Genomic DNA, 57,232 nt, shown 5'->3' with positions numbered 1-57,232 from the left:
ACTCCACTTCCGCCGGGTACACGTTCTCTCCGCCCGAGACGTACATGTCCTTGTACCTGTCCCGAATCCAGAAGTAGCCGTCCTCGTCCTGGACGGCTGCGTCCCCGGTGCGGAACCACCCGTCGTCAAATGCGGCAGCTGTTGCTTCGTGGCGTTTCCAGTACTCGTGAAAAACATTGGGTCCCACCGTCTGGATTTCCCCGATTTCCCCGGGTGTTGCCAAGGTCCCGTTGGGGGCAACGAGGCGGACATCGACAAGGAACTGCGGCTTGCCAGCCGATCCGGCCTTGCGGATCCCGTCCTCGGCTGCGAGTTTGAGCACTGCCGGGGCGGTTTCGGTCAGGCCGTAGCCCTGTTGGACGGCGACACCCCGTCCAGCCCAGACCCGCAGGGTGCGTTCGGGCACCGGGGCGCCTCCGACAATGATGGTGCGCAGCGCGGACAGGTCAGTTTGATTGAACAGCGGGTGGTGGGCCAGGGCGTCGAGCATCGCCGGCACCGCGAACAAGCTCGTTACCTGCCGATCCTGGATCGCGGTGAACATCTGCCCGGGATCCACGCGCCGCTGCACCAGGACGGTGCCGCCTTTGAGGAACGTGGGCAGCACGAGTCCATTGAGCCCAGCGATGTGAAACAGCGGAGCGGTAGCCAGGCAGACCTCGTCAGGACGGATGTCGTTTTCAATCAGGACGTTGACATCATTGAAGAACATGTTTCCATGCGTCAACACCGCACCCTTGGGACGTCCGGTGGTGCCGGAGGTATACATCAGTAAGGCCGGGTCATCGAGACTGCAGCAGACCTCCGGCACCGATGCCGCATCCTCAGGCAGCTGCGCGTAGGCCATCCCCGCGCCCGTGCCGTCGACGTCTACCAGTACATCAGCGGGGATCCCCGCGGCGATCAGCCCCACGGCTTCGGCCTGGTCCCGGCCGAAGAACAGCACGGACGCAGCACTATCCCGCAGGATGTATTCCGCTTCCGCCGGCGCGAGCCGGGCATTGACCAACACGCAGATCGCCCCGATCCGGGTACTGGCGAACAGTGTTTCAAGCAGTGCCACATGGTTTGCGCCCCAATAGGCCACCCGGTCACCCGGCCCGACTCCGTGATGGGACAGCCATGCGGAAAGGGACTCCACGCGGGCAGCGAATTGGGCGTAGGTCAGTACCGTTCCCTCGAATTCCAAGGCGACTCTGTCGGGGCTGAGCAATGCGCGGCGGCGCGGCCAAGACCCGAGTCCCAGGTTCTGAAGACTCGACATTTCGGGTGTTTTCCTTTTCGGTTGGGGTCTGTCATCGAGATTGCGTCAATGGACGCTAAGGGGTCAATGGAAGCCAAGGACCAGACCGGGAGCGCGTCCCAGGCATGCGACGGTACCCGTGCGGGGAGCAGGATTCGCGGATTGGGGATTCCTGCTCCCCGGTGACGGTTTGGGACTGATCAGCCAGCGCTGTTGCTGTGGGACGCAACTCGGGCGGGCGTACCGTTCCAGAAACCGGTGATCAACTTCGCGAACTCCGGGGCCCGCTCAATCTGCGGCATGTGCCCGGTGTCACGGAAGGCATGCGTGATGGCGTGCGGGAGCTGATCTGCCGCGGCGGCGAGGTGGGCGAACGGGAAAATCTTGTCCTCCTCGCCCCAGATGACTAAGGTCGGCACGCGGCTGGCGGTTAAGTTGTCCATCAGCTCCTTGCGCCACTCTTCACGGGTGCCGCGGAACGTGCCAAGGGCTGCGGCGGTGTCCAGGAACACCCAGCTCCCGTGTTGCCGGGAGGCCAGACGGAATCCCAGATTCACCCGCTCGTCCGTGACCAACTGCGGGTCGTTGAAGAGACTGAGCTCGAGCCTGCGCGCCGAGGCGGTGCTGGGCTTACTCAACAGCAGCTTGCCCAACGGTCGGACCGACATCATCCGTACCGGCAGTGCGACCTCCCGGCCGAAACCTGCGCTGTTGGCGAGCACCAGGCTGCGCACGCGTTCCGGCGATCGGGCCGCCAACTGCATCGCAACAGCACCACCGAGGGAATTACCCACAAGATGTGCCGGCTCGGTGACGCCCACCGCGTCCAGGAAGGCTTCAAGGAAGCGCGCCAGCTCAGGCAGCGAATAGGCCTCCCCCAACGGCTCGGACTCTCCATATCCGGCAAGGTCTACGCTCAATACGCGCAGTCCCTTATCGGCGAGCAGCTCGTGCTGCTCGATCCAGTCCTCGAGGCTGCGGCCGATCCCATGCACCAAGACGACAGGGACACCCTCCCCCTCGTCGCGGTAGCGAACCTGCCTACCGTTTACCTCAATGGTCCGGGTAGCGAGGGCGTGGAGACCGTCGTTCAGTGCGTTTACTGAGAGTTCTCCGCCGGGTTGCCGACCCTGAAAACTCATACTCCCGTCCTCGAGCCGGCGGGTGCTGAACAGCCTGATGTCCTTAATGTAATTCTGGTGCAGCCGCCACGGCACGCGGGAGCCCTGTTTGGCCATCTCCCCCACACCGCGCCGGATATAGCCGGCGTCCAAATCCAGGAACGGGCTGGCGATTTCACCCACGGGGGTGAGCGGGGTCGCGGAAACATATTCATTTGCGTCCAGATGCTTCAACAGGTGACAGGTGTATCGGCTCACCAGATCCGCCTTGAGTGTCCAAGAGTTGTTGGTGTATCCAGAGACCATATTCAAATTGGGAACCCCGGAGATCATCATGCCTTTGTAGGCGAAGCGCTCGCCGATGTTGATCGTCTCGTCATCGACGCTCAACGTCATTCCACCGAGCCACCGCAGGTTCAACCCGGTGGCGGTCACGATGATGTCGGTTGGCAAGTGCTCACCGGACTCCAGTTCGATCCCGGTCTCGGTGAAAGTGCGGATACCTCCGGTCACGATCGATGCTTGGCCATTGCGCAGTGTCGTGAATAGGTCGCCATCAGGGACCGCACACAGCCTCTGGTCCCAGGGGTTGTAGGGCGGGTTGAAGTGGGTGTCGACATCGTAGCCAGCCGGAAGCAGCTTGATGGTGTCCTTGCGGATCTTCGCACGGACCATATCCGGCTTGCTGCGGCTCAGCGTGTACTTCAGGTTCAGGTTCAGAAGGTTCTTCCAGCGCAGCACCGGATACGCCACGGTGGCGGGCAGCGCGCGCCGCAAGACGTTGGCCAGCGGGTCGACTGCAGGGACGGAGGCGATGTAGGTGGGGGTGCGTTGCAACATGGTCACGTGCGCCGCCTTCTCGGCAAGGTTCGGCACCAGCGTCACAGCCGTGGCTCCGCTTCCGATGACGACAACACGCTTGCCCTCGTAGTCGAGATCCTCGGGCCAATGCTGGGGATGCACGATCTGCCCCTTGAAGCGGTCCTCGCCCTCGAATGCCGGCTTGTAGCCCTGCTCATAGTTGTAGTAGCCGGTGGCCCCGATGATCCATGAGGCGGTGATGACCAGGGATTCCCCCGTGTCCGTCCGCTCTGCGGTCACCGTCCAGTATGCATCGGCCGTGGACCAACGTGCAGACAGGACGCGATGGTGGAAGCGGATCTGATTGCTGATCCCATACTCATCAGCGGTTTCCTCGATGTATCGTTTGATCGATGCCCCATCGGAAATGGCCTTCGGTTCCGTCCACGGCTTGAACGCATAGCCGAAGGTGTACATGTCCGAATCTGAGCGGATACCGGGGTAGCGGAACAAATCCCAGGTTCCGCCGATGGCTCCGCGTGATTCCAAGACGGTGTACCGCTTGCCAGGGCATTCCCTGACCAGGTGCGCCGCTGCTCCAATGCCTGACAGTCCTGCGCCGATGATCAGGACGTCTACATGTTCAGTGGTCTGGGCCATGACTTCTCCTATGAAGTGAATTCTTCGGTGCGGTTTTGATGGAGGGAACCGTGGTGCGCTTGTGTCCGCTCCCGACTGGGCCGCCTATGCTCTGAGACACACTGTATGGTGAGTGTGATCTAGCTCGCATGACTTCCCGTGCAATCGGACTTGCCACTCCGTGCACGCTTCGGCGAACAGTCCAAGGCAGAAGTGCCGGCTCTAGTTCAGCCCCGGAAATCCATGCAGATGTCGAAGGAGACAATCGATGACGCAAGTACAGACTTGGTCCACCGACCCGATTCCGGAACCCGAACGGTTTGCGGCTTGGTCGGAGAAGATGCGGGCTCTACATATGGACTGGGACCTCTCCACCCCGGTGGAGAGGGGGTATTCGGCCAAGATCCGCTACCGGGGCATGGGCAATTTGAAGATTGCCGAGGTGAGCTGCTCGGCATTCCAGGGTCGGCATGTGCCTTCCGCTGCGGGCGCCGGGTTAGTGGGCATCCAGCTGCATCTCAGTGGCCAAATGGCTTGCACCTACGGAAGCGAGCAGTTCACCATCAATCCCGGTGATCTGTTCGTCTGGGGCGGTGACCGCAGCGGGACTTTCAAAAGCTACGGCCAGCACCAACAACTTTCGCTGCTCATGCCGGTGACGCGAGTACCTAAATCCATATTGTCAACGCTGGAACGCAGTCGCCCCCTTGTCACAAGCCCCGGCTCGGGTGAACTGTCCCTAGTGGCTGGTCAGCTTCGTGGCATCGCTGGCGAACTTGACCAGCTCAGCGACGACGCGATGAATAGGGCAGTGAATGGCCTGCTCGATCTGTTGGATAGCGCTCTTGCCCCCGACCAGGATGCTTCGTCCGGGCAGCGTGCCACACTCCTTGCCGAAATTCAGAAGTACATTACCGAGCATTTGGAGGACCGAGCGCTTTCGGTGGGTTCCATCGCTGCCGCGCATTGGATCTCCGTACGCACCCTGCACATGATGTTCGCCGAGTCGGATACCTCTGTGGCCCGCTCGATCCTCCAACAGCGACTGGAGCGCTGCCGCCGCGACCTGGCCGGCGCCTCGGAAACAACGACAGTCACCTCGGTCGCCTTCCGTTGGGGATTCAGCGACACCGCCCACTTCAGCCGCACCTTCAAAAAGGAATTTGGCGTTCCACCCACGACTGTCATGCCCCAGTTCCGGACACGGTCAGCGCCCTCCTCGGATTGATTGCGCTGCTTGTCATGGTCGCTGCACAAATTGGCAAGCGGCCGCCTCTGCCTTCAGGCAAGACTAGAGCAAAGCTGATGTGGTGAGCTGAATCACCACCCGGTCCTAGAGGTTGCGAAATGGAAGATAAAAAGGTGGATTGCATTGTGGTGGGTGCCGGGTCATCAGCTACTGAGCCCACATCGGCAGAGCAGCCCTTCTAGGGGCATGGCACAAATTTGCCCCAAGTCATCCCCCACCGCGACACTCCGAGCTCCCTTCGTCGAGCCTGCCGATATCAATAAACAAATAGACAAATAAACAATTCATTCATCAAATGATCTGGTGTCCTCGTGGACCAGGGACAAGGAGCCGGGCGCCTCACCCCCGGTTCCCCAAGAGATCCGCCGCAAGGCACAGTGCAAAGGAGCAGACATGAGCCTGTTAGGAAAAGTAGCAATCGTCACCGGAAGTGGGCAGGGCCTCGGCCTCGCCTACGCAAGGGAACTCGCCCGCCAAGGTGCCGCAATTGTCATTAATGACGTGAACGCCGAAACAGCAGCCAAGGCCGTCGCCCAGATTGAAGCCGACGGTGGCCGTGCCACCGCTGTCGTGGTACCCGTCGGTGGCACCGATGCAGCTAAGGCATTGGTCGCAGGCGCGGTTAAGGCCTTCGGCCGCCTCGATATTCTCGTCACGAATGCCGGCATTTTGCGGGACAAGAGTCTGCTGAAGATGACGGATGAGGATTTCGACCTGGTTATCCATGTGCATTTGAAAGGCACCTTCACCTGCGTCCGCGAAGCGTTCGCGTACTTCAAGGAAAACAACGTCGCCGGACGGATCATCACCATCGGCTCCCCCACCGGGCAGCGCGGGAATTTTGGCCAAACCAACTATGCCGCGGCCAAGGCCGGGATCGTCGGCATGGTCCGCACGTGGGCACTGGAAATGAAGAAGGCCGGCGTCACAGTCAACGCCATCATCCCGGTGGCCGCCACCGCGATGACCAAGACCGTCCCGTACTTCCACAAGGCCGTCGAAGCTGACGAGCGCGGTGAGGCCATGCCCGACTTCTTCCGCCATGACTTGGGTTTCGGAACAGCCGACGACGTCGCCGGACTCATAGCTTTCCTCGCCTCGGATGAGGCTGCCAACATCACCGGCCAGGCCGTCGGTGCGGGCGGGGACCGCTTGCAGCTTTGGACCCACCCGGAAGCCGCCGCCACCGAATACCGCAAGGGTGGCTGGGGCTACGCGGACTTGGTGGAGAACTTTGGAAAACTCTTGGGGGACAAACTACAGGGCTACGGCGAGGAATTGCCACCACTCCCTGACCACCTCAAGCCCGAAGCCGTGGAGGCACGCTGAGATGGCTGCCCAGCGCTATGAACTTGGGCTCGACGTCGAAAAGTTGGACGCGATCGACATGCACGTCCACCTGGAGGTGGACGGCCACGACCATCAATCCCTACCGCCGGCCCTGACCGAGGCCTCCGCGAAGTACTTCAAGGCTGAGGACCGCACCCCGTCCCTAGACCGTATCGCGGAGATGTACCGCGGACTGAACATGGCCGCCGTCGTGTTTACCGTCGACGCGCGGACTCAACTTAAGCATGAGCCCAACAGCATCCCGGACCTGATCGCCGGCGCCGCTGGGAACAATGACGTCCTGATTCCCTTCGGCAGCGTCGATCCCCGGACCGGGGAGGACGCGATAGTCGGTGCCAAGCACCAAGCCGTGGAACTCGGCGCCCGCGGCTTCAAGTTCCACCCGTCCCTGCAGGGCTTCGACCCCTCCGACGAAGAGTTTTACCCGCTCTGGGAGACCTTGCAGGAGATCGGCCTGCCGGCAATCTTTCACACCGGCCAAAACGGCATGGGCGCCGGGCTGCCCGGCGGGTACGGCATCAAGCTCGGCTACTCCAACCCGCTGCTGCTGGATGCCGTCGCGGCGGATTTCCCGGAGCTGCAGATCATCATGGCCCACCCCTCTGTGCCGTGGCAGGACGAGGCCAACTCGATCGCCACGCACAAGGCCAACGTGTTTATCGACCTCTCCGGCTGGTCGCCCAAGTACTTCCCGGAGTCCTTGGTGAGGCTGTCCAACTCGGTGCTGCAGGACAAGGTCCTCTTCGGCACCGACTTCCCGCTCATCACCCCGCAAAAGTGGCTGGGAGCCTTCGCGGACCTGCCGCTCAAGGACGAGGTCCGGCCCAAGATCCTCAAACACAACGCCGTCCGCGTACTCGGACTCGGAGGTTGAGATGAGCACCGAAAGCACCCTGACCGCGGGGCGGACGACTGCGACAGCTCAGCGGGGAACTGCGCAGGATCGTCTATACGGCGTCTGCGACTACTACGACGCCGAGTCCCTCCTCACGGACGACGAGCGCCGTGTGCTCGGCAGGCTGCGGGTCTTCCTCGATGAAAAGGCGAAGCCGCTACTGGCAGAGTACTGGGAGCGCGGCGAATTTCCCGAAAAAATCGCGCAGCCCCTGATCGACCTGGACCTGATGGAACCCGCCGAGCTCAGGGGTCCGGAGAATACCCCTGCCCGGGGGATTTATCACGGTTTTCGGATCTTCGAACTCGCCCGCACGGATGCCTCCCTGGCGACCTTCTACACTGCGCAGGCAGGGCTGTTCCGCACCGCCATCCGGGTGGGCGCTTCGGCCCGGCAACAGGCCGAATGGATGCCCAAGGTCATTGATTTCTCGCTCAAGGGCGTCTTTTCCCTAACAGAACCGGAATCCGGCTCCGACATCGCCGGCGGGTTGTCCACCACTGCCCGCCGCGACGGCGATGGCTGGGTACTGGACGGCGCCAAACGGTGGATCGGCGGCGCCGCCACCGCGGACGTTTTGGCAGTATTTGCCCGCGACACTTCCGACGGCCAGGTCAAGGCGTTCCTCGTGGACCGGGAGGCCGCCGGCGTGACACTGGAGAAAATCCAAGGTAAGACCGCCCTGCGGATGATGCAGAACGCCAACATCACCCTGAACGGGGTCCACGTGCCCGAATCCATGCGACTGCACAACGTGAATTCCTTCAAGGACGTCGCCGCGATGTTGAAGGCCATGCGCTCGGATGTCGCCTGGATCGCGACCGGAATCCAGGCGGGCGCGTTCGAGGCCGCCCTGCGCTACGTCACGCAACGGCAGCAGTTTGGGCGCCCACTCGGCTCCTTTCAGCTCATCCAGGAAAAACTCGCCCGGATGCTCGGAAACGTCACCGCTTCCCTGTCACTGGTCATCAGACTGACCGAACAACAAGCCAAAGGCATCTACCGGGACCAAGATTCGGCCCTCTCCAAGATGCAAACATCCCTGCTGATGCGCGAAACCGTAGCCCTGGCCCGCGAGGTGGTCGGCGGCAACGGCATCACGCTCACGACCGACGTCGCTCGTTTCCACGCCGACGCCGAAGCCGTCTACTCCTATGAGGGCACCCACGAAATCAACGCCCTGATCATCGGCCGGTCCCTCACCGGCGAAAGCGCCTTCACCCGCTGACCCGCCACAATCCACCGAAGCAGCAACCCGCACCGCCGCCGCCGTCGGCCAGCCCCTTACCCAACCCATTCCTTCAGGAGGACACCATGCCCAACCTCGTCGTAAACTTCGACAAACTGCTCACCCTTTCCGGCGCCGATCTCGGCGTTACGGAATACCGGGAGATCACGCAGGAGCAGATCAATAAGTTCGCCGACGCAACCGGCGATGACCAGTGGATCCATGTGGACCCTGAACGGGCCAAGGACGGTCCGTTCGGCGTTCCGATCGCCCATGGCTTCCTCACCCTTTCACTCATCATCCCGTTCTGGAGTGAGCTGTTCGACGTCGATGGCGTCACCACCAAAGTCAACTACGGCCTGGACAAAGTCCGCTTCACCTCCCCGGTCAAGGTCGGCTCACGGATCCGCATGCAGGCCGCCATCGCCGACGTTACCGAGGTCAAGGGCGGTGCCCAGATCAAAGTCAGCGCCACCATCGAGATCGAAGGCCAGGAACGCCCCGCCGTCGTGGCCGAATTCCTCGCCCGCTTTTACAAATAGACCCGGGCCTACAGCGAGGTCGTCCCGAAATCGGCAACAAGACCGCAGCCCCATATTTGATCACACCGCGCAAATGGAAGTCACTGACGAATGTCTAGGCACCTGAATTGACCAACCCCACGACTGTCGGGATGAGTCCGCGCCGACAAACCCGAGGTGTCCATGACTGTCTGCTCATTGCGGACTGGTCGGGACCGGAGTTTATATCGAAGGTGACGGTGCCAGTTCTTTCGACTGGAGGTCGGTACGACCTGAAGATCAACGGGACAGTCGAAGGGTTCATCGGCGTTCGCACGCAGAGCGGTTCCGACGACGCCCGCGATTAGTCTCGACTGCTCATCGACCCTTGGGATCACATTAGCTTCTCCGGCCGATTCGCTCGACGAGTTCGCCTACGACCCTCGAAACCCCGTCTCCACAGCCGGTGGAGCACTGTTCCCTCTGGATCCTGGGCTGATCGGCCCCGTACACCGGTCCGTCGTTGACGGGCGCGAAGACATCCTTAGTTACGTGACGTCGGCCCTTGATGAGTCCCTCGAGGTGACCGGCCACGTCGAGCTAAAGGTATTCGTGTCCTCCAGCGCCGTGGACACGGACATCACCGCGAAGCTTGTCGACGTCTTCCCCGACGGCCGAGCAATCAACCTCTGCGATTGCATCCTCCGTCTCCGCTATCGAGAGGACCTTTCCAACCCCACTGCCCTGACGCCGGAAGAGGTCTACGAAGTCACCGTAATAATGGGAGTCACCTCAAATGCCTTCCTGCCCGGGCACCGGCTACGCCTCGATATCTCCAGCAGCAACTTCCCCCGCTTCGACCACAACACCAATACCGACAGCTTCATCTCAGGCGAATCCATCGACGACGCAATCGTGGCCACCAACCGCGTCCACCATAGCCCCGCGCACCCCAGCCGACGGCTTCTTCCGATCATCGAACGCTGACGCGAACAACCCCGAGGAACTCACCGAATCTCAAGACGCGGTCCCAGAACCGCCCTAGTTAACGTTTAGCGCGATGCGTTGACCAGGGCGGTTCTCATCTTGGTCGAATACTGGCGCTACCTGGTTGCCTATGCAAAGCGAGACGGTACCGTTTGTTGGCGCCCTTGGGCAGCGAGACGGTCTGATGGGCACAATGCGATTGCTCAGTCTCGTTCAAGGCGCCGCGGCGCAGTCTGGGATCGCACGCGCAAGCATTGGTCACCCGCACAGCTGCTCGCGGAAGAAATCTTCAATTTCTGGACCATTCCCTATCCCGGTCATGTAGTTAAGCCTCCCGCGAACCATGAACTACGTGAAAGGAAAATTTCACTGAACATTCAACAAGGGAGCCGCCAATTACAAACAGCTAAATCGGCGATGGAGTGTCAGGTCGCCGTATAACGGGACCCCTCAGGGGCGCAATCGGCCAATTTGAATGTTAATTGTTTGTTAACTAATTTCGGGGCGTTTGTAAACGAGGAAGACCTTTTGTCAACATCGTGTCAACACTTAAACACGAAAACCCCCTGTAAACAGGGGGTCAAGCGTGCCCAAGGTGGGATTCGAACCCACACACCTTTCGATACTGCATTTTGAGTGCAGCGCGTCTGCCGTTCCGCCACTTGGGCCTTAGCAAAGCGATCAAATGATCACCGTTACGAAGATCACGCTCTCATTCATGAATCACTTCCGAACGAGTGCGCGCAACCACTCTACATGGAGATAGGGTAGTTTGTGGAATCGAAGCCCTCCAAGGCCCGAATTTTGATAAATTGTGGTGTAATTCACCTCTACCTAGGAGTTTTTTGTGTCTGAACAGACGGAGTCATCCTCCACCTCCCCCGCACGTCGTGTCATTGTTGCCGAGGATGAAACCTTGATCCGCTTGGACATCATGGAAATTCTCCGTGGCGAAGGCTACGACGTGGTCGGCGAGGCCGACAACGGTGAGAAGGCCGTTGAGCTCGCTAAAGAACTCAAGCCCGATCTGGTCCTCATGGACGTCAAGATGCCCGTCATGGACGGCATCACGGCCGCCGAGATCATCGTCAAGGCCCGCATTGCACCCGTCGTGCTCTTGACCGCCTTCAGCCAGAAGGAGCTCGTTGAGCGCGCACGCGACGCCGGCGCCATGGCCTACGTTGTCAAGCCCTTCACGCCTGCCGATCTCATCCCGGCCCTGGAAATCGCGCTCTCCCGCCACGAGGAAATCAAGGCACTCGAGAACGAGGTCTCCGACCTTCAGGAACAGTTCGCCACCCGCAAGCTTGTAGAGCGCGCTAAGAGCCTCCTGACCACCAAGATGGGCCTCACTGAGCCCGAGGCCTTCCGCTGGATCCAGAAGACCTCCATGGACCGCCGACTGAGCATGCGCGAAGTCGCCGAGACCATCATCAACCAGGTCAACTAGGTCTCGACAAGCTCGACCAGCGAGAAACAAGCTCGACCAGCGAGGAACAGGCTTGACCAGCGGCTAGTCAGCCGAAAATGACACCGAATCCTCTAGTGGGATTCGGTGTCATTTTTTGTTCCCGCTGCAACTTCCCCTTAACGTACGACGGCGGCACCGACCCAACGCATAAAGCGCAGGGCGGGTGCCGCCGTCGTTCCCTAACGGGACTAGCGAATGCTAGCCAACGGGCCAGGGGCCAATCTTTTCGCGGTTGGCACGGTCGCCATTGGCAGCCTTGCCCAAGTCGGCGAGGTCGCCAACCTTGTGAACCTTGACCAGGTTGGTGGAACCAGCCTGTCCGGGAGGGGAACCGGCTGCGATGACAACCAAATCGCCTTCGCTAACGAGGCCCTTCTCCAACAGGGTTGCGTCAACCTGCTCGGTCATGGCATCCGTGTGGGCAACCATGGGAACCAACACGGGCTCAATGCCCCATGCCAGTGCCAGCTGGTTGCGTACGCTCTCCACGGGTGTGAAGGCCAGAACCGGCTTGGCCGGGCGCAGGCGGGACAGGCGGTAAGCCGAGTCGCCGGACTGCGTGAACGTTGCAATGTACTTTGCATCCAGCTGCTTGGCGATCTGCACGGCAGCTGCCGTGATGACGCCACCGCGGGTCTTCGGCTCGGAAGCCAGCTTCGGGATGAGCTTCATGCCATCTTCGGCTTCGGCGGCCTCGATGATGCGAGCCATGACCTTGACGGTCTCGATCGGGAACAAGCCAACGCTGGTCTCGCCGGAGAGCATAACTGCATCCGCGCCGTCGAGCACTGCGTTTGCACAGTCGGAAGCCTCTGCACGGGTGGGGCGCGGGTTCTCGATCATGGATTCAAGAACCTGGGTTGCCACGATGACGGGCTTGGCCCAGCGGCGTGCCATTTCAACACACTTCTTCTGAACCAGCGGGACATCTTCCAAGGGAAGCTCCACACCGAGGTCACCACGGGCAACCATGATGGCGTCAAACGCATCAACGATTGCTTCGAGGTTCGCAACGGCCTGCGGCTTCTCAATCTTGGCGATGACGGGAACGCGGCGGCCTTCTTCATCCATGATCTCGTGAACACGGCTGATATCAGCAGCGTCACGCACGAATGAAAGCGCAACCAGGTCCACGCCGCACGCAAGTGCCCAACGCAGATCGTCCTCGTCCTTTTCGCTCAAGGCAGGAACGTTGACAGCAACACCGGGCAGGTTGATGCCCTTGTTGTTGGAAACCTTGCCCGGAACGATTACTTCGGTGACAACCTTCACGGCGTCAACGGCGGTTGCCCGAACGGACACCTTCCCATCGTCGATCAGCATGACGTCGCCAACCTTGACGTCCTCGGTAAGTGACTTCAACGTGGTGGAGCAGATGTCCTTGGTACCGGGGACATCTTCAGTGGTGATCGTGAAGACATCACCAACAGCCAGGGCGTAGCCCTCGCCATTGGCAAAGCGACCCAAACGGATCTTGGGACCCTGCAGGTCAGCCATGATGGCAACGGGCTTGCCCAGTGACTCGGCAGCCTTTCGTACGTTGTCGTAGGTGTTCTGGTGCACGGTGTAGTCGCCGTGGCTCATGTTCATGCGGGCTACGTTTACGCCCGCCTCCAGTACCGCAAGTGTGTTTTCATAGCTGGCGATTGCCGGCCCGAAAGTCGCAACAATTTTTGCGCGTCTCAATGTACCTACCTTGTGTGTGGTTTCAGCAGAAATCTTTGGTGCCCTATGACAGCCTATCGCTTTTGCAACTAGACGCGGATAGCCGAATCACTAGGTGAGACAGGAGCCGGCAGGAAGGTCTCGCCCATGAGGAACTTATCGACGGCCGCGGCACATGCCCGGCCCTCGGCAATGGCCCACACAATCAGAGACTGTCCGCGCCCGGCATCGCCGGCCACAAACACTCCCTCGCGGCTAGACATGTAGTAGCCATCGCGCTTTACATTGGAACGCGAGTCCAAGGTCACGGGCAATTGGTGCGTCAATTCAGCCGATTCCGGACCGGTGAACCCGAGTGCAAGGAAGACCAAATCGGCTTCAATGATCCGCTCGGTTCCTTCCTTGGGAACACGACGACCGCCAACAAACGCAGTCTCGGCAATCTTCAGCCCGGTCAGAACGCCATTTTCGCCAAGGAATTCAACGGTTGACGCCAAGTAGCTGCGCTCACCGCCTTCTTCGTGTGCGCTGGCAACCTCGAACAGGTTCGGGAACGTCGGCCACGGCTGGTCAACGGAACGATCCGCCGATGGCTGCTGGCCGATGGCCAAAGTGGTCACCGAAGCAGCCTGCTGGCGGTGCGCCGTGCCGATGCAGTCCGCTCCGGTGTCGCCACCGCCCAGAATGACAACGTGCTTGCCGCGGGCATCAATCTGGCCCACCAGCTCGTCGCCGGCCACAGCCTTGTTGCCCTGCACCAAGTACTCCATGGCGAAATGAACGCCGACCAGGCCGCGGCCCGGGATGGGTAGGTCACGCGGCACAGTTGACCCCGTGCAGACAACGACGGCGTCATAGCGCCTACGCAGCTCGTCCCACCCAATGTCCTTGCCAACCTCAATGCCGGTGCGGAAGCGGGTGCCCTCTGCGGACATCTGCTCCACGCGGCGGTCAACGCTTTCCTTCTCGAGCTTGAAATCGGGGATGCCGTAACGCAGCAGGCCACCGATCCGGTCGTCACGCTCGTACACGGCAACCGTGTGTCCGGTGCGGGTCAGCTGCTGGGCAGCTGCGAGCCCTGCCGGGCCTGAACCTACGACGGCGACTGTCTTGCCTGTGAGGCGGGCCGGGGGCAGCGGGTGTACCCAGTCCTGGTTGAAGGCCTCATCGATGATGGAAACCTCAACCTGCTTGATGGTCACGGCAGGCTGGTTGATGCCCAAAACACATGCGGATTCACACGGAGCCGGGCATAGCCGACCCGTGAATTCCGGGAAATTGTTCGTGGCGTGCAGGCGCTCAATGGCCTCCTGGCCCTTACCGCGCCAGGTGAGATCGTTCCACTCGGGAATCAAGTTCCCCAAGGGGCAACCCTGGTGACAGAACGGCACGCCACAGTCCATGCAGCGACCGGCCTGTGACTTCAGGACGCCCTGTTCCTGGGCCTCGTAGACTTCCTTCCAGTCCATGATGCGAACCGGAACGGGGCGACGGGTCTGGGTGATGCGTTCCCGATTGTTCAAGAAACCGTGCGGATCAGCCACCGGTGACCTCCAAAATTTTCTGCCAGACGGTTGCGCCGTCCGGGTCTTCGCCCAGCTCGGCTGCTGCCAAGCGGGTTTCCAATACTGCTGCATAATCGCGCGGAAGCACCTTGGTGATGCGGGCTACGGTTGCGGGGAAGTCCGCCAGCAAGGCTGCGGCCGTCTCCGATTCGGTCTCATCAACATGGCGCTGCAAGAGCGAGCGGACCAATTCTTGATCGGCGCCGTCGAGCTCAAGGAGCTTGAGTTCCCCGGAGTCCAGTGCTACCTGGTTGACACGGCTGGGCACCAGGTCCAGGACGTAGGCCGTACCACCGGACATGCCGGCGCCGAAGTTGCGACCTGTGGGGCCGAGGATCAAGGTGCGGCCACCTGTCATGTACTCGCAGCCGTGATCGCCAATACCCTCGACGACGGCGGTCGCACCTGAGTTGCGAACGAGGAACCGCTCCCCCACAATTCCGCGAAGGAACATCTCGCCACTCGTGGCACCGTAACCAATCACGTTGCCGGCAATGACGTTCTCAGCGGCCACAAAGGGGCTGCTGCGGTCCGGGCGGACGGTAATCCGGCCGCCGGAAAGGCCCTTGCCAACATAGTCGTTGGCATCGCCGAGCAGGCGCAGCGTGATGCCGGCCGGCAGGAACGCGCCCAGTGACTGGCCGGCCTGGCCCGTCAGCGTCACATCGATCGTGTCAGGTCCCAGCACGTCAATGCCGAACGTCTTGGTCACATGGTGGCCCAGCAAAGTGCCGACGGACCTGTCCGTGTTGATGACAGGGACGCTGATCTTGACCGGTGCGCGGTCACTCAGGGCCTCCGCGCTCATGGTGATCAGTTGCTGGTCAAAGTGCTTGTCCAGCTCGTGGTTCTGGTCTGTCAGGTGACGAACCGGAGCGCTAGCCGGCACGCCGGCATCGGAAAGGATAGGGCTCAAATCCAAGCCCTCGGTCTTCCAGTGGTTCAGCGCGGCCTTGATATCGAGCGTATTGGACTGGCCAATAGCTTCCTCGAGGCTGCGGAAACCGAGTTCGGCCAGCAGTTCGCGGACTTCCTCGGCCAGGAACTCGAAGAAGTTGACCACAAATTCGGGCTTGCCGGTGAAGCGCTGGCGAAGCTCGGGGTTCTGTGTGGCAACGCCGACAGGGCAGGTGTCGAGGTGGCAAACACGCATCATGACACAACCGGAAACCACCAGCGGTGCCGTGGCGAAACCGAATTCCTCGGCGCCAAGCAGTGCCGCGATGATGACGTCGCGGCCGGTCTTGAGCTGACCGTCAACCTGAACCACAACCCGCTCGCGCAGCCCGTTCAGGCGCAGCGTCTGCTGGGTTTCGGCCAAGCCCAACTCCCACGGCATGCCTGCATGCTTGAGTGAGTTCAGCGGGCTGGCGCCGGTTCCGCCGTCGTGCCCTGAAACCAGTACGACGTCGGCCTTGGCCTTGGTCACGCCGGAGGCCACGGTGCCAATCCCCATTTCGGAGACAAGCTTCACGTGAACACGTGCACTCGGGTTGGCGCGCTTGCAATCGTAAATGAGCTGCGCGAGGTCCTCGATCGAGTAAATATCGTGGTGCGGCGGCGGGGAGATCAAGCCAACACCGGGTGTGGAGTGACGCGTTTCGGCGATCCACGGGTAAACCTTCTTGGCCATCAGCTGGCCACCCTCGCCGGGCTTGGCACCCTGAGCCATCTTGATCTGGATGTCTTGGGCGTTGGTCAGGTACAAGCTGGTGACGCCGAAACGGCCCGAGGCCACCTGCTTGATGGCGCTGCGACGCTCCGGGTCAAGGAGGCGCTCTACATCCTCGCCACCTTCACCGGTGTTGGACTTGGCGCCCAATCGGTTCATGGCAATGGCGAGGGTCTGGTGAGCCTCCTGAGAGATGGAGCCATAGCTCATGGCTCCGGTGGAGAAACGCTTCACGATGCTGCTGACAGATTCAACCTCGTCGAGCGGCACGGGCGGACGCTGTCCGTCCTTGAACGTGAGCAAGCCACGGAAGGTCATGAGCTTATTGGACTGCTCATCAACACCCTGGGTGTACTTCTTGAAGATGTCGTAGCGACGCTCACGCGTGGCGTGCTGCAGACGGAACACCGTATCCGGGTTGAACAGGTGAGGTTCGCCGTCACGGCGCCACTGGTATTCGCCACCGCCAAGGAGCGGGCGGTGCGGAACATCCACGCCGTCTACGGGGTACGCAAGGATGTGGCGTGCGGAAACTTCCTTGGCAATGACGTCAAGGCCCACACCGCCGAGCTGGGTCACGGCGCCAGTGAAGTACTCATTGATGAGTTCTTGGGACAGACCTAGGGCTTCAAAGGTCTGTGCGCCACAGTAGGAGGCCACCGTGGAGATGCCCATCTTGGACATGATCTTCAAGACGCCCTTGCCTAGGCCCTTGATCAGGTTCCGGACACCCTCGCTCGGGGTAACTCCGGTGACGTCCTCGTTGCGGATGAGTTCCTCAACCGTCTCCATAGCCAGGTAAGGGTTGACGGCGGCAGCACCATAGCCAACCAGAACGGCCACGTGGTGAACCTCGCGGACGTCACCGGCCTCCACAACCAAGGAAACCTTGGTGCGGTTGGCGCTGCGCAGGAGGTGGTGGTGCACTGCGCTCAGGAGCAAGAGCGACGGGATGGGGGCCCACACAGCGGAGGAATCCCTGTCGGAAAGGACAATGTACTGCACGCCGCGGTTGATGGCGCCGGAGATTTGCTCACCGATCTCGGAGAGGCGTGCTCGCAAGGCGGCCGCACCGCCGTCGACCTTGTACAGGCCGCGGACCTTCATGGAGATCTTTTCGCCACCGGAGCCATCGGCTGCCAGGGGCGATTCCATGTTGGCGATCTTGGCCAGGTCATCGTTGTCGATCACCGGGAAGGTCAGCGCCAGCTGCGGCGCGGTGACCTTGTTGCGTGAGAGCAGGTTTCCCTGCGGACCGATCGTGGTGTTCAGCGAGGTGACGAGCTCCTCGCGGATGGCATCCAGCGGCGGGTTCGTGACCTGTGCGAATTGCTGCACAAAGTAATCAAACAGCAGGCGCGGGCGCTCGGACAGCACAGCAACGGGAGTGTCGGTTCCCATGGCGCCGAGCGGCTCAGCGCCAGCCTTTGCCATGGGGCCAAGCATGATCTTCAGCTCTTCGGTGGTGTAACCGAAGGTGCGCTGACGGTGCAGCACTGAGGAGCTCGTATGAATAACGTGCTCACGCTCGGGCAGATCGGCCAGCTGGATGGTGTTTTCCTTGGCCCAGGTCTCGTACGGGTGAGCCGCAGCCACCTCAGCCTTGACGGTCTCATCACTGATGAGCTCGCCCTTGTTGGTGTCAACAAGGAACATGGTGCCGGGAGAGACACGACCCTTCTGCACGATCGTTGCCGGGTCCAGTTCCAGGACGCCAACTTCGGAGGCCAAAACAATCAGGCCGTCATCGGTGACCCAGAAACGGGCCGGGCGCAGACCATTGCGGTCGAGGGTGGCCCCAACCAAGTTGCCATCCGTGAAGGAAACTGCGGCAGGACCGTCCCACGGTTCCATCAAAAGTGAGTGGTATTCGTAGAAAGCCTTGCGGGCCGGATCCATCGTGGTGTGGTTTTCCCACGCCTCGGGGATCATCATCATGACGGCCTCGGTGATGGGGCGGCCGGACAACCACAAGAGCTCGGCTACCTCATCAAAGGAAGCCGAGTCAGAGGCACCCGGGGTGCAGATCGGGAACAGTTCCTCAGGAGTGTCCCCCAACAACGGGTGAGCCATGGTGGACTGGCGGGCGCGCATCCAGTTTCGGTTGCCCTTGACGGTGTTGATTTCACCGTTGTGGGCAATGGCGCGGAACGGCTGGGCCAAGGGCCAGGACGGGAACGTGTTCGTGGAGAAGCGCGAGTGAACAATGGCCAGCTTGGTGGCAAAGCGCGTGTCGGAGAGGTCCGGGTAGAACGGCTCAACCTGGGCGGTTGTCAGCATGCCCTTGTAAACGATGGTCTTGGAGGAGAACGACGGGAAGTACACGCCGAACTTCTGCTGAGCGCGCTTGCGCAGGCGGAACGCCTTTCCGTCCAAGACGTTGGCGCTGAGAGCGTCTAGGGGCTTTTTCGGTTCCTTGGCCAGGGCGACGAAGAGCTGGCTGAAGTGGGGCATGGTGGCAAGGGCACTGGCCCCGACAAGGTCGCTGACAACGGGAACTTCACGCCAGCCAAGGACGCGCAGCCCTTCGCTTTCGGCCAGCTCCTCCATGCCGGACCGTGCCGTTGCCAGCTCGATGGCATCAACGGGCAGGAAGGCGGTACCAACTGCGTAGTTTCCGGCGACCGGCAGCTCAAAGCCGGCAACCGCACGGAAGAATTCATCGGGGACCTGCGTCAGAATGCCGGCGCCGTCGCCAGTTCCTTCGTCAGCGCCAACGGCGCCGCGGTGCTCGAGGTTGCGCAGGGCAGTAAGGGCCTTCTGCACAATGTCGTGCTCGGGAATGCCACGCAGTGTGGCAACGATGGCTAGACCGCAGGCGTCCTTCTCGGACTCCGGGCGGTAGAGGCCCGCCTGTTCCGGCATGCCGGCGAAGCGGGTGAACGGCGATATGGCCGGTGGCTGGTGGGAGTCACGTGCTTGAGTCTGTGTCACGACGTGTTGGTCCTTCCCCTTGTTAGAGCGATTCGTGGGGACGACGCTGGCCCGTGCGTTGGGAAAGCGGATCTTCCTCAACGGTGCTGCTGTGTTGATGTGATGCTGTTGAGTGGTGCAGTGCCGACCGCTGGTGAATCGTAGGGCATGTGCACAATTGCACGAAGATATTTGGGTCACAACTTCCCGTGCGGCGTTTTTTACTATATAGCCGTGCGAACCGTGGAAATATACGTATCTTAGAATCTGACACTATCTGCACGATCAGTAATATATTTTGACGAGCAGTTCCTGAGAAAGTGCGGGATCGTGCGTAATTCGGCGGAATGGACACATTTGGGGCCTTGTTGTCGCGTCATGAAGCAGCATCGCCGGAGGGCACGTCCACACTCAGGGCATAAGAATGGCGGCCCGGGCATTCCCGGGCCGCCATGTCAGCACTTATTGCTGGTGCCAGCAGCTACTTCTTGTCCGAGGAATCATCCTTTGATTCATCGACGGTCTTTGACTCATCGGCTGACGGCGTAGCCACAGCGTCAGATGCCGGAACCGCACTGGCGGTGGCGTCGTCGTCGTTCTTGGTGGCGACCTTGGTTACAGACTCCGTGGCTACGGGCTCATGGCCGGCCAGGTACACGGACTCCTGCGGCTTTCCGCGCCTTGCCACCATGATGATCAGGAACAACACCAAAGCTGCAATGAAGACGAAGATGCTGGTCCACACATTAAGGCGGGTTGTGATGCCGAAGAGGGTGATCTGCTCTGCGGCGTCGATGCGGAGCATTTCAATCCAGACCCGGCCTGCCGTGTAGATCATGGCGTACAGCAGGAATAGGCGTCCGCTACGAAGACGGAATTTCCTGTCCACCAACAGCAACACCACTACACCGGCGAGGTTCCACACGCACTCGTAGAGGAATGTGGGGTGGAAAAGCGTGTCCGGGCTGTAGCCGGCGGGAACGAACTCGGGCGAAACGCTCAACCCCCACGGCTGGGTGGTCGGGCCACCAAACAGTTCTTGATTGAAGTAATTCCCCCAGCGGCCGAGTGCCTGGGCCAAGAGAATTCCTGGGGCTGCAGCGTCAATAAATGCCGAGATTTTCACGCCTGCACGGCGGCAACCGATCCAAGCGCCAAGCACACCGAGCACCACGGCACCCCAAATGCCTAGACCACCAAGCCAGATCTGCGGAATTAGGGAGAGATCGCCTGTGCCGTCAAAGCCGGGACCAAAGTAGGCATCCGGAGAAGAGACCACGTGATAGAGCCGGCCGCCGATGATGCCAAAGGGAATCGCCCAAATGGCGATGTCCCAGATGGATCCTTCGGGGCCGCCGCGGCGCTTCCAGCGGCGATCGGTCAGCCACAGTGCGGCGACGATTCCAGCCAGAATGCACAGTGCGTAAGCGTGAATTCGTAGAGGGCCAACGTCAAATCCTGACCATGACGGGGCGGGGATGGCGGCGGCAATGGCCTGCGGCACCAACGCGGCGATCACGCGGTTGCCGTTCCGGCAGTTGCGACATCAAAACCCGTGCTGAGTTCCTTGGCCAGGGCTCCGACGGCGTCGACTCCCCCGTCGCGCAGGGCTGCCACGAGGGCGGTGCCCACAATGACGCCGTCCGCGTAGGCTGCGATTTCACGCACGTGTTCTGGGCGGGAGACACCTAGGCCCACGCAGGCGCGCTCGGCGCCGGCGTTGTGGGCGGCGGCCACCACGGCCTCCGCTGCGCTGGAGACCGAGGTGCGGGCGCCGGTGACGCCCATGATGGAGACGGCGTAGACGAACCCGCGAGTTGCCTCGACCGTCATGGCCACGCGCTCCGGGGTGGAAGACGGTGCCACAAGGAAAACGCGGTCCAGTCCGTACTTGTCGGAGGCGGCAAACCATTCGGCAGCCTCATCCGGGATGAGGTCTGGAGTGATGAGTCCGGCGCCGCCGGCCTCGGCGAGGCGGCGGGAGAACTCGTCAACGCCCATGCGGTCCACGGGGTTCCAGTACGTCATGACGAGAACGGCGGCGTCGGTCTCGGCCGTGACGGCGGCGACGATGTCAAAGACGTCGGCGACGCGAAAACCGTTGGCCAGCGCCTCGGTGGTGGCGGCCTGGATGACGGAGCCGTCCATGACGGGGTCCGAGTACGGGATGCCAATTTCAATGATGTCGGCTCCGTTGCGGGCCACGGCAATCGCGGCGTCAATGGAGGCCTGCTTGCTCGGGTAGCCTGCGGGCAGGTAGGCGATCAGGGCTTTGCGGCCTGCGGCCTTGGCCCGGTCAATGGCGGCCGCTGACTTGCTTTCTATCTGGGCCGGGGCGGTGCTCTCACTCATGGGTGGCATCCTCTGCGTTTTCATCGGCAGCCGGGGCTGCGCCCTTGGCCGTGCGGGTGGACAGGGTGGTGCCCTTTACGTGGCCGTCTTCATCCAGCATGCCGAACCAGGCGGCTGCCGTTTCCACGTCCTTGTCGCCGCGGCCGGAAAGGTTCGCGATGATGACAATGTCGGAGGGGTTGGCAAGGCCCTCGGTGAGGCGCTTGCCCACCTTGATGGCGCCGGCCAGGGCGTGTGAGGACTCGATGGCGGGGATGATGCCTTCGGTCTGGCTCAGCAGCCGGAAGGCTTCCATGGCCTCAGTGTCGGTGATGGGCTCGTAGCCGACCCGACCAAGGTCTGCCAGGTAGGAGTGTTCGGGGCCGACGCTGGGATAGTCCAGGCCTGCGGAGATGGAGTGGGACTCGACGGTCTGGCCGTCGTCGTCCTGCATGAGGTAGGAGCGGGCCCCGTGCAGCACGCCGGTACGGCCCAGCGTGATGGCGGCGGCGTGGCGGCCGGTTTCGACGCCGTCGCCGCCAGCCTCGAAGCCGTAGATCTTCACGGATGAGTCATCAAGGAAAGCGTGGAACAGGCCGATGGCGTTGGAGCCACCGCCGATGCAGGCGCACAGGGCGTCGGGCAGGCGACCGATCTGGTCCAGGATCTGGCCGCGGGCTTCTTCGCCAATGACCTCGTGGAAGAAGCGGACCATGGCGGGGAACGGATGGGCTCCCGAAACGGTGCCGAGCACGTAGTGGGTGGATTCCACGTTGGCCACCCAGTCGCGCAGGGCGTCGTTGATGGCGTCCTTAAGCGTCTGGGAACCGTTGGTCACGGGGACCACGGTAGCGCCCAACAACTGCATGCGTGCCACATTCAATGCCTGGCGACGGCAATCCTCGGCACCCATGTAGACCACGCACTCGAGTCCGAGGAGGGCCGCGGCCGTTGCACTGGCAACACCATGCTGGCCAGCGCCGGTTTCGGCAATGATACGGGTCTTGCCCATGCGCTTGGCCAGCAGTGCCTGGCCCAGGACGTTGTTGATCTTGTGCGATCCGGTGTGGTTGAGGTCTTCGCGCTTGAGGAACACGCGCGCTCCGCCGGCGTGGGCGCTGAAGCGCTTTGCCTCGGTCAGCAGGGAGGGCCGGCCCGAGTAGTTCTTGTTCAGCTCGGCGATCTCGGCCAGGAATTCAGGATCGACCTTTGCTTTTTCAAAGGTTTCCTCTATCTCATCCAGGGCTGCGATAAGGGATTCAGGCATCCAACGGCCGCCGTAGCTGCCAAAGTACGGTCCCGGAGCGTGCCGCAATGAAGGCTCCTGGGTCGATGCTGCCGGGACTGAACCCTGCAGGAATGCTGTTGCCGGATCCACCATGTCAGCGGGATCCTGAGACGAAGCTGCTGGCACGTGAGCCATCAGTTCCACCGTCCTGTTCTAAGAATAATTGTGCACTTATTTTTCCATTGGCGGTGACGCCGGCAAGGTCTCTGCCGTTTGCCCGCGGTATTACAGTAAAAATCTATCGGTAAATAATGTACGGAAAGGCCTGCCCGTTTCCGGACAAGCCCTCCCTGACAAGCATCTTCACAGCGAGAAGGCTGGTTCAGCGCGTGCTAATGGCCAATGCCCCTGCAGCCTTGAATTCGGCGATTCGTTCCCGCGGTTTGGAATCCTTCACGAGCGCCTCGCCCACGAGGATGGCGTGGGCTCCGTGCGCGCTGTAGTGCTCAACATCGGCGACGTCGCGAACACCGGATTCCGCCACGACGATGGCACCCGCCGGAATGTTTCCGGCCAGTGCAGCAAATACGCCACGGTCCACGTCGAGGGTTTTCAGGTTTCGCACGTTGATGCCAATGATCTTGGCGTCCACGGCAACTGCCCGGGCAATTTCCTCAGCGGTGTGGGTTTCCACCACGGCGTTCATGCCGAGTTCATGGGTCAGGGCCAGGTAGCTTCGCAGCTCATCGTCGCTCAGTGCGGCAACAATCAACAGCACCAGATCAGCACCATGGGCCCTGGCTTCCCAGATCATGTACTCATCGCAGGTGAAGTCCTTGCGAAGCACCGGGATATCGACGGCAGCCTTCACGGCATCAAGGTCAGCCAGGGAGCCGCCGAAGCGGCGTTCCTCGGTGAGGACGCTGATAATGGAGGCCCCGCCGTCGCGGTAGAGACTGGCCAGGGCCGCAGGATCGCTGATCCCGGCAAGGTCACCCTTGGAGGGACTCTTGCGCTTGACCTCGGCAATGACCTTCAGATCAGGGCGCTCAGCCAAGGGACCACCCAGGGCCACCCAGGCATCAAGAGCGGGGGCCACATGCTTGATGCGTTCCTGGAGATCAGCAAGACTCACGCGCGCTTGGCGTGCCTGCATGTCCTCCCGGACGCCGTCAATGATGTCCAGCAAAACACTCACTGCTAGTGGCCGGTGTTCTTCAGCTTGCTTCCGCCAACACCGTAGCCGGCAGCGCGCAGGATCGGGCCAAGTGCCAGGCCAACCACCATGACGCCTACGCCGATCAGGAACAACAAGGTGGCGCTTTCTCCAATAACGAACGCAATACAGCTGATGACGGCACCAACAAGGGTGGTACCAACTAGGGCCCATGCTGCCGGGCTGTTGCCGTGACCCAGTTCGATGCTGTGATCAACGGGTTCCTGAACGGATACTGTTGCAGCCGACTTGTTGCTCATTGGTAAATCTCCCTATTTAATGCGGATACTAAAAATACATTCTGCCATTAGTTGCCCGTCGAAGCGCAAAGGTGCGCACTCCGTGGACGTGTGCCGCAACTACGCGGTGGGGTCTTCGCCTCGGCTGAGCTGATCCCAGTGGTCAATCTCGTCGATCGGGCGGTCCGAATCGACGTCGCTTTCCTGCTTGGCCGCATCATATTTCGTGCGGACGGTCCATGACCGGCCAAACCAGAGAACCAACAGGGTGGCCATGCCCAGCACCACCGCCGCCACCACGGCGAGTACCGGGAATACGGTGATGGTCGCATCGGAGGGCTGCCCCTCGATGCCGGTTGCCGCGCCCACCTCTGCCACCGCTGCCGCCGCGGGATCAAGCAAAATTCCAAGAACGACGGCGACAATCCCCGCCGCGCTGAAGAAGACGATGCAACTGGTGACGATCCTCGCGATCTTCCCGGCGATCGAGGTGGCCAAGGAACCGGCCAAGGCGACCAGGGCCAGGGCCGAGACGGCAACGGCCGCCTTGTTGCCCGGGATGTCGAGATCGGTTTGGGCCACCTCGCCTTGGGCGATGGCGACATGTATCCAGGTCTGGGTGGTGGTGCCAAAGACCGCCAGTGCAGCAAGGATCATGAGCAGAATCAGGGTTGCCTTGCGCTGCCAGAACGGCACGCGCGTGGCGGTTGTGTGCGGAAGTTCCGTGGTCATGACTACTCAGCCGCACTTTCTTCGAGGTCCCTCAGTGAGGCGGCCGCATAAACTGCCCGCAGTGGTGCGGCAGCCTTGTTGACAGTTTCCATGGCCTCGGTCTCGTTGACCGAATCTGCCACGATGCCGCCGCCGGCCTGCACATATGCCTTGCCGTGGCGCAGTAATGCGGAGCGGATGGCAATGGCCATGTCCATGTCTCCGGCGAAGTCGAGGTAGCCCACAACTCCCCCGTAAATGCCTCGGCGGTGCGGTTCGAGCTCGTCGAGCAGACTCAACGCGCGCGGCTTGGGGGCGCCGGAGAGTGTTCCGGCCGGGAAGGTTGCGGCCAGAACGTCGTAGGCGCTCTTGTCGGGGCTGAGCGTTCCCACCACGGTGGAAACCAGGTGCATGATGTGGCTGAAGCGCTCCACTTCCATGAACTGGGTGACATCAACGGTCCCGGGCTCACAAACCTTGGACAGGTCGTTGCGAGAGAGGTCCACGAGCATCAGGTGCTCGGAGCGTTCCTTCTCATCGGCCAGCAGGTCCTTAGCCAGCCACACGTCTTCCTCCGTGGTGCCGCCGCGGGGTCGCGACCCGGCGATGGGGTGTGTGATGACCTCGTTGCCCAGCACGCTCACCAAGGCTTCCGGGGACGATCCCACGATTGAGTACGGCTGCCCCTGGGCATCCTCGAAGCTGTACAGGTACATGTAGGGGCTGGGGTTCGTGTTCCGCAGCACGCGGTACACATCCAGGGCTGAGGCCTCGCACACCATTTCAAAACGGCGCGATACCACCACCTGGAACACCTCGCCGTCCACAATGGCCACCTTGGCAAGGTCAAGTGCCTTGAGGTACTCATTGCGGTCCCAGCGTTCTTCAACGCTGTCGGCAAAGCTCGCGGACGGAACATCCAGCACGGACATGGGCTGAGACACGGGAATGCGGAGCTGCTCCACCATGCCGCGAACCCGGGCGACGGCGTCGTGCCAGGCCGCGTCAACGTTTTCATCGGTTCCGTTGGCGTTGATGGCGTTGGCGATCAGCATCACCGTGCCCTCGTTGTTGTCGTGGACGGCCATGTCGGCCACGAGGTTCAAGGCCACTTCGGGCAATTGCAGGTCATCGGGCGGAGGCGTGGGCAGTTTCTCCCAGTGCCGGACGGCCTCCCAGCCCACGAATCCAACCAGACCGGAGGTAAACGGCGGAAGCCCCGCCATCCGCTCGGTGGCCAGCAACTTCAGCGTGGCCTCCATGGCGGCCACAGGGTTGCCGTCTAAGGGAACGCCTGCCGGGGGTTCCCCCTGCCAGAACGTCACGCCGTCGTCCGTTGTCAGGGTGGCGCTGGAGCGCACGCCGATGAACGAATAGCGTGACCAGACGCCGCCGGCGGCAGCCGATTCCATCAAGAAGGTGCCGGGGGCGCCAGCGGCAAGGGACCGGTAGAGGCCGATGGGCGTTTGGGCGTCGGCGAGGACTTTGAGGTGGACGGGAACGACCCGACGGTTGCGGGCCAGCTCACGGAATTCCACCAGAGAGGGGCTGATGACACCTAAATCTTGCATGGAATGTTTGGCTTTCTTGAGTCAAGCGGTGAATGAAGCGGGGGCCGAACCGGACTAAGCGTCCCGGTTGCCCACGACGGCGGCGAGATCGCGGCCATCAAAGCACGTGTGTGTGCCGGTGTGGCAGGCGGCGCCTACCTGGTCGACGTTGATCAACAGTGCGTCGCCGTCGCAGTCAAGGGCAACTGACTTCACGTACTGGAAGTGGCCGGAGGTATCTCCCTTGCGCCAATATTCCTGGCGTGACCTTGAGTAGAACGTGACGCGTCCGGAAGAAAGCGTGCGGCGCAGGGCTTCATCGTCCATCCAACCGAGCATCAAGACCTCTTTGGAATCGTGCTGCTGGATGATGGCCGCGACCAGGCCGGCGCCATCATGCTTGAGTTTCGCGGCCACATCGGCCGGCAGCTCTGGCAGCTCTGGCGACTCAAAAGGGGACTGGCCGGCGGGATCCACCGGCGTTGACTGGGGTTCTGGGCTTTGTGGCATCGCCACCAATTCTAGTGCCTGCCAGGGACCTAAATGCCAGCCGGAGCCCTCCGCGCGAGGATTTGCGGCCGCGTTTCTTCGTTACTTCGGTAACTGTGCATCCTCCCGCGGCGGTTCCAGGTGCCACCAACGGCGAATACATGCTAATTTCACAAGTGATGCGATTTGTAGAACCTTCCCGTGAAGTCCTCGCCGAAACCCTGCTGGCAGCCGGGCCCGGCGCTGACACTCTCTGCGACGGGTGGCGTACCCAAGACCTAGCCGCGCACTTGTACCTGCGTGAACATAATCCGCGCGTGGGCCTGGGCATGGTGCTCAAACCGTTGAAGAAGGCCACCGATAAGGCCATCGCGAAGCTTGCCGCCGCATCCAGCACACCGGAAATTTTTGCCGCCCTCGTGGAGCAGTTCCGGGCCGGACCGCCCAAATTGTCACCGTTCGCCTTGAAGGCCGTTGACCATAGCGCGAACTTGATTGAATTCTTCATCCACACCGAAGATATTCGCCGCGCCTCCGATCGCTGGGCGCCCCGCACCCTAGATGCGGCCTACTCCGAAGCCCTGTGGACCGACTTGGTAAAGCGCGCAGCCATTTTGTACCGCGGCGTGGATCTTGGCATCGTCCTGGTGAACCCGGAAGGTTCCCGCCACGTCGCCAAGCGCGCGCCAGTCTCCGTGGCCATCATCGGCGACCCCGGCGAGCTCCTCATGCACGCCAACGGTCGCACGAGCCACGCCCTGGTCTCCTTCGAGGGACAGCCCGACGCCGTCGCCCTTCTCCGGACGGCAGACGTAGGGCTCTAACTTCGGCGTGGCTCTGTAGGGCGCTCCAAACAAAATCGAACGGGCAGTTGTTGTTGATGTTTTACGAAAACATCAACAACAACTGCCCGTTCGGCGAGAGCTTAGCGGACCTCGTAGCCTGCGTCGCGAATGGCCTTCTTGACGTCGGCGATCGCGCTGTCCGGGCCAAAGTGGAAGACGGATGCGGCCAGCACAGCATTGGCGCCGGCGGCAACTGCCGGCGGGAAGTGCTCTGGCTTGCCCGCGCCGCCGGAGGCGATGATCGGGATGTGGACTGCGGCTCGAACCAGGCGGATCAACTCGAGGTCGAAGCCTTCCTTCGTGCCGTCAGCGTCGATCGAGTTCAGCAGGATTTCCCCTACCCCGCGATCGGCCGCTTCCTTGGCCCACTCGATGGCGTCCATGCCAGTGCCCTTGCGGCCACCATGGGTGGTGACTTCAAAGCCCGACGGCGTGCTACCACCCTGGGTGCGGCGCGCGTCGACACTGAGGACCAGGACCTGGGAACCAAAGCGGTGGGTGATCTCATCTATGACAGCCGGACGGGCAATGGCAGCCGTGTTGATGGATGCCTTGTCCGCGCCAAAGCGCAGGAGCTTGTCGACGTCGGAAACCTCGCGCACTCCCCCGCCAACCGTCAGCGGGATGAAGATTTGTTCGGCAGCCCGTGAGACCACGTCAAACGTTGTCTCACGGTTTCCGGAGGACGCCGTGACATCGAGGAACGTCAGCTCGTCGGCGCCGGCAAGGTCGTAGCGCTTGGCGAGCTCAACGGGATCTCCGGCGTCGCGCAAGTTCTGAAACTTCACGCCCTTGACAACGCGGCCGGCGTCGACATCTAGGCAGGGTATGACTCTGATGGCAACACTCATGGGTCTACTCCCTAGATGCGGCAGGCGTGGATGTTGCTGACCAGGATGGCGCGGGCGCCCAGGTCATACAGTTCATCCATGATCCGGTTGGTGTCCTTGGCCAGAACCATGGAGCGCACAGCAACCCAATCCGAATCGCGCAGCGGCGAAACCGTTGGTGATTCCAGACCCGGAGTCAGCGCGGTGGCCTTCTCCATGAGCGTCTTCGGCACGTCGTAGTCCAGCAGGACGTACTGGCGGGCCACGAGAACGCTGTGCAGGCGGCGGATGAGAACTTCCACACCAACCGGGGGTGTCACACCGCGGCGCCCAATCAAGAGTGCCTCGGAGCTCAGGATGGGCTCGCCAAAGATTTCCATGCCGGCTGCCTTGAGCGTGCTGCCGGTTTCGACGACGTCGGCGATCGCGTCAGCGACACCCAAACGAACCGAGGACTCCACGGCACCGTCTAGGCGGACAACCTGTGCCTTGATGCCCAGTTCGTCCAAGTACTCGCGCAGCAGGCCGTCATAGCTGGTGGCCAGGCGCTTGCCTTCGAGCTCGGCGGCACTGCTGAAGTCACCGACAGGACCGGCGAAGCGGAACGTGGATTTGGCGAAGCCCAGGGGCAGGAGCTCCTCGGCGTCGACCTGGGCATCCATGAGGAGGTCACGGCCGGTGATGCCGACGTCGAGCGTGCCGGCCCCAACGTAGATGGCAATGTCACGGGGGCGGAGGAAAAAGAATTCGACGTTGTTGTCAACGTCAACCATGACCAGTTCGCGGGAATCACGGCGCTGGCGGTAACCAGCCTCCGCCAACATCGCTGAGGCTGCTTCGGACAGGGAACCCTTGTTGGGAACGGCTACACGCAACATGATAAAAATCTTTCAGATCGGTCAAGCAAGAGGTTTCGGCATTGCTCTCAATGCCATGTCAGGGAGTCAAGACAAAGCGCCACGGCATGTGGCTACAGATGCTTGTAAACGTCCTGAAGAGATAAACCTTTTGCGATCATCATGACCTGCAGGTGGTAGAACAGCTGGGAAATCTCCTCGGCGCAGGCTTCATCCGATTCATACTCGGCGGCCATCCACACCTCGGCGGCTTCCTCAACCACTTTCTTGCCGATACCGTGAACGCCGGATTCAATTTCGGCGACGGTACGGGAGCCAGCGGGCCGGGCTGCGGCTTTCTCACTGAGCTCTTCAAAAAGGGATTCGAAGGTCTTCACGCACTACACCTTACTTGCTTTGCCATGTGTTCGCGGATTTTGAGACGCCTCATGTCCACGATGTGAACACCGCCAGCATAAACGTACTTTGTCCGCTTAGAGGGGGTCGGGCAACCCCCTCTAAGCGGACAAAATACGTACGTGCGGGAAAGGTACGGGTTTAGACGCCCAACTGCGCCAAGGTCACGGCCGTGGCCAAGGCGGCGGTGGTCGCTTCGTGGCCCTTGTCTTCGACCGAACCAGGAAGTCCCGCACGATCAAGGCCCTGCTGCTCGGTGTCGCAGGTCAGCACGCCGAAGCCAACAGGGACTCCCGTGCGGACGCTGACGTCGGTCAAGCCCATGGTGGCAGCCTGGCAAACGTAGTCAAAGTGCGGTGTTCCGCCTCGAATGACAACGCCCAGGGCGACGACGGCGTCATAGCTGGCTGCCAGCCGGGCCGCTGCAACCGGAAGTTCGAAGCTGCCCGGCACGCGGACAACGGTGGGGTTTTCGATGCCTGCGTCGGCGGCACCACGTAGGGCGCCGGCAAGCAGCCCGTCCATGATCTCGGTGTGCCAGCTAGCGGCAACGATGGCCAGCTTCAACGATGCGGCCTGTGATTTTTCCTCCGGGTTGAAACCGATGGTTGGTGCTCCGTGACCGCTCATGATGTTGGTCCTTCCGTGGGGTGTGAGGTGCTGGTGGGGTTCGAGAGGGACAGTGCGTGACGCATGCGGTCCCGCTTAGTTTTCAAGTAACGCAGATTTTCGGTGCGGGCAGGAACTTCCGTTGGCACAATGCGCGCAACGTCAATGCCGTGCCGTGCGAGTTCCTCCTGCTTGAGCGGATTGTTGCTCAGCAGGGCAATCTTGGTCAGGCCCATGGAACGGAGGACACCGGCAGCAGCCGTGTAGTCGCGAGCATCAACGGGAAGTCCCAGTTGCTCGTTGGCTTCCACGGTGTCCGCGCCGGCTTCCTGCAAACTGTAGGCGCGCATTTTGTTCGCCAGCCCGATCCCGCGGCCCTCGTGGCCGCGCAGGTACAGCAACGTCCCGCCGAGGCGATGGATCATGGCTAGAGCGTAGTCAAGCTGCTCGCCGCAGTCACAGCGATAGGACCCAAAGACGTCGCCGGTCAGGCACTCGGAATGCAACCGCACCAAAGGTACGACGGCGTCCCCCAGCGTCTGCGCCGAATCTCCCCTGGGCGAATCCCCGCCGCCCGAATCCCCGCTGGCAACGCTCGCCTCACCCGGCGCCGTGAGGCTGAGGTGTTCGGCGCCCGATTCGGCGTCGATCCAGGCTTGGGCCTCGAACGTGCCAAAGCGGGTGGGCAGTTGCACCACGGGCCCACCTGTTACGGCGCCTACCAGCCCGTTCACTTCAAACTCCGTCATTCCAAAATTCCTTGTTCTGCCGCCAGGTGCTCCACTAGGTCGGCAATGGAAATCAGGACCAGTCCGTGCTTGTCGGCAAATTCCCGCAGGCCGTGAAGCCTGACCATTTCACCGGCGTCATCCACCACCTCGGCGATGACACCAACGGGTTCACACCCTGCCAACCTGCACAGATCAACTGCTGCTTCGGTGTGCCCGGGGCGCTGCCGCACTCCCCCGGCCACGGCGCGAAGGGGGAAGATATGCCCGGGCCGGGTGAGGGCGTCGGGCATGGACTGTGGATTGGCCAGCACATTAACTGTCAAGGACCTGTCCGTGGCGCTGATCCCTGTGGTGACCCCTAGCGCGGCATCGCAGCTCACGGTGTAGGCGGTGCCCTTCGCATCCTGGTTGTCCTCGACCATGGGCGGCAATTCCAAGCGGTCCGCATCGACCTGGCCCATGGGCACGCAGATGACGCCGGAGCTGTACCGGATGGTCCAACCCATGAGCGCCGGTGTGCTGTGCTGTGCGGCAAAGATGATGTCGCCTTCATTTTCGCGATTTTCATCGTCCACAACCAGCACGGCTTCGCCACGGGCAATGGCTTCGATGGCCAGCGATACAGGGTCAAGGAGCGTCAACGCACGGCTCATGCTGCATCACCTTGGGTGTGCGCGGCGTTGTAGCTGCTGAATTCCAGCAGGCGCTGGGCGTACTTGGCGAGCACATCAACTTCGAGGTTGACCGCACCGCCCACCACCTTCTCACCGAGCCCTGTTTTGACAAGAGTCACGGGGATTAGCCCCACCTCAAACCACTGTTCCGGCTCACTGGCCGGGCTCACGGCCGTGACCGTAAGGGACACGCCATCGATGGCGATGGAGCCCTTTTCGGCGATGTACGGGGACAGTTCCCGCGGAACCGAGAAGCGCAAGCGGTCCCATTTGCCCTGGTTTTCGCGTTCCAAGAGGGCACCGACGCCGTCCACATGGCCCTGGACCACATGTCCGTCCAACCGCCCGCCCGCTACGACGCAGCGTTCCAAGTTGACCGCATCGCCGGCACGCAATTCGCCGGTTGTGGTGCGCACGAGCGTCTCGCCCATGACATCAACCTCAATGGTTCCATCCGTTAAGCTGACGGCCGTCAGGCACACGCCGTTGATGGCCAGTGAGCCACCCAAATCCATACCGTCGAGAACGTCCCCTGCTTGGACCACGAGTACAGCACTGTCCGTTTCCGGCTGCTGTTCAATCCGAACAACGGTTCCTCGGCCTTCAATAATTCCTGTGAACATGGCTATTTTCCTTCTGCGCCGGCTGCGCTGGAGGACTTGGCCGGCATGAGCGTCAATTTCAGGTCAGGGCCCAACAACTCGACGGGGCCGGAGGTGGTGGCGTCCCATTCCCAACGTTGGGCGTCAGCAAGGGTGCCAATACCGAGATCTGTCAGGGCCGGAATGCCAGCGCCCAAGAGGGTCGGGGCAAGGTAGACAACGAGTTCATCCACGAGCCCCTGCGCTAGGAACGCCGCGTTGATTTTCGCGCCACCTTCGATCATGAGGTGTCCCACACCGCGGCCGTGCAATTCACGCACGACCTCGGCCGGATCATGGGTGTGCAGGGCCAGGAAGTCATCCGGGCCGAGCCGGTCCGGGGTGCTGGGAGTGCCCGAGGTACCGCGCACTGCTGCCTCGGCGGGGATGTCTCGCAGACCCATGACCACGCGAATGGGCTGTTGTGCGGCGTCGGATCCGTCGGCAGCGCGCGCTGTTAGTCGAGGGTTGTCCGCCATGACCGTTCCGGTGCCGACCACGATAGCGTCAACACGTGCCCGCAACTCGTGGGAGTCCTGACGGGATTCCTTCGAGGTGATCCACTGGCTGGTGCCGTCGACTGCTGCGATGCGGCCATCCACGGTCTGGGCCAACCGTGCGGTAATGAAGGGTCGCTGTTCTCTGACGGCAATGAACCATTGGCGGTTCATGTCCTCCGCTTCCTCGGCCAAGAGGCCCATGCGGACGTTGATGCCTTCATTGTGAAGAATTTCGGCGCCGCCTGCGGCAGGCAGATGGGGGTCACGGACGGCGAAGACCACATTGCCGATACCGGCGTCGAGAATGGCCTGGGTGCAAGGTCCGGTGCGGCCAACATGGCTGCACGGTTCAAGCGTGATGATCAGCGTCGCCGCAGAGAGATCCCGCTTGACGCCGGTGCCCAAGAGGCGGTTGATGACATCGGCCTCGGCGTGCGGAGTGCCGGCCCCACGGTGGTAGCCGATCGCAAGAAACGTGCCATCGGCGTCGATAATTGCGGCGCCAACCAAGGGGTTAGCTCCACGCACACCCTGCCGCGCGGCTGAGAGGGCCGTCTCCATGCCCAACGTTTCCGCGGCAGTGAAGTGCTCATTCTCGGAACCATAAGGATCCGTGTTGAACGAACCATGGTTCAAATTGCCGAAGTTCACGAGTTGGCCTTTCTATTGCTCACGGTGATGTCAGGGAACGTGGAGTCTACCGATATTTGGCGGGCCTGCGTATCGGTGTTGTTCCGCACCCTCCACCATACGAAGAATCCGGCCAGAGTAAAGGCTCCGTAGAAGATGTACATGAATGCTGAGGCAAAATAGCCTGCGCTGAAGAGCAGCGGTACGCCCACCAGGTCGACGGCGACCCAGATCAGCCAAAATTCAACCCAACCCTTGGCCATTCCGTAGGTGGCAAGCAGCGATCCCATGAAAATCCACGCATCGGCCCAGACAGGTTCGTAAGAGCCGAGCGCACGGAAGATAGGGGTGAGAATTGCCGTTCCGGCGATCATGGTGCCCACGAGGATCCAACGGACGCGAACCCCGGCCCAGCGTGGCTCGACGGCCTCGCCTACGTGAGTGCCGTCGTCGTTCTTCTCATGGCGGGTCTGATTCCAGCGGTACCAGCCAAAGATGGATACCGCGATGAACATGATTTGCCGCCCTGCCTGACCCAAAAGGTTGACGTGGTCGGCCGAGCCGAAGACGGAACCCATGAACACCGTGAAGAGCAAAACGTTGCCGATGATGCCGACGGGCCAGGCCCAGATTTTACGGCGCATGCCGCCGAGGGCGCTGGCGAGCCCAAAAAGATTGCCTATGACTTCACGCCAGAGGAGGAATCCGCCGCCGGCGAATTCGATCTTGGCGTCAAAGAGCCATCGCAGAAAGTCCATTGTTACCCTACCTTTCGAGACCGCGATGGCTCCGGGGGTAACGTACAGCGAGGCGCGGCTAGGGCAAGGAAACAGGCGAAGTTTATGGCTCCGCTGCTGCACCCTTGACCTGACGGCCAAGACTGTTCGTGCTTCTCCCATCCAGACTTTAACTGTCGGTTCCGGAATTTCACCAGATCAACCGTGCGCTGCCAGCTGTTTCCAACTTGCTGCGCGCGGGTCGCGGACTATAACCGCCGGTTCGGAATTACACCGACCCCGGAGCACGTGATACTTCTAGTTCGTTGCCCGCAAATGCGGGCATTTTCAATAATACGACACCTTGATGGCGCCGTACTCAATGTTTACTTTATGTGTAAGCGACGGCGTGCGATTTTCATTCCCGCCCATTTAAGATCTGTGTCGCAGTTGTTGTTCCAATTTTGAATAGGAAAGCGCTATCCGGTGCAACAACTGCCACACAGATGAAAGTGGACGGTTAGCCGAAGGCGAGCTGACCCTTGGCACGCAGGGAATCGATGGCCTCGGCCGGGGAGGGCGCACCGTACACGGCCGAGCCCGCCACGAAGATGTTCGCCCCGGCCTCGGCGGCGCGGGTAATGGTTTCTTCGGTAATGCCACCGTCCACCTGAATGGCAACGTTGACGCCGCTCCCTTCAATGGCAGCGCGGGCCCGACGGATCTTGGGCAGCGTGACATCGAGGAAAGCTTGTCCCCCGAAACCGGGTTCAACGGTCATAATCAGGAGCATGTCCAGTTCGCTCAGCATGTCTAGGTACGGCTCAATGGGTGTGGCAGGCCGCAGCGCCATGCCGGCCTTGGAACCCCTGGCCCGCAATTCCCGGGCCAGCTTGATGGGCGCATCCGATGCTTCCACATGGAAGGTGACCGAGGCCAGTCCGGCGTCGGCATACAGGGGTGCCCAGCGGTCGACGTCGGAAATCATCAGGTGCGCATCAAGCGGCACCGGACTGATCTGCTGAATCCGTTCAACGACGGGCAGGCCGATCGTCAGGTTCGGAACAAAGTGGTTGTCCATGACATCAACGTGAACGGCATCGGCGTTGGCGATCCTGGCCAACTCCGCCTGAAGGTTGACGAAGTCAGCGGACAAGATGCTGGGGTTGATGCAGCACGTGGGCGTTGGGTTGGTCATGAAGGAACCTCTCGGTTTGCGGGCCAGGCCGGGCGTACCCGGAGCGGGTGCGCCCAGCCTGGTGGGTCATGTCAGTACTAGTGGTTCAGTTTTTACGAATCAGTTTTTGCGAATGAGCGCCAGGAACATGGCGTCGCTGCTGTGCAGGTGCGGCCACAATTGAGCCATCATCTGGTGTGCGGCGATGGGTGAATCCGGGTTGCCGGCACCTAGATTTCCGCTGAGACTGACGGCGTCAAGGGCGGCACCGGCGTCGAGCAATTCAAGGTCGGTGCGCTTGCGCATGGCGTCCTCAACCACGGCAACTGTCTCTGCCACATGCGGGGAGCACGTCACGTAAGCCACCACACCTCCGGGCTTCACGGCATCCAAGGCCGAGGTAAGCAGCTCGCGCTGCAACGGGCCCAACTCCGAAACATCCGAGAGCTTGCGCCGCCAGCGGGACTCAGGACGGCGGCGCAGCGCACCGAGACCCGTGCAGGGTGCGTCAACAAGGATCCGGTCAAACGAGGCCGGGTGCTCCGTGCCAATGTCCCGGCCATCACCTGTGCGTACCGTCCAGGTGTCTTGGGGAACGGCAACGAGTGCCTGCGAAACCAACTTGGCGCGGTGCACGGAGGGCTCGTTGGCCAGAATCCATGCGCCCTTTTCGGCTGCCAGAGCTGCCAACAGGGCCGCCTTGCCGCCCGGTCCGGCGCACATGTCAAGCCAGCGCTCCTCGCCATCGGCCAGTTCGGAGGTGATATCGACGGCGGCCAGGGCACGGGCCACCAGCTGCGAACCGGCGTCCTGAACGCGGACGGAACCGTCGCGGACACTCTCAAGGCGGCTCAGGTCGCCACCGGAGGACAAGGCCGAATCAGCCACCAGCTCACCTGCAGTGAATCCGGCGTCGAACGCCTCAGAAAGATCGCCCAGGCCGGGCAATGCCACGAGGTTCACCACAGGGGCAGCGTTGTCGGCTTCAAGCAATGCGGTGATTTCCGAAACGTCACGGCCGTGGGCTACAAGCGCCTGGCGCATAGCCCGTACGATCCACTCCGGGTGGGAGTGCTCAATCGAGGCAATTTTGACGTCGTCGGTGAGTCCCTCGGTGAGCTCAGTGAGCCATTCGGGCAATTCCTTGGCGGCAACCTTGCGCAGCACGGCATTGACGAGACCGGACGGCCCGGCCCCAATGACGGCGCGGGCAAGGCCCACGGTCTGATCAAGGGCGGCGTGGGTTGGCACGCGCATGGCCATCAGCTGGTGGGCCCCGATGCGCAGGGCGTCCAAGATGGCCGGGTCCAGCTCGATGAGCGGGCGGTCAACGCACTTGGCGAGGATCGCGTCATAGGTGCCCTGGGCGCGCAATGCGCCGTAGGTCAGCTCCGTGGCGAATCCGGCGTCGCGGCGGTCTAGGCCGTGGCGGCGGATTCGCGTGGGCAGCACGAGGTTGGCGTAGGCGTCGTCGGCCGAAACCGCGCGCAACACCTCGAAAGCAACGAGCCGGGCGGGGTCGGCGACACGCGTTCGCTGACCGGGAGCGGCTTCGGTGCGGTTGCGCGAGGTGCTGCGGTTGCGTTCGCGCCCCGCATCATCACGACGCCGGACACCGCCTTGGCCTGAGCCCGTTCCCTGCTGGTTGTTGCGGTTGCCCGAACGTCCGCCTTGCTCGCTGGTCATTCAAACACCACATCTTCCTTGTTGGCCAGGCCTCGTGCCCAGTCAGTTGCTTTCATAAGTTTTTTGCCCGCAGGCTGTACGTCGATAAGTTCCACGGCATGGGATCCCGTGCCAACCAGCACAGATTTTGGCTCGATCTGCAGTTGTGCGGGAGCCAGCTCAGTGACATCTGTGCGCATGCGCACGGGTCCCAGCTTGAATCGCTGGCCACCGAGCATGGTCCAGGCACCCGGCTCCGTTGTGACGCCCCGGATTCGGCGGTTGATAGCCAGTGCCGGCTCGGTCCATTGAACGTGGCCGTGTTCCAGAGTCAGTTTCGGTGCCAGGGAAATCTCGCCCCGCTGGTCAACCCCGGCCAGGCTGCCGGCCGCGATGCCGTCGATGGTTTGGGCTAGGAGTATCGCGCCACTGTGGGAGAGTCGCTCGAGCAGTTCGGCGCTGGTGTCGGTGGGCCGGATGGTTTCTGTCATGGTGCCGTAGACCGGTCCCGTGTCCAGCCCTTTTTCCAGCAGGAACGTGGAGGCGCCTGTGACTTCGTCGCCGTTGATCACCGAATGCTGCACGGGCGCCGCACCGCGCCACGCCGGTAGCAGAGAGAAGTGTAGGTTGATCCAGCCATGTTCAGGGATGGTCAAGGCATTCGGTGGGATCAAGGCCCCATAGGCAACAATTCCGGCAATTTCGGGGGCAGCCGCAGCGATGGCCGCGGAAGCCTCGGCGTGGATCTTGTCAGCCTTAATAATGGGCAAGCCAAGTTCCGCTGCGCGGGCCGCAACGGGCGACGGCGTCATGATCCGTTTGCGACCCAACGGCGCGTCCGGGCGGGTCAGGACGGCGACGATCTCGTGCCCGGCGGCGCGCAGGGCTTCGAGGGACGGTAAGGCTACTGCTGGTGTTCCGGCAAACAGAACTCTCATTGGGCGGCGCCTGCACCAAAAGCGGAGCCAACCGTACGGGCACGCTTGGCCACCGTATCGGCCGTGACGGAATCATAGTTGGCCATGCGAATGGCGCGAAGGGCTTCCTTGCGGTCATCGCCTTCGAGGCGGTCTACGTACAATTTTCCATCCAGGTGGTCGGTTTCGTGTTGGAAGCACTTGGCCAGCATGCCGGTCGCTTCCATATCGATGGTGTTTCCGTTCTTGTCCACACCGGTGATCCGCACCCAGCGGTGCCGGTCAACGGTGTATCCCAGACCGGGCACAGAAAGGCAGCCTTCCGGCTCGCCCGGGGCAAAGTCATCGCTTGCCACGAGGATCGGATTGATGACATGGCCCTCATGGCCGTCAACGGAATACGTGAAGATGCGCTTGTTTACACCAATCTGCGGGGCAGCCAATCCGGCCCCACGGACATCCGCCATGGTCTGGTGCATGTCATCGATCAGCTTGGCCAGTTCGGGCCCGAAGGTTGTTACTTCTTCGGCGACGGTTCTCAGGACAGGGTCGCCGATGATGCGAATGCTCAGGATAGCCATGGGTGGGCACCTCACTTTGGTATTGATGCAAGCCGGAAAAGGATCGCAAAACTGCTAGCCCATACAGTCTAGTTGTCCGCTACCGCCCCGGCGGCGCAATATCGAGTAAAGGTGTTCCAGCAGAGGCCGCTTCCAATGACGTTTGCCACACGCGTCGCAGCGAGGCGAACTTAAACCAATGTGCCTTGAGGACCTCGGGGTTGGCGCGTAAGGTTCGCACCTCTGTTTCACCGATGGCCACACCCAGCAGGATCGGGTCTTGACCGTATTTCCACGGCTCCCACGTCCCGGCAGCTTCATCCACGATGGACTCCTCCGCTTTCATGCCGGCCACGAGCTGCATGACGACCTTGGCGTCAAGGCTCTTGACCTGGCCATTGCGGTCTGTGCCCTTGGTCTTGTAGTCAATAATGCAGAGTTTCCCGCCGATAGTCCCCACCAGATCCAGGGTTCCGGCGTATCCCAACGTCTCATTCCATACCGTGACCTCCGGGGCAAGGGGCTTGACCTGATATTCGTCCCACCACGTGTCAAAGCGCAGCGCAAAGTTTTCCTCGCCGTTCTCGGCGAGGGCTTCAAGGGCTTCGGCCAGCTGATGCGGGCGGTCTAAGGCCCGCAGGGCCACCTGTTCGCAATAGTTGTGGACCCGGTCGCCACGTGCGGCGGCAGCATCACGGAATTGCTCGGCCGCATTTGAGCTGTCACGCACCACGGTGCGCAATTGTCCGGGGTTGCCCACTGCGGATCCAAGATCAGGATGCTTGGCTACGGCGGTGGCCGCCATGTAACCAATCCAACCGTCCAAGGAGGCGGACTGCTGGCCGATCACGGTGGTGATAGAAGGGACCTTGGGCGGTTCCTGCAGGGATCGGGCGTACATGCGCCCCAATTCGGTACTGTGTGCCAATGCTGGTGCTGTCATGCCTCTACTATTCCACTCCCGTGTGACAGTGTGCAGCAGCGAGGGCTGATCACTGTGGATAAGTTGGGCCCGGTGCGCAAAAAGAAGACGGCGCAGATGTCCGGGTAACAAAAATGCCGAAACCCAGACGGGTTCCGGCATTTCATGTTTATTTGGAGTGGTCGACGAGATTCGAACTCGCGACATCCACCTTGGCAAGGTGGTGCTCTACCAGCTGAGCTACGACCACATGTGTTACAACTTCAAATGAACCTGGTAGTTCATTCGTGGGCGATACTGGGATCGAACCAGTGACCTCTTCCGTGTCAGGGAAGCGCGCTACCGCTGCGCCAATCGCCCATATTTACTTTTTCAAAAAGAATCGCATGAAAATGCCGGAACCCTAAGGATTCCGGCATTCCCCGCTTTCTCCGAGTGGTCGACGAGATTCGAACTCGCGACATCCACCTTGGCAAGGTGGTGCTCTACCAGCTGAGCTACGACCACATGTTGCTGTACTACACCGTCTGAAATTCATCAGAAGAACGAACAATTAAGTTCATTCGTGGGCGATACTGGGATCGAACCAGTGACCTCTTCCGTGTCAGGGAAGCGCGCTACCGCTGCGCCAATCGCCCAATGCATCCCGCTGAACTATACAGCAAAATACCTCGGATCAGCCAAATGGAGGTGGGAACGGGATTCGAACCCGTGTGCACGGATTTGCAGTCCGTTGCCTCGCCTCTCGGCCACCCCACCGTGTGTACTGATCGGTGTCCTACGAGTGGTCGACGAGATTCGAACTCGCGACATCCACCTTGGCAAGGTGGTGCTCTACCAGCTGAGCTACGACCACTTGAGCTTCATTTCATTGCTTCAGCGTTTCCGCTTCGGCAGTCCGTGTTGCTGCGGTGAAAACATTACCCGAGCGCATTCCCAAACACCAAATCGTGGGTGCCTTGGCGTGCCGAGCCCTGGACCAAGGAGGCCCGGATCGTTGATATGACGCGGTTTTTGACAGCAGCGTTCGAATTACACCGATGTCATTTCAGGGCCCTTTTTGGGGTTTTATGCCATATTCGCCCGTGAGGTCCTCGTCACATATGACCCGTTAATGCCCTCACCCGTCCGACGCCGGCCACTCCCCCGCCGCCGTAACGGCCAGCCAACTCGGGGTCGGCTCAGATTCAAAAATGCCGATTATGTGCACGCGAACCTTTGAGCTATTCTTTTGAACGCACCAAAGAACGCCCATGATCGGCACTGCCGATTATATTGGTTTTTTGGGCGATTGGCGCAGTGGTAGCGCGTTCCGTTCACACCGGAGAGGTCACTGGTTCGAACCCAGTATCGCCCACTCACTAAGACGCCCCTCTGAGCAGCTTCAACGCTGATCAGAGGGGCTTTTTCGTGCCTAAACTCCGGTGGCAAGGGATGAGCCAGTCTCCTAGTGGGCTAGTTTGAGCCCAATAATGCAGCCGATCAGGCCAAGCAAGAGCAGAACCTTGATGACTGAGATCGTTTCGGTGCCGGTGGCCATGGCATATGCGACCGTCAAGGTGGCGCCAATGCCAACCCAGACTGCGTAAGAGGTCCCCACGGGAAGAGTTCGCATAGCCCAGGCCAAGCCGGCCATGCTGGCAATCAGCGAAACCACAAAGACGATACTCGGGCCCAGTTTGGAGAATCCTTCACTTTTGCCAAGTGCGGTGGCCCAAACGGCCTCCAACATACCCGAGACAACTAAAACTATCCATGCCATTGATAACGCTCCTCGACGCCGTCTTGTCGCTGTCCGGGTACGGCGCACCTCGTCCGGGTGCCTTGTGGCAAAACCCATGATGGCACACTCCTTTAATCAGCTGGAGAATCAGCCAAGGAATCAGCCAAAGCGTCCGGGTAAATGGCTGATCCGAGGATAAGTTTTGGCGCGCGCCTACGCTATTGGCTCAAATCGTTGACATCGTGACCGTGCGCACTATGCTGGAAAAAGTTGGGGCGCCAATGGCCCCAGGAACGAAGGGAGGTGCCAATTGTCTATTTTTGACGACATTAAGGGCAAGGCCGAGGAACTGATCGGTAGCCACGGCGACCAGGTCAAGGACGGCATCGAGAAGGTTGGCGACTTTGTCGACGACAAGACCGGTGGCAAGTTCGCAGACCAGGTTGATGGCGCACAGAAGGCCGCAGGCGACTACGTCGACGGCCAGAACGCAGCTGGACAGTAATCCACAGCCCTTCGCCCCTAAGCAAGGCGTCAAAGAAGGCGTCGGTCCCGTCGAGAGACGGTACCGACGCCTTCTGGCTTTAACGGGCGGCACCAAGCTGCCGCCGAGAACTCAAGCCGTACGGAAGTTAGCCCACAGGAACCGCTGTGCTGACTTCCTGGGCTTCGCGGGCCAACGCCGTCAAACGGGACACAGCGCGGAAATACTTCTTTTGGTAACCGCCGGTCATCATTTCCGGCGTGAACAGCTGATCCAACGGAACACCGCTGGCCAGGATCGGCACGTCCTTGTCATAGAGCCTGTCGGCAAGAACAACAAAACGCAGCGCAACAGACTGCTCCGTGATGGTGTGGACATTGCGCCACACCACTGCATCAATGCCCGCCAGCATCTGCCGGTATCGAGATGGGTGCACACCAGCGAGGTGGTCAACCAAGGTGGCGAAATCATCCACCGCAACGGTGCGTCCGGCGAAGTCATGGCGCATGCGGGCATCAAGGTCGCTGTTGGCCACCGGCTCGGGCGGGGTGGGCAGTCCGCGGTGGCGGAAGTCCTCACCGTCAATGTGCAGGATCTCGAACTGGTCAGCAAGCACCTGAATTTCGCGCTGGAAGTCAACCGCCGCAAAACGGCCGTCACCCAAGGAACCCGGCAGGGTGTTGGACGTTGCCGCCAACTTGACTCCGGCGTCGGCCAATTCACGCATGAGCCGGGACATCAGCACGGTGTCTCCGGGATCATCAAGTTCAAATTCGTCAATGCACACCAGCTTGTAGCTGCTCAAGGCCTCCACGGTCTTGCGGAACGACAAGGCACCCACAAGGTTCGTGTACTCCACAAAGGTGCCGATGGCCTTGGGGCCCTCAACCTGGTGCCACAGGGAAGACAGCAGGTGGGTCTTGCCCACACCAAATCCACCGTCAAGGTAGATTCCAGCACGCGAGGCGGCACCCTTCGACTTGCCGCCCTTCCCGCCAAAGAGTTTGCGCAATCCGCTGACCGGCTTGACCTTCGTTCCTGCGGCAAATTCCTGCAGCAGCGTCACTGCCTCAGATTGCGAGGGCTGGGACGGATCGGGGCGGTAGGTATTGAAGGAAACCTCGCCAAAACGCGGCGACGGAACAAAGCCCTTCAGCAGTTCTTCCACCGAGACTGCAGGGCGGCGCGTGGAAAGTTGTTCAACTTGTACCAAGGAAATGTTCCGATCATGAAGAATTTTTTGCCGAGTCGGAGAAGACAGCCCCAAGACTCACGGATACAAGAATACCCACCGCATATTGCGTTTCGTTAACGTGAGGGAAGTTTCTGGCACCCCCGCTGGTTACTGTAGGGAACACCAACGGCCGGTGCAATCCCGGTACGAGCGATCTACACGAAGGGGCATCATGCCTGTAGCAGTTGAATCGAACGAGAAGTTTGCCGCGTACGCCCACCCCGAGCGTCTGGTCTCCACCGAGTGGCTGGCCCAGGCTCTTGCCAACGGCGCCACGGCCGACGGCAGCCTTGTCGTGGTCGAATCCGACGAAGATGTGCTCCTGTACGAAACGGGCCACATTCCCGGTTCCGTCAAGATTGACTGGCACACAGACCTGAACGACGACGTCACTCGCGACTACATCGACGGCGCAGCTTTCGCTCTCCTTGCCGCAGCCAAGGGCATCTCCCGCGACACCACCGTGGTTGTCTACGGTGACAAGTCCAACTGGTGGGCCGCGTACGCCCTGTGGGTCTTCACCTTGTTCGGCCACGAAGATGTTCGCCTGCTCGACGGCGGACGTGACAAGTGGATTGCCGAGGGCCGCGAATTCACCACCGACGCCACCGTCGTCACCCCGGCAGCCGACTACCCGGTGGTAGAGCGCAACGACGCTCCCATCCGCGCCTACAAGGACGACGTCCTGGCCCACCTGGGCAAGCCGTTGATCGATGTCCGTTCCACCGAGGAGTACACCGGAGAGCGCACCCACATGCCTGCCTACCCCCAGGAAGGAACGCTTCGTGGCGGACACATCCCCACCGCAGCATCCATCCCGTGGGCCCGTGCAGCCGCCGAAGACGGCACCTACCGTTCACGCGAAGAGCTCGAGGCTCTCTACCTCGGAGAGGCCGGCCTCGTTGCAGGAGATGACGTGGTTGCCTACTGCCGCATCGGTGAGCGTTCCAGCCACACCTGGTTTGCCTTGAAGTTCCTGCTGGGCTTTGAGACCGTGCGCAACTATGACGGTTCCTGGACCGAATGGGGCAACGCGGTCCGCGTGCCGATCGCCGTCGGCTCCGAGCGCGGGGCACTCCCCAACTCAAACTAGTCCCGCCCCTCCCAATGTGCAGCCGCTCCCAATGTGCAGCCGCCAGCGCGTCGGCACATTGGATCCCTCGGGCGAATGGACAGGACAGCTTCTTGTTTCACATCCTCCACGAAAGAAACGTACGATTTAACCGATGACTACTTCACAAGCACTCCCCCCAGCATTGGCCGAAATCGTCAATGATTTCAAGGAACTCGAAGAACGCGACCGTTTGACGCTGCTTCTGGAGTTCTCCCGCTCGCTCCCGCCCCTGCCGGAGCGGCTGGCGAACCATCCTGAGTTGTTGGAGCAGGTGCTGGAATGCCAGTCGCCACTGTTCCTGACCGTTGAAGCAGAGAAGACGGACAAGGGTGAGGTGATTCGCCTGTTCTTCCAGGCTCCGCCGGAAGCACCCACAACGCGCGGCTTCGCTTCGGTCCTTTTTGAGGGACTGGATGGCTTGACCGCCGAGGAGATCCTGGCCGTTCCCGATGACATGCCCGAGCAATTGGGTCTGACCCGGGCCATCTCGCCCCTGCGCATGCGCGGCATGTCCGCCATGTTGGGACGGGTCAAGCGCAAGATTGCCAACGGCGTACGCCCTGCAGTCTAAGTCTGGGTCTAAGCCTGAGGAGCGCGCGTAAATGCCCCGTAAAGCCACAGTTCACCGTGGTGTTGCGGGGCATTTCGCTGCCATAATGAGGCCATGGGAAAAAAGCACGCCACCGACAGTACCGGCACGCCAGCAACCGTTGCGTTGACTGCAGCAGGTGTGAGCTTCACGCCTCATGCCTACGCCCACGATCCTGCCAACACCAACTTTGGCCTCGAGGCTGCAGAGGTTTTGGGAGTTCCCCCTGAAAGAGTCTTCAAGACCCTGATGACAGATGTGGATGGAGTCCTAACTGCCGCGGTGGTTCCCGTCAACGGCTCCTTGGATCTGAAAGCACTGGCTCATGCTTGCGGTCATAAAAAGGCGGCCATGGCCGATCCCGCCCTAGCTCAACGCCGCACAGGATACGTTTTGGGCGGCATCTCCCCCGTGGGGCAACGCCAGCACTCTCCCACCGTCGTGGACGAATCAGCTCTCTTGTTTGACACCATCTACGTCTCGGGTGGGCGACGCGGCTTTGACGTGGAGCTCTCCCCCGGTGATCTGCTGGCTCTGACCAAGGGCACGACGGCGAACATCGGCGTCGCCAAAATCTAGCCGATTGGCGGCTGTGCAGTCAGTGGCCGTGCAGCCACGGCGAAGAGTTCATTCCCGCGGCAGCGCATACCTTCCCAAACGGGGGCGCAACCATGATTCAACGGTGCTCTCCCACCGTGCGGGTTCCACGTTCCATTCCTTGGTATGGCGGGCCTTGCTGAACGGTTCAAAGGTCACCATTTCAGGATTGCGCTTGGCCAACTCGGCCGTGGGTCCATACGGTACAAAGTCATCGTCAATACTGTGCAAAATGAGCGACGGCGTCCGCAGCTCAATGGCGCGGCTCACCCAATCCATGCTCTTGAAATTGACCGGTGCGGCCAGCCCGGTAATGCGCCGTCCCAGTGGATGAGTCAGCATCAATTGTGCGTACCGGCCAATGTAGTTGGGGATCCGATTGAGCTGGGCCTGATGGGCCAGCACCTCAATCCAGTTGATCACCGGCGCATCCAAAACCATGGCCAGGACGTGCTTCCTGTTACGTCCGACGTCGGCGGCCTGCAAACAGATGGCACCACCCATGGAGTTACCGAACAGGACCACGTCCTTGGCGCCTCGCGCAATGGCAAAGTCGATCGCCACCTCAACATCGGCCCACTCGGTGACCCCAAGCCCATACCGGCCGTCGGAGGCCTTGGGGGCATCGCCGTCGTTCCTGTAAGAAATCAGCAGGGCATTCATCCCCAAGCGATGGGCCGTGGGTACCGCCCGCAAACCTTCGTTGCGGGTGGCACCGCGCCCATGAACCATGATGGCCCAGGTGGGGCCGGGGTTCGGGGCGGGCAGCAACCAGGCCGGGGCCGGACCGTCAGGCAGGTCAAGGGTGACGTCCTCACTCTCAAGGCCCATCTGTTCAGGGTGCGAGTAGAGGTTTCCAGACCACCAGCCGGCGGTGGCCGTGCGCAGATCTCCGCTGTGAACGGCGATGACCTCGCGCGTGATGCTGCCTTCGCGGGGCACATAAGAAATGATGGGGCCGATGATGGCGTGGCCCCGGCTGCCATTGAAGAACAGCCCGTAGTTGCCCTCGATGATGGTGTCCGGAGTGGCTTCCAGAACCACTTGCAGCCTTGGTCCGTCGGTGATGACGGCCAGGATGGCGAGATCGTCCAGGCGTTGCTTCTCCGGAGTCACCACTCTCCTCGCGAAGTAAGCGGCGAGGCCTGAGGTTGCTGTCACAACGGCGATCGCACCAGCCCCCGCTGCTCCGGCGCCCAGGGCACCCCACTTGAGCCATGTACTTGACTGCGTTTCCGAGGTAGCCATGTCCCTATTCTCACTCATCGCCGCTCGGCTGCGAAGTGCGGCACACCGGACACCTGCACAACTTTCACCTCGTGTCCACCAACGGTGCATCTTGTTTCTGCGGCCCGGAAGCCTATGCTGGTGCCATGAGTGAGACAATCATCATCCTGACCGAAGAACCACTGACTGCCGTGGACGTGGAGAACATCTCCGACCTCTACGGCCCCGAGGACGATGTTGAGCTGGTGTTGCTGGTTCCTGCCGACACCAAGCGCAACCTCTTCGTGGACGTGGTGGACCAGCTGACCATGCTGGATCTGCCAGGGGTCATGCGTGAGCTTCGCGAAAAACCCAATGCCGATGCCGTCAGGGCAGAAGCGAACGAAATTCTCGCCGCCTCCATGGCCGCCTTGACCGCAGCCGGGGCAAAGGCCACCGGTGCAGTGGCAGAGGGCGACGCCGTTTCCTCCTTGGTAGCCAAGGTCACCGAGCTGGGCGCAAGCCAAGCCGTGGTGGTCACCCGCCCGCATGCCGTTGCCGACACGTTCCGCCGTGACTGGGCGCATCAGGCACAACGGAAGCTCGGGCTGCCGGTTTTGCATTTGTACTCCGGTTCGGGATTTATTGGCGACTCCTGAGCGTTGAGACAAGCATGAGCACTTTTGAAGATTCCACCGTTGCAAAAACCGATGAACAGTGGCGCGAGGAGCTGAGCCCTGCCGAGTACCAGGTGTTGCGTCAGGCGGGTACAGAGCGCCCGTTTACGGGCGAATACTGGGACTCCACTCAGGAAGGCGTTTACGCCTGCCGGGCGTGCGGAGCCGAATTATTCACCTCCAAGGAGAAGTTTTCCTCGCATTGCGGCTGGCCGTCCTTCTTTGCCCCCCTGGCAGATGGCACCGTACGGTACCTGCACGACAACACGCTGGGGATGAAGCGCGTTGAGGTCAGGTGCGCGTCCTGCGACTCGCACCTGGGACACCTCTTTGAAGGCGAAGGGTATGACACCCCCACTGACGAACGATTCTGCATCAACTCGATTGCGCTGACCCTGAGGGAAGGCCCTGTGGAGCTTTCGCCCAACGCTCCTCAAAAGCCCTGAGCATGACAGTCTCTTATGCTTGAGGCTATTACAGATTAGTTTTCCTGTTCCTTTGTTACGCTCGAAAAATGCCACAAGGCACCGCGTAGCAAGGACTGGATACTATGAACGTCACACTTGAAAACACTGGCCTGACCAGCGCATTTGACTATGGCACCTTGGCCCACCATGCTGCGTGGCTGTCCCTGAAGCAGGCAGCCACGGAGCTGGCCGAGCTCCAGGCCAAGGACGGCTCCGTCCCGGAAACCTCCCACCACGCCCGGGCCACTGGGCTGATCGATTCGATCAAGACTGCCATCACGGAACTGGCGCCGCACTTCCCGCATGATGCCAGCTACTTGGAACTGCTCGTCACCGATTTCTCCCGCTGGGCAGAGTCCGGGCTTGGCGTTCCTGACTTCCTTGATTCACTCATGGCCTTCAACCCGCAGGAACAGCGGATCAACGGCCTTGGCCACCTTGTGGTGTTCCCCATGTACACGCAGAACGGCTCCACCTCACGCCATGTAGAAGCCGTATTGGTGGATGTCATCTGGCCTGAATTCATTGGCGAGCTCGAGGCCGGCAGCTACTCCAATAAGCTCTTTGTCCCGTTGCGCTTCATTGACTTCACGGCTGGCTACGACACCAACTCCGCCGTCTTGTTCCCGGAAAGCGTCTCGGTCCGCGAAACACCCACCTTTACGTGGGGCGCCATCTTCCAGGACCGCGAAGCCGCCCGCTTCCGCCGCGTGACGCGCGAAGCTGCCGCTGTCACCCGTTTGGAATTGCCGGCCGATGCCCTGGAAATGTTGGATGATCAGGCCCTGACAACGGAAACATTCGTCATGTGGGATCTAATCCACGACAGGACGCACATGCGCGGCGATCTACCGTTCGACCCGTTCATGATCAAGCAGCGCATGCCGTACTTCCTGTACTCGCTGGAGGAACTGCGCTGCGACCTGACGGCCTACCGCGAATCGGTGGCCGTTGAGCATGACGAAAAGGCGTCCCCGGAGGCCCGTAAGCAAGCAAAGCTGGTCCAGTACGCGGTGATTTTCGACCGGATTTTCCGTTTCGCCATCACCGGCTCTCGGGTCCGCAACTACGACGGCCTGGGCGGGCAGTTGCTGTTCGCCTGGTTGCACCAGCACCACGTACTGCACTGGACGGACACCAAGCTGACCATCGATTGGGCCGAGGTGCCCGACGTCGTTATCGCGTTGGGGCAGCAGATCGAGGAGCTCTACTGGCGCTCGATCGACCGACCCAAGCTGGCTCACTGGCTCGCGGCGTACCAGCTGGTCTCCGCCACGGTGACTCCCAACCCGGCGTCAACCTGGGCCAAGGGTCCCGACGCTCTGCCCTTGAACGCACCGTTGCGTGAAATGACCGACCAGGTCATGGACGATGAATTCCCCCTCTCCATGTTCTACGAGGCACTGGAGAAGAAGATGCGCACCGTCATCGACTCCACGGCCGGCATCACCGGCGCCAGCGTCGCATAAGTGGGTACTGTAAGTTCCATGACAACTTCCGCACAGCAAACCCCGTTGGTGGTGATCGCCGGCGGCAGCAGTGCCGCAGGCATCGCCGTGGCCCGTTCCCTCGTGGCGGCCGGACTGCGTGTGCTCACGGTAGGTTCCGACGCCGGACGCATCACGGCGGCGGCCGAACTCACCGGCGGCGCCGTCCCCCTCGCTTGCGACCTGGCGGACGCTGGCGCCGTGGCGACCCTTGCTGCGCAGATTCGTGCCGAATTTGGCTCCGTTGACGGTCTCATCCACTTGGTGGGCGGGTGGCGCGGTGGCGGCGGCATCGTCGCGCAATCCGACGCCGATTGGGACTTCCTCCACACCTCGGTCCTGACCACCTTGCGCAACACAAGCCGGGCATTTTATGACGATCTGGCCGCGTCCCCTGTCGGGCGGCTGGCCATCGTGTCCTCCACCTCGGTCACGGCACCTACGGCTGGCAACGCCAGCTACGCAGCCATCAAGGCCGCGGCCGAAGCATGGGTCCAGTCCATTGCGCAGGGGTTTGCCGCACAGGCAGCCAAGACAGCACAGGCAGCCCAACACGAGGCGGCTGAGGCGCCCGAGCCGAGTGCCGCCGTCGTCCTTGTCGTGAAAGCCCTTGTTGATGACCCCATGCGGGAACGCTCCCCGGAACGTTCGTTCCCCGGCTTCACGGATGTGAGCGTACTGGCCGAGTCCGTGACGGGGCTGTTCAGCACGCCCGGGCTCAACGGCGCGCGCATTATTCTGTAAGTAAACTAATACCCCGATTTACGCACCCCATCGAAGGCACATTGTGAGCATTGGCAGCACCGAAACCACCCAACTCCACGACGCTAGCGTGATCAGCTTCGCCTCTGACAACTATTCCGGGGTCCACCCCGAGGTCCTAGCCGCACTGACGGCAGCCAATGGTGGCCACCAGGTGGCGTACGGCGAGGACGTTTACACCTCCCGCCTACGCGAGGAAATGGGAACACTGTTCGGCAAGGACGTTGACGTATTCCCGGTCTTCAACGGCACCGGCGCCAACGTGGTGGCACTGCAATCGCTCCTGCCTCGCTGGGGCGCCGTGGTGTGCGCGGCCACCGCCCACATCAACATGGATGAAAACGGGGCACCGGAGCGCGTGGGCGGAATGAAGCTGCTGGCCGTCGCCACACCCAACGGCAAACTGACACCCGAGCTCATCGACAAGGAAGCATGGGGCTTTGGCGACGAGCACCGCGCCCAGCCCTTGGCCGTCTCCATCACCCAGACCACCGAGCTAGGTACCTGCTACACCCCGGAGGAGGTTCGCGCCATCTGCGATCACGCCCACTCCCTCGGCATGAAGGTGCATATGGACGGCGCCCGCCTGGCCAACGCCGCCGCGCACCTGGGCGTGCCGGTGCGCGAATTCACCTCCGATGCCGGCGTGGATGTGCTGTCCTTTGGTGGCACCAAGAACGGGATCATTTTCGGTGAAGCCATCGTGGCGCTCAACCCCGAAGCCGCCGACGGGCTCATCTACCTGCGCAAGCTGAACATGCAGCTCTCCTCCAAGATGCGCTTCATCTCCGCCCAATTGCTGGCGCTGCTGAGCGATGACCTGTGGCTGAAATCCGCCGGGCACGCCAACGCCATGGCCGCGAAGCTGCGTGCCGCCGTCGAACATCTCCCACAGGTGGAGTGCACCCAGGCCACCGAGTCCAATGGCGTCTTTGCCATCCTGCCCGATGGCGTGGCCGAGCGCCTGCGTGAAAAGTTCCGTTTTTACGATTGGGACGAAGCTGCGCGCGAGGTCCGGTGGATGTGCTCCTTTGATACTTCCGAGGCCGATGTCGATGCTTTCGTGGCTGCCTTGAAAGTTGAGCTGGGCTAAGGCAACTGAGCCCGGCCGGTTTGCGCCGGCCGTGAAGGGTCTGGCAGCTCCGGAAGGGTCCTCAGGGTGCCCTTACCGGCGCGCCTGTCGCCATACTCGCCGGTACCGACATAACCTGCCAATGTGAGCTTCCTCTCCCAGCTTCCAGCTGACTTTCAAACCGCCCTGGCCTCGCTGCGCTCTGCACAGTGCCGGAGCGAACTGAAACTTGCCGAAGTTCCCGCCCCTGCGCGACTGGCCCCCTACGGGGTGGCGTTTGGTGCCGAGATAATGGTCGACGGCGAGGAGCTCGCCACCGGCCGCTTCATCCTGCTCCACGATCCACAGGGTTCCGCCCTGTGGGGTGGCACGTTTAGGATCGTCACCTACGTCCGGGCTCAGCTCGAAGCTGACATTGGCAATGACTCCCTTTTGGGAAATGTTGCGTGGGCCTGGCTCGTCGAGGCGTTGGCGGAACAAGGCTCCCAGTACACGAACGCCGGAGGGACCGCCACGCGCATCCTCTCGGAAAGTTATGGCAGTCTCGCCACCCGCCCCGACGCCGTGGACATTGAACTGCGCGCCTCATGGACACCCACGGGGACAACCATTGGCCCCCACCTCGAAGCGTGGGCCAACATTGTGTGTACCTTTGCGGGACTACCTCCCGTGCCGGAGGGCGTCACCCTGCTGCCTCGCCGGCGCAACGGCACCGAGCGCTGACTACACCCCTCGCGAAAGACACACCTTTCAGGCTTGAAAAAGCCGTGCGAGAGGCCGTTGCCCAACTGCATCTTCGCCATTCGGTAGACTAAGGGCATCATGACCAACCCAGAATCAAGCACGCACAGCCGCGCCCGGACCAAAATGTCCACAACGCGTCAAGGCCACGACACTCCGGCGTCGTCCGGCATTGAGTCATCCAGCCTTGGCGCAGCAAACACCCAGGACACCGGCGGGACAAGCACCGAAGTTGCTCCTGCCCCGCTGACCAGCGTTGTCATTGACGGCGTCCGCGTAGAGCTGGGTGAATTGCCCGACCTCGTCGAGCTGGATACGCCGCGTGACGGAGTTCCCGCCGTCGTTGAAACCGAACCTGCCCTGAAGCGCTGCGCGGCCGCCCTGGCCGCAGGCAGCGGCCCGGCGGCCGTTGACACCGAGCGGGCCTCCGGATTCCGCTACGGCCAGCGCGCCATGCTGGTGCAGATCCGACGCGAAGGAGCCGGTACGTGGCTCATCGACCCCGAGGCCTTTGATGATTTGAAGATCATCGATGATGCCTTGCGCGGTGTCGAGTGGATCCTGCACGCGGCCAGCCAGGACCTCCCATGCCTTGCCGGCGTTGGCATGTGGCCGGACAAACTTTTTGACACAGAACTTGCCGCCCGAATCGCCGGACTGCCGCGCGTTGGCCTTGGCGCAGTGGTGGAGTCCCTCCTGGGCTTCCACCTGGCCAAGGAACATTCGGCCGCCGACTGGTCCACACGCCCTCTGCCCGAGCCGTGGTTGCGCTACGCCGCCCTTGATGTTGAGGTCCTGGTTGATCTTGAGGAAGAGCTCGTTGCCCTCCTAGAGAAGGACGGCAAGCTGGACTACGCTGCCCAGGAATTTCAGAGCCTCCTCGATGCCGGAGTCCCGGCACCACGTGTTGATCCCTGGCGCCGCACCTCCGGTTCGCACACCATCCGCAATCGCGTGCAGCTGGGTGCTGTGCGCGAACTTTGGTACACGCGTGAAAAGCTTGCCGAGCACCGCGATATTGCACCCTCGCGCCTGATTCCGGATTCGGCCATCATTGCCGCGGCGAAGGGCATGCCCACCACTGTTCCGGCGTTGCTGGCGCTTTCAGGTTTCCACGGTCGTGCAGCCAAACGCGATGCCCCGAAGTGGCTCCACGCCATCCAGAGCGCAAAGAACGGCTCAGATCTGCCGCCGCTGCAGGTCTCAACCAATGCTCCCCCGCCGCCACGTATTTGGGCAGAGCGGGATGCTGAGGCCGCAGCCCGTTTGGCAACCGCGCGTCCGCGCCTGGCCGAGCTGGCGGAGTCAATCAACATTCCGGCGGAGAACATCCTCACTCCCGACTTCCTGCGCCGTGTCTGCTGGCGCCCCCCAGCGACCATCACGCTCGAGGCCATCTCGGCGCAGCTGGCCGAACTCGGTGCCCGGCCCTGGCAGATCGAGCTCTCCGCGGCCCTGCTGACCGAGGCCCTGGCAAACCCGGAACCCCTTCCGCCCAAGGAACCCAAGGCCCCGAAGCAAAACCCCACCGCATAGCCCACCCCAAACGCTGCATCACTTTACGGCGGTTTTTCCCAAACGCTGCATCACTTTACGGCGGCTTTTCCAAACGCTGCAGCAGTCACTGCTGCAGCGGTTGGCGTTAATAGCCGCAATGTGATGCGGCGTTGGGCTTTAATGGCCGTAATGTGATGCCGCGTTGGGGAGGGGATTTTGACCTCTAAGTTACTCATGGGTAACATGATGTCTGACACAGTCGTCCCCAAAGTCCTTGGGCTGATCGACACCCGTTGTTTGCATTCGAGGAGCTAGGCATGCGCCAAAACCGGCAAATTAGAGATGTTGTCTTTGTGGACGGCGTCCGCACCCCCTTTGGCCGTGCTGGGGAGAAGGGCATCTATGCCAACACCCGCGCTGACGATCTGGTGGTCAAGTGCATCCGCGAGCTCATGCGCCGCAATCCCGAACTGCCTCCCGCACGCATCGATGAGGTGGCCATCGCCGCCACAACCCAGACCGGTGATCAGGGCCTGACAATCGGCCGCACCGCGGCACTGCTGGCCGGGCTCCCCCAGTCCGTTCCAGGTTTTGCCATTGACCGCATGTGCGCCGGCGCCATGACGGCCGTGACCACCACGGCGTCGGGTATTGGTATTGGCGCCTATGACGTGGTCATTGCCGGCGGCGTTGAGCACATGGGGCACCATCCCATGGGTGCCGGCTCTGATCCGAACCCTCGTTTCATGTCCGAACGCATTGTTGACCCGGCCGCCCTGAACATGGGCAACACGGCGGAGAACCTGCATGACCGCTTCCCCGCCATCACGAAGGACCGCACGGACGCCTACGCCGTTGCCAGCCAGAACAAATTGGCTGCAGCCTATGCCAAGGATCAGATCCAGGCCGATATGGTCCCCGTTGCCACCATGAAGCCCGGCGCAGGCTGGACGCTCAACTCTGTTGATGAGCCGCCCCGCCCCGGCACCACCCTGGAAGACCTCGCGGCCCTGCGCACTCCCTTCCGCGCCCACGGCCGGGTCAGCGCCGGTAATGCTGCCGGATTGAACGACGGCGCGACGGCGGCACTTTTGGCCTCCGCCGAGGCTGCCGCGGAGCTTGGTCTGCCCGTCAAGATGCGCCTCGTCAGCTACGCATTTGCCGGTGTAGCTCCGGAGGTTATGGGCATCGGACCCGTGCCCGCCACCGAAAAGGCCCTGCGCCTGGCCGGCCTGTCCATCGAGGACATTGGCCTGTTTGAAATCAATGAGGCGTTCGCCGTTCAGGTGCTTTCCTTCCTTGACCACTTTGGCATCGCCGACACCGACCCGCGCGTCAACCGCTACGGTGGGGCAATCGCCGTCGGGCATCCTCTGGCCTCCTCAGGCGTGCGCCTCATGACGCAGCTGGCCCGCCAGTTCGAGGAAGATCACTCCGTGCAGTACGGCATCACGACCATGTGCATCGGCCTCGGCATGGGCGCCACCGTCATCTGGGAAAACCCCCACTTCACCGCCACCACCACCGAAGGGAACGCAGCATGAGCGCCCAGGACTTCTCCAAACTCACCGCACTGTTCCCCGACGAGGTCGTGACCCACTCGTACGTGCAGGACATTACGCTGCCCGGCGTGGACGGCGCCCCCAGCACGGGAACCTTTGTCCTCATCACGCTGGACAACGATCTGGACCACCGCCGCCCCACAACGCTGGGGCCCAACACCTTGGTAGAACTGGGCACCGTATTGGAGGCCCAGCGTGAGCGGGCCGCCAAGGGTGAGATTGTTGGCGTGGGCGTCACAGGCAAGCCGTTCTTCCTTGTTGCCGGTGCCGACCTTTCGGCCGTCAAGAGCCTGAAGGATCACGAGTCCGGTTTACTCATGGCGCAGCTCGGCCACGATGTGTACTCCACGCTGAACGACCTCGGCGTTCCCAGCTTTGTGTTCATCAACGGCCTGGCCTTGGGCGGCGGACTCGAGATTGCACTCAACGCCACCTACCGCACGGTCTCCACGGGAGCCGGCGCGCTGGCCTTGCCCGAGGCCTTCCTCGGCCTGGTCCCCGGCTGGGGCGGCGTCTATCTGCTGCCACGCCTGATCGGCCCGTCCAACGCCGTGACAGTCATGATCGAGAACGCACTCTCCAACAACCGGACCCTCAGCGGCCCGGCAGCGTTCAAGCTCGGCATTGCCGACGCCCTCTTTGAACCCGCCGACTTCGTTGAGCAGTCGCTCAACTGGGCCGCCCGCGTTCTCTCGGGAGCCGAAAGCGTGAGCCGCCCCAACGCGGTGAGCGAACCGCTGAGCGAGGAGAACAGCGCAGCGTGGGATGCCGCCGTCGTGCGTGCCAAGGCATTTGTGGAGGCTAAGACCTCCAACGCTGCTCCGGCTCCGGCCAAGGTCATCGAGCTGCTGGAAAAGGGCAAGCACTTCACGAAGGCGGAATCCTTCGCTGCCGAAGATCTGGCGCTGGCCGAGCTCATGGGCACCCCGCAGTTCAAGGACACCGTGTACGCGTTCCTGGACTTGGTGCAGAAGCGGGCCAAGAAGCCTGCCGGTGCTCCCGACCCGAAGCTGGCGCGTCCGGTCACGAAGGTCGGAGTCGTCGGCGCGGGCCTCATGGCCGGTCAGTTTGCGCTGCTGTTCGCCCGCCAGCTCAAGGTCCCCGTGGTCATGACGGATATTGATGCGGCACGCGTGGAGAAGGGCGTTTCCTACGTGCACGGCGAGGTGGACAGACTGCTCGCCAAGGGTCGGATCAGCCAGGACGCCGCGAATCGCACCAAGGCGCTCGTGACGGGCTCGGTCTCCAAGGAGGTCTTCGCCGATGCGGACTTCGTGATCGAGGCCGTCTTTGAGGAACTCAACGTGAAGAAGCAGGTGTTCGCCGAGGTGGAGGCCATCGTCTCCCCCGAGTGCATCCTTGCCACGAACACGTCCTCACTGTCCGTCACGGCCATGGCGGCGGACCTCAAGCACCCCGAGCGTTTGGTGGGCTTCCACTTCTTCAACCCCGTGGCCGTGATGCCACTGCTGGAGATTGTGCGCGCTCCCAAGACCGACGACGCCGTCCTCGCCACCGCCTTTGCTACAGCCAAGGCGCTGCGCAAGACGGCCGTGCTGGTCAAGGATGCAGCCGCGTTTGTGGTCAACCGCGTGCTGTTGCGGCTCATGGCCGAGGTCTCCAAGGCCTTCGACGAGGGCACCGACGCACACACGGCCGACACAGCACTGCGCCCTATGGGCATGCCGATGACGCCGTTCACGTTGCTGGCCATGGTCGGCATTCCCGTGGCCCAGCACGTCACCGAATCCCTGCACACGGCCTTTGGTGATCGCTTCCACGTCTCTGCCAATCAGCAGGCCCTGATCGACGGCGGCAAGAAGGCGCTCTGGGAGACCGCGGCCGATGGTTCCGTTTCCATCCCGGCCGATACTCTGGCGCTCCTGCGCTTCGGCAACACGCCCTCAACGGGCGAGGAACTGTTGCGCAACACCCAGGATGCACTGGCCGAGGAGATCGGTCTCATGCTCGAGGAAGGCGTCGTCGCCGGGCCCGAGGACATCGACCTGTGCATGATCCTCGGCGCTGGCTGGCCCATGCACCTGGGCGGCATCACGCCGTATCTGGACCGCGTGGGAGCCTCTCAGCGAGTCAACGGGAAGCCGTTCCACGCAGAGCTCTGAGCAATTAGCCCCCGCGAAAGTACAGTTGATGCTGATGTTGCACCCGGCAAAGTCAAGTGGTCGTAGCAACGCGGGGGTTATGCTGCTGTTTGCAGCAGCTGGTTGAGTCGGTTGGCAGGCGTCTCAAGGTTGAGGGTCGGGCGGGGCCGGCGGTTGAGTTTCGC

Annotated in this window: 51 protein-coding genes, 8 tRNA genes and 2 riboswitches (1 of these 61 cut by a window edge); of the genes, 22 read left to right on the top strand and 37 right to left on the bottom strand. The window is 61.7% G+C overall.

Annotation, left to right across the window (positions count from 1 at the left end):
• Positions 1-1,264 carry the 5' portion of an acyl-CoA synthetase gene (locus ACP7B9_RS03560; RefSeq protein WP_425860823.1) on the bottom strand. It extends 263 nt beyond the left edge of the window, so only the first 1,264 of its 1,527 coding nucleotides appear in the window; the start codon lies at positions 1,262-1,264; its stop codon lies off the left edge, out of view.
• Between the two features lie 179 nt (positions 1,265-1,443).
• Positions 1,444-3,825: an alpha/beta fold hydrolase gene (locus ACP7B9_RS03555; protein ID WP_425860821.1), complete on the bottom strand. Its 2,382-nt coding sequence runs from the start codon at positions 3,823-3,825 to the stop codon at positions 1,444-1,446.
• Between the two features lie 247 nt (positions 3,826-4,072).
• Between ACP7B9_RS03555 and ACP7B9_RS03550 the strand changes: the two genes are divergently transcribed.
• From ACP7B9_RS03550 to ACP7B9_RS03525, 6 genes are all read left to right on the top strand, one after another.
• Positions 4,073-5,032 (top strand): helix-turn-helix domain-containing protein, encoded by a 960-nt coding sequence (locus tag ACP7B9_RS03550; RefSeq protein WP_425860819.1) that lies wholly within the window; start codon positions 4,073-4,075, stop codon positions 5,030-5,032.
• Positions 5,033-5,446: 414 nt separating this feature from the next.
• Positions 5,447-6,382, top strand: coding sequence for an SDR family NAD(P)-dependent oxidoreductase (locus ACP7B9_RS03545; RefSeq protein ID WP_425860817.1), 936 nt, complete (start codon positions 5,447-5,449; stop codon positions 6,380-6,382).
• A 1-nt stretch (position 6,383) separates the two neighbouring features.
• Positions 6,384-7,277: an amidohydrolase family protein gene (locus ACP7B9_RS03540; protein ID WP_425860816.1), complete on the top strand. Its 894-nt coding sequence runs from the start codon at positions 6,384-6,386 to the stop codon at positions 7,275-7,277.
• A gap of 1 nt (position 7,278) precedes the next feature.
• Positions 7,279-8,526: an acyl-CoA dehydrogenase family protein gene (locus ACP7B9_RS03535; RefSeq protein ID WP_425860814.1), complete on the top strand. Its 1,248-nt coding sequence runs from the start codon at positions 7,279-7,281 to the stop codon at positions 8,524-8,526.
• Positions 8,527-8,612: 86 nt separating this feature from the next.
• The gene (locus tag ACP7B9_RS03530; protein WP_425860813.1) at positions 8,613-9,068 is read left to right on the top strand and encodes a MaoC family dehydratase; all 456 of its coding nucleotides are present in this window, start codon (positions 8,613-8,615) and stop codon (positions 9,066-9,068) included.
• Positions 9,069-9,389: 321 nt separating this feature from the next.
• Entirely contained in the window at positions 9,390-10,013 is a 624-nt protein-coding gene (locus tag ACP7B9_RS03525) for a CocE/NonD family hydrolase (protein ID WP_425861753.1), read from the top strand.
• 587 nt (positions 10,014-10,600) lie between these two features.
• On the opposite strand, the gene ACP7B9_RS03520 is transcribed toward ACP7B9_RS03525, so the two are convergent.
• Positions 10,601-10,681, bottom strand: a tRNA-Leu gene (locus ACP7B9_RS03520).
• Positions 10,682-10,860: 179 nt separating this feature from the next.
• Between ACP7B9_RS03520 and ACP7B9_RS03515 the strand changes: the two genes are divergently transcribed.
• Complete coding sequence (locus ACP7B9_RS03515) at positions 10,861-11,463, top strand: ANTAR domain-containing response regulator (RefSeq protein WP_044570822.1); 603 nt, start codon at positions 10,861-10,863, stop codon at positions 11,461-11,463.
• 219 nt (positions 11,464-11,682) lie between these two features.
• Here the strand turns inward: ACP7B9_RS03515 and pyk are convergent, their stop codons facing one another.
• The 11 genes from pyk to hisI form a co-directional block, all read right to left on the bottom strand.
• Positions 11,683-13,170: a pyruvate kinase gene (gene pyk, locus ACP7B9_RS03510; RefSeq protein ID WP_425860811.1), complete on the bottom strand. Its 1,488-nt coding sequence runs from the start codon at positions 13,168-13,170 to the stop codon at positions 11,683-11,685.
• A 68-nt stretch (positions 13,171-13,238) separates the two neighbouring features.
• Positions 13,239-14,693, bottom strand: coding sequence for a glutamate synthase subunit beta (locus ACP7B9_RS03505; RefSeq protein WP_425860809.1), 1,455 nt, complete (start codon positions 14,691-14,693; stop codon positions 13,239-13,241).
• Positions 14,686-19,251: a glutamate synthase large subunit gene (gene gltB / locus ACP7B9_RS03500; RefSeq protein ID WP_425861751.1), complete on the bottom strand. Its 4,566-nt coding sequence runs from the start codon at positions 19,249-19,251 to the stop codon at positions 14,686-14,688. The genes ACP7B9_RS03505 and gltB overlap by 8 nt, the downstream gene beginning before the upstream one ends.
• Positions 19,252-19,780: 529 nt before the next feature.
• Entirely contained in the window at positions 19,781-20,818 is a 1,038-nt protein-coding gene (gene lgt / locus ACP7B9_RS03495) for a prolipoprotein diacylglyceryl transferase (protein WP_425860807.1), read from the bottom strand.
• On the bottom strand, positions 20,815-21,651 hold the full coding sequence (trpA, locus tag ACP7B9_RS03490; RefSeq protein ID WP_425860805.1) for a tryptophan synthase subunit alpha: 837 nt from the start codon (positions 21,649-21,651) through the stop codon (positions 20,815-20,817). Before trpA ends, lgt begins: the two co-directional genes overlap by 4 nt.
• Entirely contained in the window at positions 21,644-23,011 is a 1,368-nt protein-coding gene (trpB, locus tag ACP7B9_RS03485; RefSeq protein ID WP_425861749.1) for a tryptophan synthase subunit beta, read from the bottom strand. The genes trpA and trpB overlap by 8 nt, the downstream gene beginning before the upstream one ends.
• A 229-nt stretch (positions 23,012-23,240) precedes the next feature.
• Positions 23,241-24,056, bottom strand: coding sequence for an indole-3-glycerol phosphate synthase TrpC (gene trpC, locus ACP7B9_RS03480; protein WP_425860803.1), 816 nt, complete (start codon positions 24,054-24,056; stop codon positions 23,241-23,243).
• A gap of 2 nt (positions 24,057-24,058) precedes the next feature.
• Positions 24,059-24,334 carry an HGxxPAAW family protein gene (locus ACP7B9_RS03475; RefSeq protein ID WP_425860801.1) on the bottom strand — a complete coding sequence of 92 codons (276 nt, stop codon included), beginning with the start codon at positions 24,332-24,334 and terminating at the stop codon, positions 24,059-24,061.
• 99 nt (positions 24,335-24,433) lie between these two features.
• Positions 24,434-25,045: a Trp biosynthesis-associated membrane protein gene (locus tag ACP7B9_RS03470; RefSeq protein ID WP_425860799.1), complete on the bottom strand. Its 612-nt coding sequence runs from the start codon at positions 25,043-25,045 to the stop codon at positions 24,434-24,436.
• A 2-nt stretch (positions 25,046-25,047) separates the two neighbouring features.
• Positions 25,048-26,595, bottom strand: a complete 1,548-nt coding sequence (locus tag ACP7B9_RS03465) for an anthranilate synthase component I (RefSeq protein WP_425860797.1) — start codon at positions 26,593-26,595, stop codon at positions 25,048-25,050.
• Between the two features lie 54 nt (positions 26,596-26,649).
• Complete coding sequence (hisI, locus tag ACP7B9_RS03460) at positions 26,650-27,084, bottom strand: phosphoribosyl-AMP cyclohydrolase (protein ID WP_425860795.1); 435 nt, start codon at positions 27,082-27,084, stop codon at positions 26,650-26,652.
• A gap of 158 nt (positions 27,085-27,242) precedes the next feature.
• Here hisI and ACP7B9_RS03455 point away from each other — a divergent pair, with 158 nt between their 5' ends.
• Positions 27,243-27,887, top strand: a complete 645-nt coding sequence (locus ACP7B9_RS03455; RefSeq protein ID WP_425861748.1) for a TIGR03085 family metal-binding protein — start codon at positions 27,243-27,245, stop codon at positions 27,885-27,887.
• 101 nt (positions 27,888-27,988) lie between these two features.
• Here the strand turns inward: ACP7B9_RS03455 and hisF are convergent, their stop codons facing one another.
• The 20 genes from hisF to ACP7B9_RS03355 all read right to left on the bottom strand — a co-directional run bounded on the left by hisF (position 27,989) and on the right by ACP7B9_RS03355 (position 40,589).
• Positions 27,989-28,759, bottom strand: a complete 771-nt coding sequence (hisF, locus tag ACP7B9_RS03450) for an imidazole glycerol phosphate synthase subunit HisF (RefSeq protein ID WP_425860793.1) — start codon at positions 28,757-28,759, stop codon at positions 27,989-27,991.
• An 11-nt stretch (positions 28,760-28,770) separates the two neighbouring features.
• A complete protein-coding gene (hisG, locus tag ACP7B9_RS03445; protein ID WP_425860791.1) occupies positions 28,771-29,616 on the bottom strand; it encodes an ATP phosphoribosyltransferase in 846 nt (281 codons plus the stop codon).
• A 92-nt stretch (positions 29,617-29,708) separates the two neighbouring features.
• Positions 29,709-29,972, bottom strand: a complete 264-nt coding sequence (locus tag ACP7B9_RS03440) for a phosphoribosyl-ATP diphosphatase (protein WP_425860789.1) — start codon at positions 29,970-29,972, stop codon at positions 29,709-29,711.
• 160 nt (positions 29,973-30,132) lie between these two features.
• Positions 30,133-30,621: a 6,7-dimethyl-8-ribityllumazine synthase gene (gene ribH / locus ACP7B9_RS03435; protein ID WP_425860788.1), complete on the bottom strand. Its 489-nt coding sequence runs from the start codon at positions 30,619-30,621 to the stop codon at positions 30,133-30,135.
• Positions 30,618-31,349 carry a GTP cyclohydrolase II gene (locus ACP7B9_RS03430; protein WP_425860786.1) on the bottom strand — a complete coding sequence of 244 codons (732 nt, stop codon included), beginning with the start codon at positions 31,347-31,349 and terminating at the stop codon, positions 30,618-30,620. Before ACP7B9_RS03430 ends, ribH begins: the two co-directional genes overlap by 4 nt.
• Complete coding sequence (ribB, locus tag ACP7B9_RS03425) at positions 31,346-31,984, bottom strand: 3,4-dihydroxy-2-butanone-4-phosphate synthase (RefSeq protein ID WP_425860784.1); 639 nt, start codon at positions 31,982-31,984, stop codon at positions 31,346-31,348. Before ribB ends, ACP7B9_RS03430 begins: the two co-directional genes overlap by 4 nt.
• Positions 31,981-32,628 (bottom strand): riboflavin synthase, encoded by a 648-nt coding sequence (locus tag ACP7B9_RS03420; protein WP_425860782.1) that lies wholly within the window; start codon positions 32,626-32,628, stop codon positions 31,981-31,983. Before ACP7B9_RS03420 ends, ribB begins: the two co-directional genes overlap by 4 nt.
• Positions 32,629-32,630: 2 nt before the next feature.
• On the bottom strand, positions 32,631-33,797 hold the full coding sequence (ribD, locus tag ACP7B9_RS03415; protein WP_425860780.1) for a bifunctional diaminohydroxyphosphoribosylaminopyrimidine deaminase/5-amino-6-(5-phosphoribosylamino)uracil reductase RibD: 1,167 nt from the start codon (positions 33,795-33,797) through the stop codon (positions 32,631-32,633).
• The gene (gene pnuC, locus ACP7B9_RS03410) at positions 33,794-34,534 is read right to left on the bottom strand and encodes a nicotinamide riboside transporter PnuC (protein ID WP_425860778.1); all 741 of its coding nucleotides are present in this window, start codon (positions 34,532-34,534) and stop codon (positions 33,794-33,796) included. The genes ribD and pnuC overlap by 4 nt, the downstream gene beginning before the upstream one ends.
• A 125-nt stretch (positions 34,535-34,659) precedes the next feature.
• A riboswitch (FMN riboswitch) is annotated at positions 34,660-34,804 on the bottom strand.
• Positions 34,805-35,012: 208 nt separating this feature from the next.
• A complete protein-coding gene (gene rpe / locus ACP7B9_RS03405) occupies positions 35,013-35,690 on the bottom strand; it encodes a ribulose-phosphate 3-epimerase (RefSeq protein ID WP_425860776.1) in 678 nt (225 codons plus the stop codon).
• Between the two features lie 99 nt (positions 35,691-35,789).
• The gene (locus ACP7B9_RS03400) at positions 35,790-37,355 is read right to left on the bottom strand and encodes an RsmB/NOP family class I SAM-dependent RNA methyltransferase (protein ID WP_425860774.1); all 1,566 of its coding nucleotides are present in this window, start codon (positions 37,353-37,355) and stop codon (positions 35,790-35,792) included.
• The gene (locus ACP7B9_RS03395; protein ID WP_425860772.1) at positions 37,352-38,272 is read right to left on the bottom strand and encodes a methionyl-tRNA formyltransferase; all 921 of its coding nucleotides are present in this window, start codon (positions 38,270-38,272) and stop codon (positions 37,352-37,354) included. Before ACP7B9_RS03395 ends, ACP7B9_RS03400 begins: the two co-directional genes overlap by 4 nt.
• Positions 38,269-38,832: a peptide deformylase gene (gene def, locus ACP7B9_RS03390; protein WP_425860771.1), complete on the bottom strand. Its 564-nt coding sequence runs from the start codon at positions 38,830-38,832 to the stop codon at positions 38,269-38,271. Before def ends, ACP7B9_RS03395 begins: the two co-directional genes overlap by 4 nt.
• Positions 38,833-38,911: 79 nt before the next feature.
• The gene (locus ACP7B9_RS03385; RefSeq protein ID WP_425860769.1) at positions 38,912-39,754 is read right to left on the bottom strand and encodes a cytochrome; all 843 of its coding nucleotides are present in this window, start codon (positions 39,752-39,754) and stop codon (positions 38,912-38,914) included.
• A 153-nt stretch (positions 39,755-39,907) separates the two neighbouring features.
• Positions 39,908-39,983: transfer RNA gene (locus ACP7B9_RS03380), tRNA-Gly, on the bottom strand.
• Between the two features lie 38 nt (positions 39,984-40,021).
• Positions 40,022-40,093, bottom strand: a tRNA-Val gene (locus tag ACP7B9_RS03375).
• Positions 40,094-40,167: 74 nt separating this feature from the next.
• Positions 40,168-40,240, bottom strand: a tRNA-Gly gene (locus ACP7B9_RS03370).
• Positions 40,241-40,299: 59 nt separating this feature from the next.
• Positions 40,300-40,371: transfer RNA gene (locus ACP7B9_RS03365), tRNA-Val, on the bottom strand.
• A gap of 47 nt (positions 40,372-40,418) precedes the next feature.
• Positions 40,419-40,492: transfer RNA gene (locus ACP7B9_RS03360), tRNA-Cys, on the bottom strand.
• A gap of 24 nt (positions 40,493-40,516) precedes the next feature.
• Positions 40,517-40,589, bottom strand: a tRNA-Gly gene (locus ACP7B9_RS03355).
• Positions 40,590-41,018: 429 nt separating this feature from the next.
• Between ACP7B9_RS03355 and ACP7B9_RS03350 the strand changes: the two genes are divergently transcribed.
• Positions 41,019-41,090: transfer RNA gene (locus ACP7B9_RS03350), tRNA-Val, on the top strand.
• Between the two features lie 90 nt (positions 41,091-41,180).
• Here the strand turns inward: ACP7B9_RS03350 and ACP7B9_RS03345 are convergent.
• On the bottom strand, positions 41,181-41,495 hold the full coding sequence (locus tag ACP7B9_RS03345) for a DMT family transporter (protein WP_425860767.1): 315 nt from the start codon (positions 41,493-41,495) through the stop codon (positions 41,181-41,183).
• Between the two features lie 12 nt (positions 41,496-41,507).
• Positions 41,508-41,574: riboswitch (guanidine-III (ykkC-III) riboswitch) on the bottom strand.
• 192 nt (positions 41,575-41,766) lie between these two features.
• Here ACP7B9_RS03345 and ACP7B9_RS03340 point away from each other — a divergent pair.
• Positions 41,767-41,961 carry an antitoxin gene (locus tag ACP7B9_RS03340; RefSeq protein ID WP_425860765.1) on the top strand — a complete coding sequence of 65 codons (195 nt, stop codon included), beginning with the start codon at positions 41,767-41,769 and terminating at the stop codon, positions 41,959-41,961.
• A 127-nt stretch (positions 41,962-42,088) separates the two neighbouring features.
• Here ACP7B9_RS03340 and zapE read toward each other — a convergent pair whose 3' ends face one another.
• Positions 42,089-43,153, bottom strand: coding sequence for a cell division protein ZapE (gene zapE, locus ACP7B9_RS03335; RefSeq protein ID WP_425860763.1), 1,065 nt, complete (start codon positions 43,151-43,153; stop codon positions 42,089-42,091).
• Between the two features lie 193 nt (positions 43,154-43,346).
• Here zapE and ACP7B9_RS03330 point away from each other — a divergent pair, with 193 nt between their 5' ends.
• The 3 genes from ACP7B9_RS03330 (at position 43,347) to ybaK (ending at position 45,456) form a co-directional block, all read left to right on the top strand.
• Entirely contained in the window at positions 43,347-44,267 is a 921-nt protein-coding gene (locus tag ACP7B9_RS03330) for a sulfurtransferase (protein WP_425860762.1), read from the top strand.
• Between the two features lie 133 nt (positions 44,268-44,400).
• Positions 44,401-44,859, top strand: coding sequence for a SufE family protein (locus ACP7B9_RS03325; protein ID WP_425860760.1), 459 nt, complete (start codon positions 44,401-44,403; stop codon positions 44,857-44,859).
• A 93-nt stretch (positions 44,860-44,952) separates the two neighbouring features.
• On the top strand, positions 44,953-45,456 hold the full coding sequence (gene ybaK, locus ACP7B9_RS03320; RefSeq protein WP_425860758.1) for a Cys-tRNA(Pro) deacylase: 504 nt from the start codon (positions 44,953-44,955) through the stop codon (positions 45,454-45,456).
• Between the two features lie 48 nt (positions 45,457-45,504).
• Here the strand turns inward: ybaK and ACP7B9_RS03315 are convergent, their stop codons facing one another.
• Positions 45,505-46,722 carry an alpha/beta fold hydrolase gene (locus ACP7B9_RS03315; protein WP_425860756.1) on the bottom strand — a complete coding sequence of 406 codons (1,218 nt, stop codon included), beginning with the start codon at positions 46,720-46,722 and terminating at the stop codon, positions 45,505-45,507.
• A 125-nt stretch (positions 46,723-46,847) separates the two neighbouring features.
• Here ACP7B9_RS03315 and ACP7B9_RS03310 point away from each other — a divergent pair, with 125 nt between their 5' ends.
• The 9 genes from ACP7B9_RS03310 to ACP7B9_RS03270 all read left to right on the top strand — a co-directional run bounded on the left by ACP7B9_RS03310 (position 46,848) and on the right by ACP7B9_RS03270 (position 57,068).
• Positions 46,848-47,339, top strand: coding sequence for a hypothetical protein (locus ACP7B9_RS03310; RefSeq protein ID WP_425860754.1), 492 nt, complete (start codon positions 46,848-46,850; stop codon positions 47,337-47,339).
• Between the two features lie 14 nt (positions 47,340-47,353).
• Positions 47,354-47,803, top strand: a complete 450-nt coding sequence (gene msrB / locus ACP7B9_RS03305) for a peptide-methionine (R)-S-oxide reductase MsrB (RefSeq protein ID WP_425860752.1) — start codon at positions 47,354-47,356, stop codon at positions 47,801-47,803.
• Positions 47,804-47,907: 104 nt separating this feature from the next.
• The gene (locus ACP7B9_RS03300) at positions 47,908-49,293 is read left to right on the top strand and encodes a DUF6421 family protein (RefSeq protein WP_425860751.1); all 1,386 of its coding nucleotides are present in this window, start codon (positions 47,908-47,910) and stop codon (positions 49,291-49,293) included.
• An 18-nt stretch (positions 49,294-49,311) separates the two neighbouring features.
• Positions 49,312-50,055, top strand: a complete 744-nt coding sequence (locus ACP7B9_RS03295; RefSeq protein WP_425860749.1) for an SDR family oxidoreductase — start codon at positions 49,312-49,314, stop codon at positions 50,053-50,055.
• Between the two features lie 43 nt (positions 50,056-50,098).
• The gene (locus ACP7B9_RS03290) at positions 50,099-51,166 is read left to right on the top strand and encodes a threonine aldolase family protein (RefSeq protein WP_425860748.1); all 1,068 of its coding nucleotides are present in this window, start codon (positions 50,099-50,101) and stop codon (positions 51,164-51,166) included.
• A gap of 123 nt (positions 51,167-51,289) precedes the next feature.
• A complete protein-coding gene (locus tag ACP7B9_RS03285; RefSeq protein ID WP_425860746.1) occupies positions 51,290-51,868 on the top strand; it encodes a DUF3000 domain-containing protein in 579 nt (192 codons plus the stop codon).
• 99 nt (positions 51,869-51,967) lie between these two features.
• On the top strand, positions 51,968-53,422 hold the full coding sequence (locus ACP7B9_RS03280) for an HRDC domain-containing protein (RefSeq protein ID WP_425860744.1): 1,455 nt from the start codon (positions 51,968-51,970) through the stop codon (positions 53,420-53,422).
• Between the two features lie 278 nt (positions 53,423-53,700).
• Entirely contained in the window at positions 53,701-54,927 is a 1,227-nt protein-coding gene (locus ACP7B9_RS03275) for a thiolase family protein (RefSeq protein WP_425860743.1), read from the top strand.
• Entirely contained in the window at positions 54,924-57,068 is a 2,145-nt protein-coding gene (locus tag ACP7B9_RS03270; RefSeq protein WP_425860742.1) for a 3-hydroxyacyl-CoA dehydrogenase NAD-binding domain-containing protein, read from the top strand. The genes ACP7B9_RS03275 and ACP7B9_RS03270 overlap by 4 nt, the downstream gene beginning before the upstream one ends.
• The last annotated feature ends 164 nt before the right edge of the window (positions 57,069-57,232 follow it).

It is taken from the genome of Arthrobacter sp. TWP1-1 (assembly GCF_049897845.1).
Taxonomy (GTDB): Bacteria; Actinomycetota; Actinomycetes; order Actinomycetales; family Micrococcaceae; genus Specibacter.
The sequence above is the reverse complement of the archived record's forward strand: the minus strand, read 5'-3'. Positions and strand labels throughout refer to the sequence as shown.

Bases quoted from the DNA above. Each gene is read 5' to 3' on its own strand.
- ACP7B9_RS03555 (WP_425860821.1), bottom strand. From the start codon at position 3,825: ATGGCCCAGACCACTGAACATGTAGACGTCCTGATCATCGGCGCAGGA.
- ACP7B9_RS03550 (WP_425860819.1), top strand. From the start codon at position 4,073: ATGACGCAAGTACAGACTTGGTCCACCGACCCGATTCCGGAACCCGAA.
- ACP7B9_RS03545 (WP_425860817.1), top strand. From the start codon at position 5,447: ATGAGCCTGTTAGGAAAAGTAGCAATCGTCACCGGAAGTGGGCAGGGC.
- ACP7B9_RS03540 (WP_425860816.1), top strand. From the start codon at position 6,384: ATGGCTGCCCAGCGCTATGAACTTGGGCTCGACGTCGAAAAGTTGGAC.
- ACP7B9_RS03535 (WP_425860814.1), top strand. From the start codon at position 7,279: ATGAGCACCGAAAGCACCCTGACCGCGGGGCGGACGACTGCGACAGCT.
- ACP7B9_RS03530 (WP_425860813.1), top strand. From the start codon at position 8,613: ATGCCCAACCTCGTCGTAAACTTCGACAAACTGCTCACCCTTTCCGGC.
- gltB (WP_425861751.1), bottom strand. From the start codon at position 19,251: ATGCCGGAACAGGCGGGCCTCTACCGCCCGGAGTCCGAGAAGGACGCC.
- trpA (WP_425860805.1), bottom strand. From the start codon at position 21,651: ATGAGTGAGAGCACCGCCCCGGCCCAGATAGAAAGCAAGTCAGCGGCC.
- trpB (WP_425861749.1), bottom strand. From the start codon at position 23,011: ATGGTGGATCCGGCAACAGCATTCCTGCAGGGTTCAGTCCCGGCAGCA.
- ACP7B9_RS03475 (WP_425860801.1), bottom strand. From the start codon at position 24,334: ATGAGCAACAAGTCGGCTGCAACAGTATCCGTTCAGGAACCCGTTGAT.
- ACP7B9_RS03470 (WP_425860799.1), bottom strand. From the start codon at position 25,045: ATGACCACGGAACTTCCGCACACAACCGCCACGCGCGTGCCGTTCTGG.
- ACP7B9_RS03465 (WP_425860797.1), bottom strand. From the start codon at position 26,595: ATGCAAGATTTAGGTGTCATCAGCCCCTCTCTGGTGGAATTCCGTGAG.
- hisI (WP_425860795.1), bottom strand. From the start codon at position 27,084: ATGCCACAAAGCCCAGAACCCCAGTCAACGCCGGTGGATCCCGCCGGC.
- ACP7B9_RS03455 (WP_425861748.1), top strand. From the start codon at position 27,243: ATGCGATTTGTAGAACCTTCCCGTGAAGTCCTCGCCGAAACCCTGCTG.
- hisF (WP_425860793.1), bottom strand. From the start codon at position 28,759: ATGAGTGTTGCCATCAGAGTCATACCCTGCCTAGATGTCGACGCCGGC.
- hisG (WP_425860791.1), bottom strand. From the start codon at position 29,616: ATGTTGCGTGTAGCCGTTCCCAACAAGGGTTCCCTGTCCGAAGCAGCC.
- ribH (WP_425860788.1), bottom strand. From the start codon at position 30,621: ATGAGCGGTCACGGAGCACCAACCATCGGTTTCAACCCGGAGGAAAAA.
- ACP7B9_RS03430 (WP_425860786.1), bottom strand. From the start codon at position 31,349: ATGACGGAGTTTGAAGTGAACGGGCTGGTAGGCGCCGTAACAGGTGGG.
- ribB (WP_425860784.1), bottom strand. From the start codon at position 31,984: ATGAGCCGTGCGTTGACGCTCCTTGACCCTGTATCGCTGGCCATCGAA.
- ACP7B9_RS03420 (WP_425860782.1), bottom strand. From the start codon at position 32,628: ATGTTCACAGGAATTATTGAAGGCCGAGGAACCGTTGTTCGGATTGAA.
- pnuC (WP_425860778.1), bottom strand. From the start codon at position 34,534: ATGGACTTTCTGCGATGGCTCTTTGACGCCAAGATCGAATTCGCCGGC.
- rpe (WP_425860776.1), bottom strand. From the start codon at position 35,690: ATGACCAACCCAACGCCCACGTGCTGCATCAACCCCAGCATCTTGTCC.
- ACP7B9_RS03400 (WP_425860774.1), bottom strand. From the start codon at position 37,355: ATGACCAGCGAGCAAGGCGGACGTTCGGGCAACCGCAACAACCAGCAG.
- ACP7B9_RS03395 (WP_425860772.1), bottom strand. From the start codon at position 38,272: ATGAGAGTTCTGTTTGCCGGAACACCAGCAGTAGCCTTACCGTCCCTC.
- def (WP_425860771.1), bottom strand. From the start codon at position 38,832: ATGGCTATCCTGAGCATTCGCATCATCGGCGACCCTGTCCTGAGAACC.
- ACP7B9_RS03385 (WP_425860769.1), bottom strand. From the start codon at position 39,754: ATGACAGCACCAGCATTGGCACACAGTACCGAATTGGGGCGCATGTAC.
- ACP7B9_RS03345 (WP_425860767.1), bottom strand. From the start codon at position 41,495: ATGGCATGGATAGTTTTAGTTGTCTCGGGTATGTTGGAGGCCGTTTGG.
- ACP7B9_RS03330 (WP_425860762.1), top strand. From the start codon at position 43,347: ATGCCTGTAGCAGTTGAATCGAACGAGAAGTTTGCCGCGTACGCCCAC.
- ACP7B9_RS03325 (WP_425860760.1), top strand. From the start codon at position 44,401: ATGACTACTTCACAAGCACTCCCCCCAGCATTGGCCGAAATCGTCAAT.
- ybaK (WP_425860758.1), top strand. From the start codon at position 44,953: ATGGGAAAAAAGCACGCCACCGACAGTACCGGCACGCCAGCAACCGTT.
- ACP7B9_RS03315 (WP_425860756.1), bottom strand. From the start codon at position 46,722: ATGGCTACCTCGGAAACGCAGTCAAGTACATGGCTCAAGTGGGGTGCC.
- ACP7B9_RS03310 (WP_425860754.1), top strand. From the start codon at position 46,848: ATGAGTGAGACAATCATCATCCTGACCGAAGAACCACTGACTGCCGTG.
- msrB (WP_425860752.1), top strand. From the start codon at position 47,354: ATGAGCACTTTTGAAGATTCCACCGTTGCAAAAACCGATGAACAGTGG.
- ACP7B9_RS03300 (WP_425860751.1), top strand. From the start codon at position 47,908: ATGAACGTCACACTTGAAAACACTGGCCTGACCAGCGCATTTGACTAT.
- ACP7B9_RS03295 (WP_425860749.1), top strand. From the start codon at position 49,312: ATGACAACTTCCGCACAGCAAACCCCGTTGGTGGTGATCGCCGGCGGC.
- ACP7B9_RS03280 (WP_425860744.1), top strand. From the start codon at position 51,968: ATGACCAACCCAGAATCAAGCACGCACAGCCGCGCCCGGACCAAAATG.
- ACP7B9_RS03275 (WP_425860743.1), top strand. From the start codon at position 53,701: ATGCGCCAAAACCGGCAAATTAGAGATGTTGTCTTTGTGGACGGCGTC.
- ACP7B9_RS03270 (WP_425860742.1), top strand. From the start codon at position 54,924: ATGAGCGCCCAGGACTTCTCCAAACTCACCGCACTGTTCCCCGACGAG.